We start from the raw sequence: 55,697 nt of genomic DNA, 5'->3' as shown, positions 1-55,697 counted from the left end.
TGCCTTTGCCGTTGCCAATGACACGCCCAAAATGGCATTTGCACCTAAATTAGACTTGTTAGGAGAACCATCGATCGCAATCATGGTGGCATCGATCAACCCTTGATTCAGCGCGTCCATGCCCTTGAGCTTGGGCGTAATTTTTTCATCCACATTGACAACTGCCCGAAGAACTCCTTTGCCACCATAGCGCCGGGCATCTCCATCACGCAATTCGTGCGCTTCAAAAGTTCCCGTCGATGCGCCACTAGGTACTTGAGCTAAACCAACGGCACCATTTGCTAAATAAACCTCAGCCTCGATCGTGGGTCGTCCCCGCGAATCTAAGATTTCTCTGGCTTCGATCGCTTCAATGGCAGTATCGAGTGCATCCATCATTGCTCTTCCTCTTACAGGGTTAATCACCGAACTGTCCTGATCCTTAATATCACTCAATCCTTATATCATTAGAAGGGTAAAACTGGAGAATCACACGATGCGATTACTGCACACAATGTTGCGAGTTGGTGACTTAGACCAGTCTCTTAAGTTCTACTGTGAGGTGCTGGGCATGAAGCTGTTGCGCCAAAAAGAATATCCGGCTGGCGAGTTTACGCTGGCATTTGTGGGCTATGGCGATGAGTCGGATAATGCTGTGATTGAGTTGACTTATAACTGGGGTGTAGAAAAATACGATTTGGGCAATGCTTACGGACATATTGCCTTGGGAGTGGATGATATTTACGGCACCTGTGCGATGATTCGCGTTCAGGGTGGCAAGATAACCCGCGATCCTGGCCCAATGAAACATGGCTCAACAGTAATTGCGTTTGTGGAAGACCCGGATGGTTACAAAGTGGAATTAATTCAGCTTAAAAAGCCTGGACAATGACGGAACCAGATGATGTAATCCAAGCATTGTAGAGAATATTCTATTTCACGTCCTGTACCAAATTTGATCGCTTTAGGTCGGCTAATCAACGTATGAGTAGGTAGGTGTTAAAAATGCGTAGTCAGCAGTTCACTGCAATTATCGAACGCGAAGGAAACGGATATGTTTCGTTCTGTCCGCAGCTTGATATTGCTAGTCAGGGAGAGACAGTTGAAGATGCGCGAAAAAATTTGATCGAAGCGCTTGAATTATTTTTTGAAACGGCTGACAGCACTGAAGTAAAAAATAGATTACATGGCGAAGTGTTTGTGACTAACCTTGAGGTGAACGTTGGGTAGGCTGCGAGTTTTGTCTGCCCAGCAAGTTTGTTCCATTCTTGAGCAGAATAATTTTGTTCTAGTGCGGCAGCGTGGGAGCCACATCATCATGCAAAAGCGAACGGAAGATTCAACGATTACTGTGCCTGTACCCAATTATTCAGAGATTCGGATTGGTACGTTGCAATCCATCATCCGTCAGTCGGGATTGCAGAGAGCATTGTTCGAGGTGCATTAGCGGCGATCGCTTGATGACGTAGCGACCCATGCCTGATGGAGTTGCTGGAACCGTTCCAGAATACGGTTGATAAACGTTTCACATCAATGGTCGACGTATGGGTTGATATTTCGATCGCCCCATTAATTTTTTCTCGCACTTCTTCCACCCATTCAGCATCAGCGCGATCGCATTTATCTAACAGCCGCAGGGCAATTTCAAGTACTTCTTGGGCAGAATGATATTTTCCAGTCTGAAGCTTGGTCTGAATGAGTCACATTGCATTGTGTCGGGTTGCGATCGCATTGTAGAACTCACGATCACATTGCATCAACTTACAATCGTATTGCAAGAAGCACAATGGCAGTGTGTAAGGTGACAATGGCATTGTAGAGGTCGCAATTGAATGTTGACCAGTCACAATGGCATTGCATCAGCTTACAATCGCATTGCAAGGGCTACAGCATAGATTACACGTAGCCCCTGATGTTCTGTCTAGCGCACCAAGACGCTCATGTACTTGCCACTGGCAAACGGAGCCGGAATGATGGGCGTGAAACTGACGCGCGCTGCTCCGCAGATACCGCAAGGGTCGCTCGCTATCTTCTTCACATAAAACTCATTGATCAAGTGCGTTACCTGCTCTCGTGTCCCGACTATCCACACCTGCGCTTTGTCGCCGTGCGGAACGGGCAGCAGTTCATTGAACTCTGTACTCATGCTATTTCCTCGCTAATGTTGGGTTGAGATGAAAAGCTTAAGGCGTGGCATTCCTAAACCACTTTGTAACATTAGCGAGGTGAAACGATAAGATCGTCACAGCCTAGGCTTCTGCTCCTATCAGAAAGTCAGGTTAGCTGGTTAGTTGTGTTTGCACCACTTCTAGCCAGCGTCCTCACCTTAAGCCTGTTTACTGGCATCAAAACCAGTGTTGATTAGCATAAGGGCAAAGGCAGGATTAACACAAGCATTTTAGAGTAAATGTTGGCACTGCTAAATTGCCAGAAGGATCAACTTGGGATGACCTGATTCATGAGATTTGTATGAGACAAGCGATCGCGGTGATGGAGGAGTGCCAACATTTTACTGAATGGATTATTACCACTCTGAACACAATGCAGAATGATATTGATCTCGCTTTAGCAGAGGAATTGCTCCGGTTAAGTCGGCAGTTGACGCGCTGGATTAAAAACGGATTGATCACCCTACCTAGCTTCGCTTCTTAATCTAGGCTAAAACGCTTTTAATTCAGGCACATTTTCTGTTTCGTAGTTTTCAATTAAAACTCCGAAAACTTCCATTAATGAGGCAAGAGGATGGGTTTCATCTTCACCCACTTGGTCGATGAGGCGATCGAGCAGCTCTACCAGTTGCTCATATTCGGCTGGAGTGTGAGGAATAAAAACGTTCGGTGCCATGATGTGAAAAGTCCTGATTGATAGATAATGGGATGCGATCGCATTACGTTATTATGAGCGAAAACTCAAACCCAAGCTCTCAACCCAGTCCTGACAACTTCTGGCAAAAGGGAGATCCTCTTCCATCTGCTCTCCAAGCTGAGATCGACCCTGCAAAATTTGACCAATACTCGATGAATCCAGATAATCCACGTAATCTGGGTAAGTGGCAAGCTTTTGAGGAAATTGGATATGATGTGAAAGATCTAGAGAATCGACAAGCCGCAGCACAACAGATTATCGATCAACTCCGCCGAAACCTACCTAGTGCGTCTGCCATAGCGGGCAAGCCTACTCTTCATGGCTGCCGATTTGAAGTTAAAACCTTTATTCGATCTCCTATTGGTAAAATGGGTACTTTGGTCACTATTTGGCAAGTTGATCTCGATCGCACTATCCCTCGACTGATTACAAACTGGTTAGAAGTTCATCGTTTATGAGGAGACTCCTGTGAAATATCAGCTTAATCAAAAAATTGAAACTCTTGAAGAGATCCAAAGCGAGTTTACGAGTCGCATTATTGCAAGTGGGACATTGGGCGCGATCGTGGAGTGTTACCAGAACCCAGAATGCTATGCCGTTGATCTTGCTATTCCAGATGACAGTCTAGTGGGGGGATTTGCCTATGAAAACGTCATTCTTTTTCCAAGTCAATTTGAGGAGTTTGCTTCTGTAATGAGCAAAAGTTGCTGAAGCGGATAGTGACTTATGCCTGATGTGATTGCTGGAACCGTTCCAGAAAATGACTGATGAATGTTTCACCATCAAGGGGCGGGGTGGGGATCGAGGTTTCGATCGTTCGTAGTCAGGGCAACAGTTTTTCTACATCTTCTTGAAGCTTATCGTCCGATGGCTCGGTAGATTAAAACGTAGGGGCGATCGCTCATAGTGAATTTAGCTCAATAGAATCTGGCTCAAATACTGTGAGTATCTTAGGACGTTTCCCCCTAATCCGCTCATTGTCCGAGTCTGTCAAGCGCGATCGCCAATCTCCGCCTCTCCATTCTCTAGATGGCGATCGCTTAACATAACTATAAGAACCGATTAATATAAAGGGGAACATTGTCTTGCGATCGCCCCCATGCTGCTCAACGCTACCGAATCTAAAACTATTAATCCACTTTTACTGATTGCGCCCTTCTTCCTGTGGGGCACTGCAATGGTGGCAATGAAAGGCACCATTGACCACACTACGCCTCTATTCATGGCAGGCGTTCGTCTCGTTCCGGCAGGGGTGCTGATTTTAGGTGCTGCCCGGTATATGGGCAAGCCTCAGCCCAAAACCTGGATGGCTTGGCTGTGGATTGCGCTATTTGCATTAGTCGATGGCACCTTGTTCCAGGGCTTCTTGGCAGAAGGATTGCAGCGAACTGGGGCGGGTTTAGGCTCGGTGATGATTGACTCGCAGCCGTTGGCGGTGGCGTTGATGGCGCGGTTTTTGTTTGGCGAACAAGTGGGGCTGTGGGGCTGGCTGGGCTTGGCGTTTGGCGTGTTGGGAATTAGCCTATTAGGATTGCCGCAGGACTTAATTGCAGGAATGTTGCATGGAGGCAGCGCGGTTAGCGTTGATTTTCTAGAGCAATTGCTACAAAACGGGCAGTGGTTAATGCTGTTGGCGGCGTTGTCGATGGCGGTGGGCACTGTGATGGTGCGGTATGTCTGTCGCTATGTTGATCCGGTGGTGGCGACGGGTTGGCACATGATTTTGGGCGGGTTGCCGCTGTTTGGTTTGTCGGGTTTCTGGGAGTCGGAACAGTGGATACATTTGCAGTGGACAGATTGGATGTCATTGACTTATTCGACAGTGTTTGGCAGCGCGATCGCCTATGCTCTATTCTTTTTCTTTGCTGCTACAGGTAACCTGACTAGCTTAAGCTCTTTAACCTTCCTAACACCCATCTTTGCGCTTTTATTTGGCAACCTATTTTTGTCAGAAACCCTTGATCCGTTGCAGTGGTTTGGCGTTGGTTTAACGCTTATCAGCATCTATTTAATTAATCAGCGTGAACAGCTTTTACAAAAGTTTGAGAAGACCCCAGACTTAGGTTCGGCAGCAGTAGTAGAATTGGAGTCAGAATAGTTTCTCTGAATAAATTAGGCGTTGCTGAATTATAGGATGGAAAAATGCTTTGATCGGTTCATTGACATTTTCTATAAAATGTTCTTTTAATGTTAATCACTTCTTCCGAAGTCCATGTTTGGCATGCAGAACTCGATCGCCCTTCCACAGAAATTGAGCAATTGATTCAGATTCTTGCTCCCGACGAAAAACAGCGATCGGAACGGTTCCGGTTCGAGAAAGATCAGAAAAAATTTGTGGTTGCTCGTGGGTTACTAAGAACGATATTGGCGCGTTACCTATCACTATCACCCGATCAAGTTCTGTTTTCTTACAGCAGCAAAGGAAAGCCTACGATCGCCAATGTTTACTCTTTAGGAGAACTGTATTTTAACGTTTCCCATTCCCATAACAGAGCACTGTATGCGATCGCTCTCAATCGTCCAGTCGGCATTGATTTAGAGCACGTCCGTCCTATTGAAGCTATTGACCTTTCCCAGCGATTTTTCTTGCCCTCAGAAGCGATCGTGATTCGATCGCTGATTGGAGCAGAGCAACACCAAGTTTTTTTTAGAGGTTGGACTCAAAAAGAGGCATATCTCAAAGCCACGGGTGATGGATTAGGAAAACTGGCATCGGTAGAAGTTGCGCTAACGGAACCGATGAGACTGGTTAGTATAGACGGCGATGTTCAGATCGCCGCCCAATGGTTTGTTCAAGAAATAGCGGTGAATTCTGGCGGTGTAGATGTTGGCGGTGTAGGAGAATATACAGCGGCTCTGGTGGTAAAAGGCTCACAGCCAGACATTCACTACTTTTCAATTTGAGGGAGTTGCTCTGGAGTTGCGTGAAAATAAAATCCAGTGAGACGCATTGACTTTTCAGCCCCCTAAATCCCCCATTCTGGGGACTTCCGAACCTTTCAAAGTCCCCCAGAATGGGGGATTTAGGGGGCGATTCAGGGTGTTATTTAATTGCATGCAACTCCTCAGGGCCCAGCAGTAACAATGACGAGTTGGTCGGGGTGAATGAGTTCTCGGATGGTTTGCTGAACTTGGGCGATCGTCACAGCTTCGATCTGTTGCGGAAACTGACGAATTTCATCGCGGCTTAAGCCGTAAGCAGCATTGCTAGCAATCTCAGAAGCTAAAGACCTGGGATCAGAAAGATCCACTGGATAGCTGCTGGTGAGCGATCGCTTGGCTGCCTCTAATTCTGCGATCGTAATGCCTTCCTGAAACTGTCGCAACAGCGCAACTGTGCTATCAATTGCCTTATTTGCATCTTCAGGAGACGTTTGCATAAACACTAGGAAAGGCCCCGGATAAATGCCACTTTGGAAGTAGCTATAAATGCCGTAGGTCAGCCCTTGGCGATCGCGAACTTCGGTTCCTAGCCGACTTGCCAACGTATCGCCACCCAAAATTTGATTCATCACTAACGCTGCATAAAAACGAGGATCTTGACGCGAAATACCACCGTATCCTAGCATTGTCACCGCTTCGGCTTTGCCCGGCATTACTGAGTTAAGGCGAGCGGTAGAAGCAGGTAAAGAAATTGCTGAAACATTTAGTTTAGGGCGATCGCCAGTAGCTTTCCAGGTACCTAAGTTTTTTTCAAAAAGCGATCGCACCGCTGCCACCTCAAAATCTCCCACCAGTGCCACTAACGTTGTATCGGGTCGATAGTGAGTTTTATAAAATTGCACCACATCACTTTGAGTCACCTGCTTAAGACTGTCTTCAGTTGGAAACGCATGAAAAGGATGCTTGATGGGATAGATGGCTTGCTGAAAGATTCGACGTGCCAACACTTGAGGATTGTCGAGTTGGGATTTAAGGCTGCTTAATTCTCGCTGGCGGCTTAGTTCAATCTGGTCACGTGGAAAGGATGCATTTTGCAACACATCTGCCAACGTGGAAACAAGCTGTGGTAAATCTTTAGCTAAAGCGCTGCCGCCAATGTCCACACCTTCTCGATTGACATTGAAATCCAGGCTAGAACCAATATCCTCTAATGACTTTGCCAAAGCCAATGCATCTTGACTTTGAGTCCCATTCATCAAGTTTTCAGAAGTTAAAAGTGCTATCCCTGCTTTCTCAGCACTATCGTAAGCGCTGCCTGCATCGACATATCCGCTTAAATTAACTGTAGAAGCGCTGCTATCTTTAAGCAACAAAATCCTCAATCCGTTGGACAAGATTAGCTCTTCGGGTAAGGGCTGAGGTCGATTATCCATGGCGATCGCGGGTGGCAAATATCGCGCTACTTCTGCCGGATCGACGGGCGCACCAGGACTAAAGTTTTCAGTGATGCGACCACTGCTTGATGAGCCAGACGTGCCATCTATTGAAGTCGGCTCGAAAATGCCCACGGTTCCTTGAGCCGGATCAAGATAAGTTTTTGCCACGCGCTGAATATCGGCAAGCGTGACTTGCTCGATCGCTTGTAAATAGCGATCGCTGTATTGATAATCTCCAGCGATTGTTTGGTTATAAGCAAGCTGACTGGCTTGGCTACTAATATCTTGATTGTTCAACACAAACGCCGCCTGAAGCTGCACTTTTGCCCGTTGAAGCTCTTCAGCACTCACAGGTTTTTCTTGAATTTCGGTTAAAGATTGCTGAAGTACCTGCTGAATGGTTGCTAACTCTTGTCCGGGCGCTGCGGTTGCAGAAATGTTATACCATCCAGGTTCTAGCATTTCCGCTGGATAAGCGCTTACCGAACTTGCCAGACCTGACTCCACCAAATTTTGATACAACCGCGAACTCCGCCCACCCGTCAGGATCATATCCATCAGGTCAATTGCGGGTACATCAGGATGTTTAATATCGGGTAATGGATAGACCATTTGCAACAGAGGCGAACTACCCGGTTCTCGCAAAACAATAGGTTCGCGGGTAGAACGAGCCGATTGGGATAAGGTTTGCGGCACGGCTGTTCGTGATGAGGCTGTTTGTGATGAGGTTGTGTTTGATGCAGATATCTGCGGTAAAGATGCGATCGTTTGGCGTTGAGGAAGTTTACCAAAAGTTTGTTGAATGGTTTGGAGCGTTTCGGCAGTATCGAAGTCGCCTGTTACAACCAAAGTCGCGTTATCAGGCGTGTAATATTTTTTGTAATAATCTTGGACTTGTTGAAGGCTGAAGTTTTGAACATCTGCTTTGGTTCCACCGACAGGTAGACCGTAAGCGCGATTGGGAAAAGCAGCTTTCATGACCGCGCGATCGAGGCGATAGTTGGGGCTATTTTCGTAACCTTGTAACTCGGAAATCACCACCCGTTTTTCGCTGGTAAGCTGCGCATCTTCGATGGTAGAGTTCTCCAGGCGATCGGCTTCTAGAACTAGCAGTGCATTGAGTTTGTCGCGCTCGACTGTGCCAAAGTACGCCGTTTCGTCGTAGCTGGTAAAGGCGTTAGATTGGCTGCCCAAGGCGCTAAAAAGCCGACCAAATTGAATCGGGCGATCGATTGTACCCTTGAACATTAAGTGTTCTAGCTGGTGCGAAATACCGTTCTGACCTGCGGGTTCGTTACGTGAGCCTACCTTGTACCAAACCTGTACACTTACGACTGGAGCAATATGAACTTCTTTGGTCAATACCGTTAAGCCATTGTCTAAAACTTTTTTCTGAACCCCTGCTGTAATCGATGCTGTTGCTGGGGAAGGAGGGAGGGCGATCGTAGGAGGAATAAAAGCGCCCAGAAGTAAGCTGAGCAGCATTCCAATAAGTAGGTAAGGGCGAATTTTTCGGAGAGGCATAGTTTGCTGAATAAGGTGAAGTTAGAGGAAAAAACTAGCTAAGGGAGTTGCAATTAAATAACGTCCCGAATCGCCCCCTAAGTCCCCCAGAATGGGGGATTTAGGGGGCTGATAAGTCAATGCATCTCACTGGGGTTTTATTTTCACGCAACTCCCTAAAAAGTTCTAAACACTATCTCAGTGTAGTTTGGACTTCAAATGTCGAGGAGATGTGTTTTTCAATTGCACTAAATTACCCCAGATGCTAGTCGCTCTAAAAACGTTTGGCACCCCATTGATGAGTCAAACAAATGTAGCCCAAACTGTTCTGAAAACGCCTCGCAGACCTTCACGCCGCGCACGCTGTTTCCTCGCACATCCAATGGCGGCGAAAAAACTGCCACCCCGATTTGATTGGGTACTACAGTAATAATTCCTCCAGAAACGCCACTTTTTGCCGGAAGTCCGACTGTATAGCCCCATTCTCCAGCAAAGTTGTACATGCCGCAGGTGTACATCACTGAAAGAATATCTCGAATATATTTCGCCTCAACTGCCCGATCGCCCGTGATTGGATTAACGCCCCGATTTGCCAAAGTTGCTGCCATAACTGCCAAATCTCGGCAAGTAACTGTAAGCGAACACTGTTGAAAATATAAATCAAGGGCTTCTTCCACCCGCACATCAATCATGCCAAAATTATGCATCAAATACGCCATTGCTCGGTTCCGAGATCCGGTCGTCTTCTCGGACACAAAGGTAGAAATATCAACCGACACATCATGTCCAATGTAGCGCCGAAACATATCCAACATGCGATTGAGCCGTTCGGTGTGGCTAGAACCTTTGATCCGGCTGGTAGTCGCGATCGCCCCAGCATTCACCATTGGGTTGTAGGGACGCTTCGATTGTTCATCTAAAACGATCGCATTAAATGCATCTCCCGTGGGTTCTACCCCTACCTTCGACAGCAAGTATTCTCGCCCATGATCCTCCAGCGCCAGCCCTTGCACAAATACCTTAGAAATCGATTGAATCGTAAATCGTTGGTCTGTATCTCCCACTTCAAAAATTTGCCCGTCTGCCGTGACAACACAGATGCCAAACCAATCTGGATTCATCTTTGCCAGTTCGGGAATGTAGTCTGCAACTTTTCCCGATTGCAGCGGCTGATGTTCTTGGTGCAATTCTTTAAGGTACGTTTGCAACGGGTGAATTTTTAAGTCGGAGTGCTGATGGGTTTGAATATCTGACATGGGTTAGCATTCCTAAAAACGGGAGAGATAGCATTAACCGCTTCAGCCCTTATGGTAAGCTGATCGAAGCTATTTTTTCTTGAGTCAAGAGCGCAATACAGGAATCAGCAGCTTGGAAATTTCAAAACGTATTATCACGCTCAACTCAAAACCGATCGCCTATCAAGCGGCATATTGGGAAGCCGGAGAAACAGCGCCGCCGATTCTTTTGCTGCATGGTTTTATGGGGAACGGTGAGTGCTGGCGATCGCTCGTTTCCCAGCTTCAGCCCCATCGCTGCATCAGCCTGGATCTGTTTGGCTTTGGCGAGTCTTCCAAGCCTATGATTCGCTACGACATCGCCAAACTAGTAAACTTCGTTCATCAGTTTACGCAAGATATGGGGCTGGAGCCTTTTGTGATTGTGGGGCATTCTCTAGGAGGTTGGGTAGGGGCTGCCTATGCGCTAGCGTACCCAGATTCAGTAAAAGGGCTAGTGTTGGCGGCTCCGGCGGGCATCCGAGACGATAGTTTTGCAGGACGGTACGATTGGCTGCGTCCCTTACTCTGGCGAACCCCTGTTGTAGATTGGGGGCTAAATTTAGCCAAGCCCTTCGCCAGGATAATGGGCAAGCAACAGAATCTAGCCCAAATTAGTGGGTTCCGCCACGAGCTAAATGCCCAGCCTGCACCCCGTTCTTTTTTGATCGATCGCCTTCGTCCTGAAGATGCGATCGATACAGTGGAGAAAGAAATTCATCGCTTAAGTTTGCCAACTTTAGTGATTACGGGCGATCGTGATGAAACCATTCCCTTGTGGCACAGCCAAACCTACGCTACTGAGATTTTGGGCGCGCAACTCGTGATTATTCCCAACGCCGATCATGCGTTGCCGCAAAAAAATGGGGCAGAAATGGCGGAGAAAATTTTGCTTTTCCTGGCTGACCTCGAAGCATAAGTGGGCACCCTTTGGCTAAGAAAACCAATTTTCTGGCTGGCACAACCGGAATGGTCAAGGCAAAGCTTGTAGCCTTAATCACGTTGGGTGTATCAGAGTCTATAGGCTAATTTTCAATTTCTCACCCATTCCTTACGTCACTAAAAATAGGCGATATGAAACACTTTGCCGTTTTGATTACGCTGTTGCGCGATCGCAAAAAATTCTTAACCGAAATTCGCCAGAACGTAAAAATTGAGCGGAAAATTACTTCGCTGTTAATTGCAAGCTCTGCTTTCTTTGCCGTTTATGGAGCTATCATTGGTGCCTCAAGTAGCTGGCAACAGGTTCTTTCATCTGCAATTAAACTGCCTGCGCTGTATTTAATTACCTTGCTAATTTGCTTGCCAACCCTGTACTTTTTTGACATTTTATTTGGTTCTAAGCTTACCTTCGGTCAGTATGCTGCACTCATTCTCACAACCGTTTCAGTCATTAGCGTTCTACTATTCAGTTTTGCACCCGTAACTCTGTTTTTTCTCATTTCCATTCACGAGTACAATTTCTTCTTACTGTTTAACGTCGCCATTTTCACAATTACCGGATTGGTCGGCGTGAAGATGTTCTATGAAGGAATGCGATCGGTCACAACAGCAGAAGACAGGCTCCGGTTGATTGATGCAGATCTTAGTGTTGCCCCCATTGATGATTTTCTACCGAGTGGAACAATTTCTAAAGCCGTTAGCCGTTCGGCAGAGGAAGATGCAGACGATGGATTGCAGAAAACACGAACTCGACTGCTGCAACTCTGGCTCGTGCTGTACGCAATGGTGGGCTGCCAATTGGGATGGACATTGCGCCCTTTCTTTGGTGCACCCGGTGAAACCTTTAACTTGTTCCGAAACTTAGAAGGCAACTTTTATAGTCAAGTTTGGCGGAGTTTGTTGACTTTATTGGGCGCTCAATAACAAAGCGTTTAATTAGGCATTGAATTAGGCATTGAATCAAGAGGATCGAAGTGCGGATGCAGCCCGATTTAGAAGCTCTCAAAATTACGCCTAAAGAACTAGAAAATCTAACAGGTCTGGATATCAGCGATACCTTTATGGGTCGAGTTTACAGACCTTCTGTTTTTCAATATCGAAGTCGGTTGCTTTCGTTTGCGTTGACCGAGATTTTAACTTTTGGGTTGATCTTAATTTTTTGCTTGCCTATCAGCCTGGTGCTGGCTCGTGGCATTGGTCATTTATCGGGAGATATCAGTAGTACTTTTTGGTTTCTGGTCACAACGCTGGGGCTGTCCGTGGCGATCGCCCTCTGCTGGAACGTTTTGATGTGGTACAAAGGCAAAAGCCTAAAAGTCTTAGCGCATCTGCTAGATGAAGTGGATCAGCACAACGAAATTATCCAAGCGATCGATATTATTGACGAGTTAGGCAGCGTTAAGAACTCAGCCATAGCGCTAATCGATCGCCCTGACGTGATTGATGCTCTGAACGCAACGCGAGAGTCTTTATGCTGTGGACTCATGACCGAGAAAATTCTTAGAAAAAACAAGCGACTCATTGCTAGACGCTACGAGTTGTTTACCAGCATTGAAACCAGCATAGCTCGGCTGCAACATCTTCAGGTGAACAGCCAAGCGAATGAATATGGACAGTTATTTAACGAGGCACTGAGAATTGGTCGCAGCGTTCAACGAGAAGTGGAGCGGCTGAACACTCACTAAGAATCAGAGATGAACTGATCCAATGTTTTGCTAAATTGCTGACGTTCGCGCTCTTGGTAAACGAGAGCAGCTAGGTGTAGCACCGATAGGATAACGGCGATCGCCGACAACAGGTAGCTATGTATCGTATACATGTGCTCCACTGCCAACGAACCGACCCCTCCACCCGTTAGGATTTCGCGTAACGAGGCACCGACCACCGGAATCGACTCAACTGTTTTCATTTCCAGCTTGAACCGCCAGTAGCCCGTCTGATCCCAGTCCAAAATAATGGCAGTCCAGCTGGCACCGATCGCCACCAACGCCAGAAAAATTCCGCTGACCCAAGCCCCCAACCAACTCGGACGGAACTGCCGCCCTAAAAACATCACGACTAACTGTATCAATGCCACCACAATCAGCGCATTACCAGCAATATTATGCAAGCTACGGATAATGACACCGCCAGAGACATCGCGAGTAATAAACTCCAATGAGCGGTGAGCGCCCCCCGCCGTAGGCTCGTAGTAAAAAGCTAATGCAATTCCTGTAATCCCTGCTAATAGGACGAGGGATAGGGCAACCACTGCCAAGATAGTTGTGACTCGTTGAAGCGCAAAGCGATAGTCTAGGGTTTTCATAGGTAGGGTACAAGGAGGGTTTTCTTCGAGAAGTGAGAAGAAATATTGAGTTTTGTATCTGTATTGTAATAATTTCTCAGCTTAAATGCAGCCCATCTGCAGAGGGATCTGCGGGCATTGTTCGCAGATTTGCCCTACTGGCTACCAATTTGTCATCTTTACGATTGAACTTCTACTGAACTCGTTAGAATAAATGACTTAAATGTGCTCATCCTCTTTACCCCTCTGCGCTCATGATTTCTGAGTTATCCAAAGCGATCGCTGCTCTCAATATTTCTGCCGATTGGATTGGTCTGAGAGCCGTCAAAGACAGCACTGCCTACCGCAATGTTCGGGATGGCAATCCTCAAAGTAATGGCAAAGCCTTGAGCCAGGGCGTGATGGTAGAAGTATTGGTCAAGGGTCAAATTGGCTATAGCGCCACAAATTCCTTAAGGCAAGACAGCATTCAAGCGGCGGCAGAGATGGCTTATCAACAGGCAATCGCTGCCAGCCAGTGGGCAATCTACCCTCACACTGCCGCCATTCGCCCCAAAGTAGTAGGTGAGTACATTTCGCCTATTGTCAAAACTTTGGATGCTCTTACCCCTGGAGAAGTAAATGAGCTACTAATCCGGCTCTGTAAAAACCTTAAAGTCTCTGAGCAAATTGTCGAAACGAGCGCCAGCGCCATTACGCAGGAAACTGAGCACTGGTTTGTCAGTAGCAATGGCTCAGAAGTCTATCAAAAGTTTTTTCTGCTCGAAACTCAATATCGGGCGACAGCACAGGAAGGGGCGATCGTTCAGGAACGCAGCAATAACGGCTACCTTGCTCACAGTTACCAGGGCGGTTGGGAATTGTTTTTAGAACCGAACCTTTGGGAGAAAGCCCAGCAAGTTGGAGAACAAGCCGTAGAACTGCTGACTGCTGAAGAATGCCCAACCACCACGACTCATTTAGTGTTAGCGCCTGACCAAATGATGCTGCAAATTCATGAAAGCATTGGGCATCCCTTAGAGCTAGATCGAATTTTGGGCGATGAGCGCAACTATGCAGGCGGCAGTTTTGTGAAACCGTCTGATTTTGGTCAGCTATCCTACGGCTCTGAGTTAATGAACGTTACCTTTAACCCCACGGTTCCTGGAGAGTTTGCGAGCTATAGCTTTGATGATATTGGGGCACCTGCCAGCAAAGAGTACGTGATCAAAGATGGCGTGCTGAGGCGTGGGCTAGGAAGCTTAGAGAGCCAAGCAAGAATGGGCGTTCCAGGAGTAGCCTGTGCACGGGCTTCTTCTTGGAACCGTCCGCCCATCGATCGCATGGCAAACCTCAACCTAGAACCCGGCACGCACTCGTTTCCCGCTCTCATTGAAGAGATTGAACACGGCGTTTACATGGAGGCAAATCGGTCTTGGTCAATTGATGATCAGCGATACAAGTTTCAGTTTGGCTGCGAATATGCCAAGCTCATCGAAAATGGCAAACTGACAAAGACGCTGCGCAATCCCAACTATCGCGCCACCACGCCTGAGTTCTGGCACAGCCTCGTGCGAGTCGGCAGCAACGACACTTGGGAAATGTACGGCACGCCCAATTGTGGCAAAGGAGAGCCTAATCAAGCTATTCGAGTCGGACATGGCTCTCCCGCCTGTGTCTTTGCCAATGTCGAAGTGTTTGGCGGAGGCGCTTAGAGCGACCTCTCTGTAAATTCTTCTTCCTCAGGCGAGGAGCTTTGAGACTTGATGAAAGAACAGGATCCTGAGCAGGTTTATACTTTCATTCAGCAACGCTTTGATTGTAAAAAATAAGTTTAGAGATGGACTATGGAATCTGGGAAGGATTTGGGGCTGGAAGAGATTTTCGATCGCCTCGTAGAGCAATTGTTAAATGGGTTAAAGGAGGGCGAACATCTCAAGCTAGGACTCAAGGGCGAACAGAGTCAGTTTGTCCGGTTTAATAGAGCCAAGGTGCGGCAAGCAGGCTGTGTAGCAGATGGGCAGTTGAGTATGACGTTGATGCAGGATCAGCGTAACGGGTTTCGCAGCTTTCCCTTAACTGGCGATTGGGAGGTCGATCAACACCAGGCTGCCCTCGCTTTGACTGAACTGCGGCAAGAAATTCCGCAGTTGCCTGAAGATCCTCATTTAGTCTTGCCTCAAGGCACAGCAACGAGCCGCGAAAATCATATTGGAAAACTGCTGAAGCCTGAAGCAGTGGCACCTTCGCTATTGTCTGAAATGGCGGGAGTAGATTTTACAGGCATCTATGCAGGAGGTTCGTTGCTGCGGGCATATGCTGACTCGGCAGGGCAGAAGCATTGGTTTGGCACCGAGTTCTTCTCGGTAGATTATTCGCTGTTTACTGAAGATGGGCAGGCGGTAAAAGGAACTTTTGCGGGAAATGAGTGGGATGCTGCCGCCTACTCTAAAAAATTGGCAGAAGCGAAAAATCAGCTTGAGCGCTTGGCACAACCTCCTAAGCCAATTCCTCGAGGGCAATATCGCACTTACTTAGCTCCGGGGGCAGTTGCCGAACTCCTCTCAATGTTCTCGTGGGGCGGGGTGAGTGAAGGGTCATTGCAGCGAGGCGGTAGTGCGCTTGCTTTATTGCAGCGGGGTGAAAAGCAGTTCTCACCTCAGTTTCACATTACCGAGAGCTTTAAGCAAGGATTGGTGCCTCGATTTAATGAGTGGGGAGACATTGCGCCGATAGAGTTACCGTTGATTCAAGCGGGTAAATTGGTCAATACCTTAATTAGTTCTCGGACTGCCAAAGAATATGGCAAAGTTGCAAATGGCGCAACGGGTAGCGAGTCTTTGCGATCGCCCGAAATCCTTCCTGGCAATTTACCGGCGGAAAATATTCTCAAAGCGCTAGACACAGGACTCTATCTTTCCAATTTGCATTACTTGAACTGGAGCGATCGCCCCGCCGGACGGATCACAGGCATGACTCGCTACGCCTGTTTTTGGGTCGAAAACGGCGAAATTGTTGCTCCGATCGAAAACCTCCGATTCGATGAAAGCCTCTATCAATGCTTGGGCGATAACCTTATGGCGCTCACCGACTTCCAAGAATTTATTCCTGAAGTGGGTACTTACCATAACCGTAACCCGGGCGGCATGATAGTTCCAGGAATTCTAACCGAGGGTTTCACCTACACGCTTTGAAAACTTTTCTAAGCGGCTTCCGACCCGACCAACGGCAGATCGACCGTAAATGTAGTCTGCCCCTCAGCGCTTCTAACGGTGATTTTGCCCTGCAAGCGCTCTACCAATCCTTTCACCAGTGCTAATCCTAATCCAGTGCCCCCATGCTTCCAAGGGTCGCTGCTGGGGATACGGTAGAACTTGTCGAAAATGCGATGGTGTTCTTCGGGGGGAATCTCTACGCCTGAATTACTAACGCTAAGTCGCAGGCAATCTTTGAGGGCAAGCTCTTGCGGATGTCTCGAAGCGACTCCTTGCGGATGTTTTAAAGCGCTTGCTCTGAGCGTAGCAGGCGCTTGCACAGAAGAATACGTTAACGGGTCATGACTACTTTGTGAGCCGCCGTTCTCGCAGTTGTCTGCTGTCTCTTGCATGCCCTCGTTGTCGGTCATCTCAGTGACTCGTGCCGACATGATAATTTTTGATCCAGGAGGCGTGTACTTACAGGCATTATTCAGCAGTTCATTCAAGATGCGCTCTAGCTTAAAGAGGTCAGTCGTAAGCGTGGGTAAATGATCTGCAACCTCTAAGTAAAAAGCTTGCTCTTGACTATCTGCTCGTTCAATAAAGGGCTTTACCAATTTTGGTAACCATGCGTTCAAATGAATGGCTGTAGGGATAATAGGATCGTTCTTAGCGTTGAGCCGAGAGAGATCCAGGAGGTTGTTAATTAAGTTAATTTCTCGCTGTCCTTCTTCTTTCAAAATCTGGAAATATCGAGGAATAGCGCTAGATTCCGAGTCTAGTAAACCTAAGCGCTTCAGGTTGATTTCTAACATTTGGGTTGATAACTTAATGTTAGACATGGGCGTTCGTAGCTCGTGGGAAACGGTGCTCAAAAAGTCATCTTTAATGCGGTTTAGTCGCTCTAGTTCTTCAACAGCTTGCACCAGTTGGGCGGTACGATCGCTCACTTGCCCTTCTAAGTTAGCGTTAGCCGCCTCAATTTGTTCAAACGAAGCCGTTAACCGTTCTGCCATTTGGTTAAAGGCATGGGCAGTCACCTGCATTTCTTTGATAGGGTTTTGTTCGGGAATGCGTTGGTATAGATCCCCTTCAGCGATCGCTCGACTGGCTCGACTCAAGCGTAACAAGGGCTGAGCTACCCAGTTCGAGCCAATCACGCCTAACAGCAGGGTTCCCAGTACGGCTCCCGCACATAGCCAAAATGTGGTGCGGGTATTGGTATTGATTTGTGCCATAAAATCATTTTCGGGCACCACCACCACAATCAACCAATCAAGTCCTAGTTCATCTCGAAACGGCACAACTTTTACAAAATTGCGATCGCCATTATTAATAAAGTTCAGCCGCTGGTCGGCAATTACCCTTGTAAAGTCGCCGTAGCGTTTAATTAAAAACTGAGCCGTTGCCTTAATTAAGGGGTCACGACTATCTGCTGCATTAATTCGCTCTAACCTGACCGTATCGCCCTTCCCCTGAAAGCGATTGTACACAGGTTGAGATGCCGATGTGCCGACCAGTTTGCCGTCATCCTCTACCACAAACACTAACCCCGACTCGCTGACCTGCAAGTTTTTGAGGAATGCATTAATTTTAGAGAGAACTACACCTGCCGAAGCCACGCCCAGTAATTCGCCTGTTTCTGGATCGTAAATCGGAAAGCTAGCATTGAGCGATAGGTCTTGATCATCAGTCGTTTGAAAAATTTCACTCCAAGTTGGCTTGCGATCGGTGACTGCAGCTTCGTACCATTTCATCCTTTGCGCTGGCGGTCGGATAAAAGATTCGAGAAGCGCTCCGCGATCGCCCATTCCATTTAGCTTATAATCATAGACTTTGCCTTCATCCCATCCGTCCGAACTTTGTAAGCGCAACTCCCCCCGCCGATTGACCGATCGATAACTGCCTTGCTCAGTGCCAATCCAAATGCCGCTAACAGACTTAAACTGAGTCAACTGCGTAAATAAGTAGCGCTCCAGCGACGGCATATCTTGCAGGCTGAGTTGCCCTAATTGCACCGCATCATTACTAATACGAGTTGCTAATTGAGGGGCTGCCAAATAGGTTTTTAGCTCAAGCAGAATGCCAGAACTAATTTCATCTTGCAGTTTAGCGGTCAGTTCGTAAACAGATTTTTGGGCATTAAGCCAAGATAATCCACCAGTCAGTCCGGCAACAGCCACAATTTGTAGCAGAAATGGGACTGTCAGAAAAGTTTGTAGGGGAACTCTTCGAGAAATCCGAGAAATTAGGCGATTTAGAGGTTGAATAAGCATGAAATGGCTACTATTTCCTCCTACTAATGCAGTTAGTTCCTGGTTTCGTTTGATACACCGCCTAGAATTGAATTTTAGACTGGAATGGCTCTTTTTAAAATTTCTCGACCTGAGGAAAATTAGCTTGCGCGGTCGCTGCCTCGCCACAAGTGCGCGGTGTGGGAAATATTTTTCCTGGATTTGCTAGCTCCTTAGGATTGAAAACCTGCCGCACCCACTGCATCGTTTCAAGGTCTGTGGGGCTAAACATATTCGGCATGTAGCAACGTTTGTCTGCCCCAATACCATGCTCTCCTGAGATACTGCCGCCGACCTTAACACAGAGCTTTAAGATGTCACCGCCTAGTGCTTCAACCTGCTCTAATTGCCCAGGAATGGCGTTGTTGTACAGAATGAGTGGATGTAAGTTGCCATCGCCTGCATGGAACACATTGGCAACTTTATAACCGTGCTGTTCGCTCAGCGCCTCAATTTCTCTAAGTACATACTGAAGCTGCGTGCGCGGAATCACGCCGTCTTGAACATAGTAATCGGGGCTAATTTTACCCATTGCGGCGAACGCTGCCTTTCGTCCTTTCCAAAGGGTTAAGCGTTCTTGAGGTTCTATGGCAGTGGTAATTTGACGTGCGCCGTTTTGCCGACAGATGGTTGCGACCTGTTCACTGTTTGCCGCGACTTCTATCTCTGTACCATCAATCTCAATGAGTAGAATGGCGATCGCATCCCGTGGATAGCAATTCGTAGCCACCACATCCTCAACGGCATTGATGCTAAAGTTATCCATCATTTCCATGCCGCCCGGAATAATGCCTGCACTGATGATATCAGCGACCGCCTGCCCTGCGGCTTCCACGCTAGTAAAGTCTGCCAACAGCACATGAATTGCCTCCGGAGCCTTGAGAATTCGCAGCGTAATCTCTGTGGCAATCCCCAGGGTTCCTTCCGAACCCACAAAAACCCCCGTTAGGTCAAACCCTGGCATCTCAGCAATTTTGCCACCCACATCGACGATCGCGCCATCGGGCGTAACAATCTTTAGCCCCAAAACGTGATTGGTGGTCACGCCATACTTCAGGCAATGAACGCCGCCAGAATTCTCTGCGACATTGCCGCCAATAGAACAAATAATCTGGCTAGAAGGATCAGGCGCATAGTAGAAGCCGGAGCCGCTGACGGCTTGGGTAACCCAGTTGTTAATCACGCCAGGCTGCACTACGACTCGCTGATTAGCAAGATCAACTTCTAAAATTTGCTTCATCAACGCTGTCACAATTAACACGCAGTTTTCCACAGGCAATGCGCCCCCCGATAAACCCGTTCCGGCTCCACGAGCAATAAAGGGAACGTTGTGGCGATCGCAAATTTTCACGACTGCTGCTACTTGTTCGGTTGTCCGGGGCAGCACCACCACCTCTGGACGCTGCCGATAGCTGGTTAAGCCATCACACTCATAAACCAATAGCTCTTCTCGCCGCTTCACCACCCCACTTTTTCCTAGAACTCCCTCAAGTTCTCGAATAATGGGGAGCCAATCACGCTGGCTGCTGCGAGCAGGATCGAGAGTCATCATAAAGAGTGCCGCTATTAGGTTTAGATTTTGAGCATAGCAGACCTAACTAGATCAACAGTTAGACTATTCTCCAATTAGTCAGCATACTCTAAAAACGTCTGAACTCTGCCATCTGGCTCTAGCACCACGCGGATTTGGGGCTGTTGATCACCTGTAGTAGGTGAAACAAACGGCTCACCCAATAGAGGCATATTGGTGCGATCGAGGAAGTTTGCAGAATCATCGCCCAACGGTAGAATCCTTTGCAATGAACCATCTGGATTGAGCAATAGTCGATACTCTAATGTTTCGACTAACCCTTCTGGCGGCTGCCAATTTTGTTGGAAATAAGTTTTTACCTCGTCTGCTTGATTATTAGAAGCAGGAGTTGCCGATCGCCCATTGGCACTTAATGGACTACTTAATGCACTCTCAGGTTCAGGTGGGGCTAAACCCGCTGAGGCTAGCTCATTGGTAAGGTTACTAGACTCTGGGGACGGCTGAGGTACTGCCTGGGAAGCGCTATCAAAACCCTGTGTCCCTTCTAACCGAGGCGGGGCTTCCGTCGTGGGAGCTTCAAGAGGACGACTAGGAATTTCTGGAAAGCTGGGCTCCCCAGGAATTTCAATAGTATTGGGCTGCACTGGCACCGTTTCTACAGGAGCAGATGGGGCGGATGAGAGAGGCGGAGCCGAGGCTGCACCGGGCACTGGAGCCGGAAAAACAGTTGTTCCAACAGGCGGCAAGGGTACAGCCGGTTTTAGAGGAGTCAAAGTTAGAGGGGGTGGCGTTGTCCCTGGAGATAAGGGTGCAGGCAAATCTCCTGATCTTGGAGCCGTGCTAATTTCTACATCTTTAGTTGAAGCGGTCGTCGCCATCTGAGGCGCAGAAAGATCGGTAACAAACTTCACGATTGGCACCGAAACCCCCACGACAAGTACCGCCGCCACCGCCACCTGCTTCCAACTCGTTGGAGCAAGTTTCAACCAGCGCGATCGCCCCAAGCTGGGTAAAGTCAATGCCTCAGCATGGTATTCATCTAAAGCATTTGCCAAATCAAACAACTGCAAAGTCGTTAAAGGAATGACCGTTGCTTCTTCGCTTGCCAGAGTGCCCAGGTGCAACTCGTGTCTTAACCTGCCTTTGGGCTGAAGATTAATTTTCGCCTCATGCAAATGACCCGCTGAACCATTTTCCTCTACCCAATGGCTTGCACTCAATTGGCTGGCACTCAATTGGTCAATGGGTTCATGCTGCCTCAGCGCTTCTAGGGGCTGAAGCAAAATTGTTTGTACGTAGCTTGAAACTGCTTCCCAAAGTGACTCAAGCTGATTGCGATCGCCCCGAATTGTCATCTGCTGATCTGAAGTCAGGGTGGGATCATCAAAACTCAACTCAAACCGCAAATTCTTCAGCACTGCCTGGTCAGTCCAACGCGACAGCGCCGACCCGATCGCCGCTATTTCAAGGGTACAAGTTGGAGGAGTATATCGCCGTAGAACAGATGATGACATAAGAATTCAAAAGAAATTAGTGAGTTGCCCGATCTATCAAAGCTAACCACAGCCTCCTGGCTCCACTCGGAGAACTATAAAATAACAAATCAATTAATAGCCTCAGCGCTAACTGCGTTAATTGAGCCTGAGAGGTATTCTCCTGTTCCTCCATTCGCTCTTGATACACATTACTAAAGCGATCCAAATAATCTCCCAACAATGCCACCTGATGTGGCTCCCGGTTCTGCTCCGTCAACTGCTCTAGCAATGCCACCGCCCGCCGAATTAACTCCTGCTGCTGCTTTGCCAAATGACAAATGATTAAGACTAGCGATCGCGCCTCCTCCACATCCAACCGTTTCCGCCCCTGCCCCTTTCGCAGTGGGCTAGACTGCCGCAGTCGCCAGAGCGCCACTCGATCTGCCACCACAGCCTCCAAATTCAACTCTGTTGCCGCTTGCAGAATGGCTTCAGAGCCAATGTTGACCAGCGCCTCTAGTGCCAGCAGCACCAAATCGAGTTGCGCCTTAATATTATCAAGCTGACTGGGGTCAGGCTGTCCTGCGAGAGGCAGCATTTCCAAATCAGGTTGGGCGGAAGGCTTAACAGTGGACATAATTCCAGGATAGACAATGGGGCAAAATTAAAGCAGGCAGTTACGCGAATTGAAACAAGAAATCTTAGAGCCGGACTTCACCGACTGGGACTTCACTAACTGAGACTTCATCAATCGGACTAGGACTTAATTAATACTTCATTCACTCAGTATCAACAGTAAGCTATCACTCCTCGGTACAGGATGGATTGCCTAGGAAAAAGTTTCGATTCCACTAGACATATCAAATCCGGCAACCCTTTATTTGGTAAGATTTGTAAAAAAATCATAAGGATAAATTAATATGACGAATTCTCTAGGTCGAGTCAACCGCTCAAGAACAGGGCTATCCCATCTACTCCTATCCTGCCTGCTGGGATTAGTGCTAGTAGCAGGACTGTGGACTGTAAACATCCCCAATGCCCTTGCTACAGGTGTCTACAGTATGCCTAACTTAAAAGCAGGTGATCCGACTTGGGTACTCGATCAAGCAGGGGTGTTTAGCCGCCTCACCCAAGGAGAATTAGCTACCAAGCTAGAGAATTTAGCCAAGGCGACGGGCGATGAAGTCCGCTTAGTGACCTTTCATCGCCTAGACTACGGCGAGACCGTTGAAACCTTTACCAATGAGCTTTTTCAGAAATGGTTTCCTAACTCTGATGAGCAAGACCACCAATTGCTGCTCGTGCTAGATAATGTGACCAACTCAGTTGCTATCAAAGCAGGTGAGGCAGTGCAGGCAAATCTTCCGTTAGAAACGGCAGAGAGCATTGCCCAAGAAACCCTAATGGTGCCCTTGCGCGATGGCAATAAGTATAACCAGGCTTTTTCTGATGCCAGCGATCGCCTCATTGCCGTTCTCACCGGAGAACCTGACCCAGGCCCTCCCGTTGTCATTGACACCACCAATACCGAAGGCACCTTTGCCACTGCCGAAGAAACCGACGATCGCAGCGCCACCATTTTGGTCGTAGTACTGTTAGCCCTGGCTACCATTATCCCCATGGCAACTTATTACATCTATCAGGCGATTCAATCTTAAGCACTCAAAGATACGTCACCCTCTGCACCTATAATGATCTCTGAAGGGCAGACTGAAGCTCTGCGCTTATATGAGGCAATTAGAAACTAAATTTCCAATCTGATTTATAGCTTTTTAATTGATTCCTAGCGGGTTTAGGGGTAACAGTTTATGGCAGTGAGCAGAAGCAGTCGTCGGACAAGAACCCCGATTGCTGCTACCGAAAATACAAATGATGCAGGCAAGGTAGGTCAAGTGGAGGGAACTATGACAGAACAAATTGCAACCGGCGATACCAAAGCAGGCAAACTAGACCTGGCTCAAAAACCAGAATCCAAAGCCGCAACAGCTAAGGCTAAAAGCGAAATTCAAGTTAGAACGGCGGGTCAAATTGCCGAGCGTCCTGTCGGCGCAGATACCTTTGAAATTGCCGAGACGTACTCTGAAGCGGGCATTCGACCTATCGGCGTGAGCCATTTAGAGGTTTTCGGCACTATTCTCAACGGTCGCCCGATCACTGCTAGCCATCTTCATGTTATGGACTATGCCCTTCCTGGTCATCGTCCCGTCTTCGCCGATGCCATGACGTTCCGCGATGATTTGACCTTGCCGGGTGGTCGACCTGTCGTCACTAGCAGCCCTAAGCTTTTAGAAGCCAGTATGTTACCCGGTGGTCGCCCGATCGCCTCTAATGATGTAGACGACAGCGAGACTCTAATGGGTTTCTTAGACTAGAAGTTAAACTAAGAAGTCTTGTGGGGCATTGCTAACTCGTGGTGTGAGGCAATGCTCACTGCGGCTATGAATTCGTTTAAAGCCCCTTTCCTTTAGGAAAGGGGCTAGGGAAGAGGTGTATCTCGCTGCGTCGGCAACCAAACCGAACCCCTATACTCTTCCTGAAAAAGGCGGGGCAGGGTTGTTTCGTCGTCGAGGAAGGAAACCTAAAAAGCCCATTCTTTCGTCAATAGGCTGATTTGGATCTACCAGAAAGTGAGGGAAATAGTAGGGTTTCACTTTTCCTCTAATGAGCATGAAACCATGCTGCTTCCCAAAAAAGGCAGGGGAGTCAGATTTTCATGGTTTCATTCAGCAAAGCCGAAAATCTTTCCATACATTGTGCTGGTTTAGATCGATCGCAAGAGGTTTGTCACATATTTTTAGGTTTGTAGGATTATACAGATGGGATCATCAGTCGGGTATAACCTGGTAGAACCTGGTCTAAAATTCCATGATGCGACAAGAGAGCCACCAGCGGCTCTCTTGTCGTTTAGAACTTATACCAATGCTGGCACTGGGATGTTTAAGTGAGGATATAGCGGAAAGCGATCGCACAGTCTGGCTACACGTTGTCTACAGTCTTGCGCCACTACTTCATCTTCTGGGCTAAGAAGGCGATCGCTAATAATATTTGCAATCTCCGTAAACTCAGTCGTTCCCATTCCCCGAGTCGTCATTGCTGGTGAACCTAAGCGTAACCCACTGGTGACAAACGGCGATTCAGGATCAAAGGGAACCGTGTTTTTATTCGCGGTAACGTTAATGCCACTGACCAGTTGATCGGCTCGTTTACCTGTCATGCCAATGGACTGTAAATCAACCAACATTAAGTGGTTATCGGTGCCGCTCGAAACAATCTTCAAGCCGCGATTTTGTAGTTGAGCCGCCATGACTCTAGCGTTCTCAATCACCTGTCCAGAGTAGATTTTAAACTCTGGTTTAAGTGCTTCTCCAAAAGCAACCGCTTTCCCCGCGATCACGTGCTCTAGAGGACCGCCTTGGCTACCCGGAAACACAGACTTATCGAGCTTTTTGCCTAGCTCAACGTCGTTGGTCATAATCAAGCCACCGCGAGGCCCGCGCAGGGTTTTGTGGGTTGTTGTGGTAACGACATGGCAATGGTCGATCGGGCTAGGGTGATGCCCAGTGGCGACTAGTCCAGCGATGTGCGCGATGTCTGCCAGGAGATAAGCGCCAATTTCATCGGCGATCGCCCTCAGTTTATCAAAGTGAATGACTCTGGGGTAAGCCGAGTAGCCACAAATTAGCAGCTTGGGGCGGTGCGTCAGTGCCAGTTCGCGGATTTGGTCGTAATCTAATTGCTGCGTTTCTTGGCTAACGCCATAGTGACATGCCTTAAACCATTTACCCGATACGTTGACTGGAGAGCCGTGGGTGAGGTGTCCACCGTGGGACAAATCCATGCCCATGATAGTGTCGCCGGGTTCGAGGAGTGTGAGGAAAACGGCAAAATTGGCTTGTGCGCCAGAATGGGGCTGCACGTTGGCATGAGCAGCGCCGAATAGAGTTTTTGCCCGATCGATCGCTAATTGTTCAACCTGATCGACAAACTCGCAGCCACCGTAGTAGCGTTTTGTGGGCAGCCCTTCGGCATACTTATTGGTCAGGACAGAGCCTTGTGCCGCCATCACTGCTGGAGACGTAAAGTTCTCGCTAGCGATCAACTCTAAGTGATCACGCTGGCGCTTAAGTTCGTGTTGCATCATTTCTGCAACAGTTGGATCGGCTTCTGATAAAAAGTCTAAATGAGTCACAAACAAACTCCCAGGAAATCAATGAAGGTGAGCAGTTGGGGTAATGGCGGGGTTTAGCGCTCATTTATCATAGCGCTGGGACTCCTTCTCTTTGAATTCTGGCGAAAATTTATCGAGGAGTTCATACTTTAGTGGGGCGCGGCGGGATAAAGTCCTGTTGTTCTCTTCAGATTGATGGTTTCTCAGGCGCTTTTACTGCAAAGCTCGCTCTGAAAGCGATACCGATCGCCCCGTTGATAAGATCTGTCGCGATCAAAGCAGCTTTTGTGCAAGGGAATTTTATGAATGGCGCGCCTTCTATAGGATCTATCGCGATCGCAATAACTTTTATACAAGAGAATCTTACTTTTATACAAGAGAATCTTATGAGTGGGGCGACGTTAGTTGGATTTGGGGCGATCGTAGGGGCTTTGGGGTAGCTTTGGCTCGGTTCCAACGTGAGAAATGTGCCATTCGCCCCTACAGGGTATTGAAGGGATAGGGGCGAATGGCGATTCGCCCTCTCCTTGGGATATTTTATTTCCCCACAAGTACCTTAGGGAGTTGCAATTAAACGCCCCGAACCACCCCCTAAATCCCCCATTCTGGGGGACTTCCGAACCTGTCAAAGTTCCCCAGAATGGGGGATTTAGGGGGCTGATAGGTCAATGCATCCTATTGGGGTTTTATTTTCACGCAACTCCCTTACAGAGTCATCCTCCATCGCTCTCATCTGCTGCTGCAACTCCTCGATCTGCTGCTGCATCTGCTTAAGAGATTGGTGCATTTCGGGCAAGCGATTGTAGATGGCTGAAGATTTTAAGAACGTCTTGTAGGGCGTGGCTGGGTTGCCCATCATCACCGCGCCCGCTTCGACGTTGCCATGAATGCCCGCCTTTGCCCCCGCCTGAGCACGATCGCCAATATAAGCCAAGTTTGCCGCCCCTACCTGTCCACCCAAAATCACGCCCTTACCTGTTTTGACACCTCCGGCTAAACCCACTTGTGCCGCCAATGCACAGCTTTCACCAATGTGACAATTGTGGGCAATGTGGACTAAATTATCGAGTTTGGTGTCGCGGGAAATCCGGGTTTCACCGACGGCTGGACGATCGATCGCCGAGTTACAGCCGACTTCTACTTTGTCTTCTAAAACGGTGTAGCCCGACTGCTCCATTTTGACCCAGCCTTGACTAGTCGGGACAAAGCCGAAACCTTCAGAACCAATCGCCGCGCCGCTGTGAATCACGCAGTCTGAGCCAATTTGGCTGCGTTCGTGAATGACGCAGTTGGCATGAAGGAGAGTGCGATCGCCAATTTGCACGTCAGGATAAATCACGACGTTGGGATGAATACAGACCCCGTTGCCTAAGGTCACGCCTGCCTGAATGACTGCGTGTGCTCCGATAGAAACTTCTGCACCAATTACTGCTGTGGGGTCAATGATGGCAGTGGGATGAATGCCAGGAGCAGGACGGAAGGGCGTGTAGAAGAGGGCGATCGCCTGGGCAAACATCAGCCGGGGAGCCGCCACGCTGACCCAAGCAATGCCCCGTTGAGTGGCTTGGATTTGAAAGGGCTCGTGCTGCGGCAAAATTAAGGCGCTGGCACTAGTCTTATTGATTTGTGCCGCAAACTTACCCCCTTCGATGTAGCTGAGAGAGCCAGAGGGCGCAGATTCGACTGGCGCAGCGCCTGTTAGATCGGGATCGAGATCAGGGTGAGAAGCTAGGCTCGTTTGATTAGCTTCTGGCTGATTGGCTTTTGGCTGATTGGCTTCTAGCTGATTGGCTTCTAGTTGAGAAATGAGTTGGCTAAATTTCATCGTTTACGCCTCGTCGCGCACCAGGAATGCCACACATTCTACATGGGCAGTTTGGGGAAAGAAATCGGCTGGGCGAACGCGGCTGAGTCGATAGCCACCCTGACAGAGAAGCTTGAGGTCGCGGGCGAGAGTGGATGGATTACAGCTAACGTAAACAATTTGGGCAGGAAGCAGAGTCAGCAACGTGTCAATGACTTGACGATCGCATCCTTTGCGAGGCGGATCAAGCAAGACAATATCGGGCTGCACCTCTAACTGAGCCAGCAAAGTCTCTACGGTTCCTGTTTGGAAAGTGGTGTTCGTAATGCCATTTAACTCGGCGTTGACTTGCGCTTGCTCAACTGCCTCTGGCTGAACTTCTAAACCGATCGCCTGTCGAACTTGCTTTGCCAGCGGTAGGGTCAATGTTCCGATCCCACAGTAGGCATCTACCAGGATTTCGTGACCTTGAAGATTTAGCTCAGCCGCGATCGCCAGCAGCAGCGCCTCCGCTTGCTCGGTAAAGACTTGAAAAAACGTCGTCGGCTGAATTTGAAACTTTAGTCCAGCAAACTCTTCTTGCAGATAAGATTGCCCAGCGATACAGCGGGTCTCTTTGCCAAAAATAGCGTTGCCGCGATCGCGGTTAATATTTACCGAAATACCCACCAATTCTGGATAACGCCCCAACCATTCCTCAGCCTGCTCATCAAGTCCAGGCAAGTTGCCATCCGTACTCACCAACGTCAGCAAAATTTCGCCCGTTCGTCGCCCAATCCGTAGCCCCAAATGACGCAATTTACCCCGATGCTGTTCTTCGTTATAAATCGACCAGCCCCGCTTATACAAGTCTTGCTTTACTTCTGCCAGCAAAGGATTGAGCCGCACATCCTGAATCGGACATTGATTCAAGTTGATGAGTTGATGTGTGCCTTTTTGGTAGTATCCCGCCTGCACTTGCTTGGTTGCCGATCGCGCTAAGGGATATGTGACCTTGTTACGGTAGCCAAACCCCATTTCTTCTAGGCTTGTTGCTTCTAGAATTGATAGCAGGGCATCGACAGGCGGATTGCTGAAGCCGCCAATTCGTTCCAAGTCTTGCATCACCAGATTGCGCTTTGCCTCGCGCTGATAGGCATAGTCAATGTGTTGCCACTGACAGCCGCCACACTTGTCGGCAACAATGCAGCCGGGGCGAATGCGATGGGACGATGGCTCTAAAATTTTGTGGAGTTTGCCATAGGCATATTGGGGCTTGACCCGCACTAAGCGAACGCTAATGCGATCGCCCACTACCGTATCAGGAACAAAAATCACCCGCCCTTCCCAACGACCCACCCCGTCGCCGCTGTTGCTCAAATCGTCGATCGTTGTTTCTAGCAACTGTCCTTGTTGCCAAGGATTCATAGATTCTTCTAAAATAGTCTTCTCTGGAGGGGTTTCTGCCGTAGCGATCGCAGTCCCTCCATGCATTTCATCCTTTTCACCTACGTCCAAATTCTTCTCTTCATTGCTTTCATTGCCACTAATCATCCCGTTCCCCTTCCCTCTTTGCTAGGAGATCATAGCAACTCCATGAAACTCTTGTTCGGAATAGCGGTTGATTCCCCTACAATGAGGACGTTATTCGTAACGAAATAATGATTATGCGGGTAGTAGCTCTTATTCCTGGTGGAGTTGGCGAACAGATCCTTTTCTTCCCAACCCTAGATGGTCTTAAACAGAAGTATCCCGATGCCGAGATTGATGTGGTGGTGGAGCCAAGGGCAAAAGCCGCCTATCGGGTATCTAAGTCTGTGAACGATGTAATTACGTTTGACTTCAAAGACCGGAGCAGCCCTGCCGATTGGGCAAATTTGCTGGGGGTGATTCGCGATCGCTACTACGATGCCGCTCTATCTTTGCGCCAGAACTGGGGAACCGGATTGTTGCTTTGGCTGACTGGCGTTCCCACCCGGATTGGCTCTGAGGGCAGCGCAGGCAAGTATTTCCTCACTGATATTGTTCCTTTCAACGCTGAACAGTACAGTGCCCAGTCTAACTACGATTTGCTCCAAGGCGTTGGCGTTGAAGCAGCTTGCCCTCCCGTTTCTATTAGCGTTCCTAAAAGCGATCTTGATTGGGCTGAAGCTGAGCAAAAGCGTTTAGGCATTAAGGGATCAGGCTATGTGTTGATGTATCCTGGCAAAGGTCTGCTGGCAGACGGTGAAACCAGTTATCCGGTTGCCAACTGGCTAACCATTATTCAAGATTTTCAGCAAAAACAGCCCGACATGCCTCTAGTACTAGTTAAGCAAACAGAGGACTTAGAGACGGTGACTGCCCTGACTCAGGCTGTGCCTAGCCTGAAGGTGACGAAGCCCGCAGATGTCGGCAAACTGTCGGCAATAGTAGCTGGCGCAAATTTAATGATTTGTCCCAACAGCGTGCCGATGCACTTGGCGATCGCCCTCCAAGTCTATACTCTTGCCCTCTTCGGTTCTTCCTCCTCTTCCCAGTTTCTTCCCCAAAGCGACAAATTTATCGCCATCCAATCTCCCCGTCGCAGCATCGCCGATATCCAACCGGATCAAATTTTGCAAAAGGTTTGGGGAGGTTAATAGCGTGGACAAGCGAAACATGCGTGCTTTCGCAATTCTGGCGATTTTCTTCAGCATTGTGGCAAGCTTGGTCGGTTGGGCTGTTTCGAGTCAGGCAGCTAGGGCACATCGAATTAGCCAACTTTTAGGCAGCAAAGACTGCTCCAAGTGCGATTTAGATGGAGCCGACCTCACTAAAGCCAATTTGCAGGATGCCAACCTAGAAGATTCTAGTATGAGAGGCGCTAGCTTATCTGGGGCAAGTCTCAAAGGTGCTAGTCTAATTCGGGCAATTCTGAGCGAAGCCAATTTAACCAAGGCAGATTTGAGCGGTAGCATTCTCACAGAAGCAATTTTGAACGGCGTTAAACTTAGGCAAGCAAACTTAAGCGAAGCTCAACTGAGTAAAGCTTACCTGGGCGATAGCAATCTAGAAGATGCCACTTTCGATAATGCCGACTTGCGAGGAGCCGATCTCTCTCGGGTTAATCTGTCGAGGGCGCGTTTGCGAGACACGAACCTGGGAGAAGTGAACTTGAGTCGGGCAGATTTGCGGCGATCGGATTTACGGCGAGCAGATTTGGGCGATGCTGATTTGCGAAATGCCCGGTTTAATGGCGCAGACTTAACGCGGGCCAATTTATCGAGGGCTGATTTAACCCGGGCTGATTTGCCAAGAGCAATCTTGAAAGACACCAATTTTAGTGATGCAGACCTGAGTAGTGCAAATTTGACTGGCGCTGATTTAAGTAATGCCTATATGGGCGAAGTTGATTTGAGCAATGCTAACTTAACCGGAGCGAACCTGAGCACGGTTAACTTAAGTCGAGCGAACTTGACGGGAGCAAACTTGACGGGAGCGAACTTAACGGGGGCAAACCTGCGCCGAGCAGTCTTGACCGGGGCAAATTTAACAGGCATTGATATGGCGACAATTAAGTTGTGCAAGACGACGTTGCCCGATGAAAAGGTCACGAATCGAGATTGTCAGTCTTAGTAAACTTGTAATAGCAGCAGGATCGATTTATGAAGGGGCGATTACTGGGCTTATTGATAGGACTCTCTTTGCTACCGATGCCTAACGGGTTGGCGCAATTACCGTCTCTTAGCATCGGGGCTGACTCTGCGCCAATGACACCAGAGGGGCAACTCACTTTGGGGATTCAACGCATTCAGCAAGGACAGTTAGACCAGGCGATCGCTGCCTTTCAGCAATCGGCGACCCTCGACCCCAGCTTTGCTCCTGCCCACTACAATTTGGGGCTAGCCTACCGCCAGCGCGGTCAGCTTCAAGAGTCGGCAAGCTCCTTTTACCAAGCCATTCAGTCTGATCCGAATATGGCGTTGGCATACGCTAACTTGGGGGCGGCGCTACTAGAGGGCAGCAACGTTCGGCAGGCAGAAGAATATTTGCAGCGGGCGATCGCCCTTGATCCTGACCTGGGTTTAGCGCACTACAACCTGGGCTTAACGCAGCAACAGCAGGGCAACACAGAAGGGGCGATCGCTGAATTTCAGCAGGCAATTCAACTGAGTCCTAACGCTCCGGAGCCAGCATTTCATTTAGGGCAAATTTACTGGCAGCAAGGAAAGAAAGAGGAAGCGATCGCTGCCTTCCAAAAAGCAGTCACTATTAGCCCCAAATACCCAGAAGCCCACTACAGCATTGGCTCTATTCTGCTACAACAAAACCAGCCTGACCAAGCATTAGCAGCATTTCGGCGATCGGCAGAAGCCAACCCTGATTATGCCAATGCGTACTATGGTGCGGGGCTAGTCTTTATGAGCCAAAAGCAGTACGCCGATGCTCAACAAGTGCTTCAATATGCGATCGATTTATTCATGGCACAGAACAATTCCCAATGGGCAGAGAATGCAAGTCAATTATTACAACAAGCGCAAAACCCAAGTTCTTAGCATCTCTGTCAACGGTGAGGAATCCTGTCAATATGGATAAAGTTCTCTACCCGATCGCTCCATCATGCTTTGTCTCCGCCTGGTCGCTTTCTGGCTGGTTCTCATTCTTTCTACTTGCCCTCCTGCCTGGGCAGATTGGACAAATCCTTTGTCTTATAGCAATGCCTCGCTGCCGAAACACGACTTTTCGGGGCAAGAAATTCAAGGCTCAGAATTTTCTAACGCTCACTTAGAGCAAGCAAACTTTACAGGTGCCGATGCCAGGGGTACCGTTTTCAGCGCCTCTACAATGACGCAGGCAAAGCTCCACGGTGCAGATTTGACCAATGCGATGGCAGATCAGGTTAACTTCACAGGGGCAGATTTGAGCGATGTTAACTTTACTGAGGCAATTTTGCTGCGATCGACCTTTAAGAATGCTGATATTGCAGGAGCAGACTTTAGCGATGCTATTTTAGATGGTGCACAGGTAAAAGAGCTATGTCAGCGAGCAGAGGGAATCAATTCTCAGACAGGAGTTGAAACCCGTGAGTCGTTAGGATGTCCTTAATAAGCAAGCAGAGAGCTAGTACCTAGAAGCTATCGATTAACCTACGAGTTGTCGAGTCTCTAATCATTGAGTCCTAATTTCTATGGGCGATACTGGATTTGAACCAGTGACCCCATCCGTGTGAAGGATGTGCGCTACCACTGTGCTAATCGCCCTTACTCAAAATATATTAGCCTAGATCTGAAAAAACTTTGCGTTGAGTTAGCAATTGGGTAAATTTAGCAACTGGGTAAACTAATTCGGGCAATAGGTGCGAAGCCTTGCCGAATGCGTAGAAGGAACTAATAAGAGGCGATCGCTCCTCATCTAGATGAAGAAACCGTTAAAACAACCATTAACTTTTAGCTAATCGTTCAAGGCAAGGTAGGGTTAAAATCGGCGCTTTAACACCAGCAATATTTTGGTTTCTGACCGGATGTTGTTGAATAGAAATTGGATCATGATTTAGCCCTTCACCGTGTTCCTCCTGTCTTTTGCTAATCCACATTGTTAACTATCTGAGAAATTTGAGATTACGTAATGAAAAATAAGATGACACTTCGCTTTAAGCAATGGGCAGCAATGGGCACAACAGCGATCGCCCTTAGTCTCTGGGGCAGCCCAGCCTCAGCCGATCCCTTCCGCACTGCTAACCCCCGTGCTGTGGGCGAGAAAACTGAAGCAGCGTTCAAAACCCTCTTTCAACAAGGTAACTATGTCAAAGCTGCCGAACTTCTAAAAACGGCTGAAGACACCGAGCCACTGGCATTTGCTTTGAAGGCTGCGCTGTCATTTGTTAACAAAGATACTGCGGCAATGGGACAAAATGCCACTTTGACTCGCACCACTGCCGAAAAGTTGGTACAAACTGATCCCTTACGAGGTCACTTGTATATGGCGGCTGGACATTTTCTAGAGGGAGCTTACACGCTTTCTACTGAAGGGACAGTGCGATCGACTCCAGCCGTTCTAGGTCAGCTTCAGAAGGTGTTTGATAATCTGAAAGAAGCCGAAAAAATTGCGCCCAATGATCCCGAACTGAATCTCATCAAAGGGTATATGGATTTGATGTTAGCGGTGAATTTACCCTTCTCCAATCCTGATCAAGCCATTACACGCTTACAAAATGCCAACCCTACTTACCTGGCACAGCGAGGCATTGCGATCGGGTACCGAGATTTGGGGCGTTCTCAAGAAGGCATCGACACTCTGGCTCCGCTGATTCAACAAAACCCAGATAACCCGGAGTTGTACTACCTTAATGCTCAGTTACTGCGGCTGAAGTCAGATAAACTTCAGGGCGAAGAGCAGCGGAAAGTTCAGCTTGAAAGCATTAAATCCTTCCGAGAAGCCTGGAAGCGCAAAAGTACTTTGCCAGGGAGCTTGGTCGAACAACTCGATCGCGAAGGCTGCCGAACATTTCAGTCGTATCGGGGTAAGAACCCTAACGTCTGTAGTCAAAATGACTCGATTAACTGGGAAGGCAACCCTCGATAAGGGCTCAGATTCTAGCTTGTAGAATCATGGCTTAATGACTCATAAGGCAGCCTAATCAATTAAGAGCCTCTCTGCTAGACACGGAGAGGCTCTTGAGTCAGGTTAGGGTGTAGGAGTGGATGGCTGAGTTGGTGTAATAGGTAGAGGAGCCGATGAGGGACTGGGGCTAACTTGAGGCGTGATGGGTTCAGGAGGAGTCGCTTCAGGAATAGGCGCTGACCCGTCAGGGGCTGCGGGTAAGCCGTCTTGTTCAGGATCGGTAGAAGCAATGCAACTTCTCAGGGCTCTATTAGTGTTGTAGTCAATTTCGGCAACTAAGCCGACTACACATTCTGAAAAACGAACTGGCAGAAGGCTGCGACGGCAATGGTCAAGTACTTCTGTTGCAACTGCACCTTCTCCTGGATTAATGCTAACGACACAGGTTGATAGTTCTAAAGGACGACGCACTCGTCGACAGCCTGACAAAGCATCAGAGGCAGCTATGGAGGTTTGTCCTCCAATTTCACCCACACAGGCTGCTAAATCACTTGGTCTGAGCGCGGCAGAGCAAGCTGCTGCAACTTGTGCGTCTGCAATGCCAAGGTCGCGTAGGGCTGCTGCACAGGTTTGGTAGCCGTTATCGAGTCTGGCGGAGACAGGCTGTATAGGTAGACCCATGGTCAGGAGTCCGGCGATCGCGACTGGAGCCGTAGCAAGACGAAGCAGAGAAGAGATGGAATGATGCATGGCAGTTTAACGCAGAGTAATGGGCATATCAGGATGGATGTAAAACAGTCAAGCTAATTATGCTGACTTTATCGTCAGGATTTAGGCTGATTTTCTCATAGAGACTAGCAAGGTACGCGGGTTGAGTTAACTCTTAGGAGAGACATACCATGTCATAATACTCGTAGAAAAACTGCTTAACTATTTAAACCTTTTGCTATAGCCATGGCTCAACTTTCTGGAAATGCAGATGTACCCGATTTGGGTCGTCGTCAATTGATGAATTTTCTCTTACTCGGGGCTGCTTCCGGTCCTGTTGTAGGCATGTTGTATCCGTTCGTAAAGTACTTTATTCCTACCAATGCTGGCGGTGGGGGGGGTGGCGTAGTTGCGAAAGATGCCCTTGGCAATGATGTTGTGGCAAGTGAATTCTTGAAAAGCCACGTTGTGGGCGATCGCGTTTTAACACAAGGATTAAAAGGCGACCCAACTTATATCACAGTGGAAGGTGCCGATGCGATCGCCAGTTATGGGCTGAACGCTATTTGCACCCACCTGGGCTGCGTCGTCCCCTGGAACCCTAACGAAAACAAATTCATGTGTCCTTGTCATGGTTCTCAGTACAACAACGAAGGAAAAGTTGTTCGAGGCCCAGCACCACTGTCTTTGCAACTTGCCCACGCAGCGGTAGACGATGGCGGCAAAATTTCTCTCACCCCCTGGGTCGAAACCGACTTCCGAACTGACGAAGCACCTTGGTGGGCATAGAAATATTTCCTCTGGTCTTTCCTTCAGCAAAAAGCTCTATCCCACTCATTCTCCGAATCCATTGCCATTAACCCTATTCCCATGAAATTATCTTTTCGGTCGGGGCGACCCTTGCGGTATCTGTGGAGCAGCACGATTCTCCTCCGCAAAACAATCCTTAAAAGCGCTTTAACTGTCCTAGCAACCTTTTCGCTGTTCTTCATTAGCGACCTCGCCATTCCTCAAGCTGCCCATGCCTACCCTTTCTGGGCGCAGCAGAACTACGAAAACCCTCGTGAAGCAACCGGACGCATTGTTTGTGCCAACTGCCATTTGGCAGCAAAACCCGCTGAAATCGAGGTTCCTCAAGCCGTTCTACCTGATACTGTGTTTAAGGCAGTCGTAAAAATTCCTTACGACCTGAGCGCGCAGCAAGTGTTGGCTAATGGTGAAAAAGGGCCTCTCAACGTAGGTGCTGTCCTGATTTTGCCTGAAGGCTTCAAAATTGCGCCCGACGATCGCATTCCTGAAGAAATGAAGGAAGAAGTGGGTCCTGGCTATTTGTTCCAGCAGTACAGCGACACTAAGGATAATATCTACATCGTTGGTCCTCTGCCAGGCGAACAGTACCAAGAAATCGTTTTCCCAGTGCTTTCTCCTAACCCTGATGCTGATAAAACAGCGCACTTTGGCAAGTACCAAGTTCACTTGGGTGCAAACCGAGGTCGCGGTCAGGTTTATCCAACGGGTGAGAAAAGCAACAACACCGTCTATACAGCTTCGGCAAGCGGCGTGATTTCAGCGATCGCCAAAACCGATGAAGGCGGCTACCAGGTTTCGATTCAAGAAGCGAATGGCACGACGGTCACGGACGCAATTCCGGTCGGCCCTGAGTTGCTTGTTTCTCAAGGAGAGGAAGTGGTTGCAGGTGCTCCACTGACTACAAACCCTAACGTGGGTGGTTTTGGTCAGAAGGACATTGAAATTGTGTTGCAAAGCGCAGGTCGAATTAAGGGTTTAGTTGCATTTTTAGCGGCTGTAACCTTAACCCAGATTATGCTAGTGCTAAAGAAGAAGCAGGTTGAAAAAGTCCAAGCAGCTGAAATGACCTTCTAGATTCAGTTCAAAAGCACAAAAAGGAGGCGCTTATTGAGTGCCTCCTTTTTCATCAACCTTTTAAGGTTGAGAGGTGCAGAGTTAGTTTTTGGAGAAACAGGTATGGATGTAATTCCAGCGATCGATTTACTAGAGGGAAAGTGTGTACGGCTGTTTCAAGGTGATTATGCTCAGTCGCAGGTGTTCAATGAAAATCCGGCAGCGGTGGCGCAGCAGTGGGTAGAGCAAGGCGCAACTTGGCTGCATTTGGTTGATCTGGATGGTGCGAAGGTGGGGCATCCGGTGAACCAGGGGGCGATCGCGGCTATTGTTCGTTCTACAGAGGTCCCTGTGCAGGTGGGCGGCGGATTGCGCGATCGTCAGAGTGTTGCCGATTTGTTGGCATTAGGTGTGCGGCGCGTCATTTTAGGAACGATTGCTGTTGAGCAACCTGATCTGGTCGCGCAGCTTTGCCAAGAGTTTCCGGGGCAAATTGTAGTAGGTATTGATGCCCGCAATGGCAAAGTGGCGACTCGCGGATGGCTAGAAACTTCAGAGGTGGAGGCGATCGCTCTGGCACAGCAAATGGCAAACTATGGAGCCGCCGCAATTATTTACACTGACATTTATCGGGATGGGACGTTACAGGGCCCCAATTACTCAGCCTTACGAGAGCTTGCAGAGGCGATCGCTATTCCAGTCATTGCTTCGGGTGGGGTGAGTTCTATTACTGATTTACTGAGTTTGTTGGCATTAGAGCCTCTGGGCGTAACTGGCGTGATTGTAGGACGAGCGTTGTATACGGGCGATGTGTCGCTGCGAGAAGCAGTCAGGGCGATCGGGAATGGACGATTGCAGGATGTTCCCCCTGATTTAGGTTCTTCAGCAATTGCATAGAAAAATCCCGGCTTTTTTAACTAAAGCAGCCGGGATATTTATGATTTGCTCAATCTTTGATCTAAGCGCTAATGGTTGCAGGCTTGCTGCTATAGATTTCATTTCGTACCGCAGTCATGCTGCTGACTAACAGGTCAATTTCTTCCTTGGTGTGAAGAGCATTGGCGGTAATTCTAATCCGGGGCTTGGCGATAAACCAAATGGGTGATACCCAAATGCCATGCTCAATGAGCAGCTTGCGGGCAAAAACCTTGGGGTCAAGGTCAGGGGGCAGCAAGACAGGCAAAACGTTGGTTTCACCAATTACATCAAAGTCATGCTCAATTAGGCGCGATCGCAAGTAGCGAGTGTTTTCTTGAAGGCGCTGCACAATCTCAGGATGTTGGCGTACCTGACGAATGCTTTCTAGGGCGGCTGCCGTAGTCGGAGGGGGCAAGGAAATAGTGCCGATTGAGGAAGGTGACACATTCAGCAACGGCTTAAGTTCAGCGACATGAGTGCTAATTGCGGCACCTGCTGAAGCGGCAAACTTCGAGAAGGTGGTCATAATCAACGGAATCACACCTTGTTCGATCGCGTCCTGAGGCAAGATCCCAAAATGCTCGTAAATGCCACCTCCTGTAGCGCCCAAAGCTCCACTTGCATGGGCTTCATCCATCACTAACACGCTGCCCTCATAGTTCTTCATGATGGCGATCATGTCAGGGAGAGGCGCAATGTCACCATCCATTGAAAAGACGGCATCAGAAACAACCATGACGCGATCGTCGGGGCGGACATAGCGCTGCATCTTACGCGCTAAATCGTCCATATCGCAGTGACGATACGCCCGTACGCGAACCCGAGGGCTATGCCCAAACAGCTTGCCTGAGCGTGTACCTGCATTGGCGATCGCTGAGACAATGCAACCATGGTTCAATACATCGGTAAAAATTAAAGTTTCGCGGGTATTTTGAAAACCTGGAACTGGAATAGCCAAGTGGCAAAAAGCATCCATTAACGCTTGCATTGCCAGCCACGCATTGAGGAAAAGTTGCGTATGACCTAGATGCTTAAATTCTGAAATTTCAATCTCTAATTGTCGATGTAGGTCAATTCGACCACTCAGCACTGAACAGGAGCTATTAGAAGTGCCGTACTGCAAAATGGAGTCGATTGCCGCTTGCTGCACCGCTTTGTTCTGCACAAGACCTAAAACGTCGTTCGTACAGAAAGTCAACACCTTCCGTCTGATCCCGGTTTCCGCTTCCTCAATATCGACAAAATTGCCTTGCTTACTATGGCAAATATATTCATCGGGCTCAAGTCCACTTTCATACCAGCGCTGAACGTATTCCTTTACAACTTGCACAGTAAACTCCCCTCACCTTTTTTTTGTCGCTTGTTGTTCTGCTCAACAGCAGATCCTATCAACAGGGCTAAGCCCTCAATCTTAGTCCAACGCTAGACGACAGAGAAGCCCACAACCAAAGTTGTGACACCGAACCCGATCTTAGCGACCCCTGTCATGAACTCGGCAATAGACACACACATATCTATCATTAGTTGAAAAGCCTAGACAGCTATCCTGTTACAGTTACGGCACAGTCACACTCATCTCATCGAATTTTCTGGAGTCTGCTCAACTTCCGCTTCCGTTAGAGTCAGAGTCTCTTCAGAAGAACCGTATTCAATTAGACTTTCAGATGGACTAGATTGTTGCATAAATTGCCGAATGATTAATCTTTGAAGCGCAATGATAGCAGGATTAACTTCTACGTATCGTCGCTCTGGATTGACCTGATAATTGTGCTGTTCGCTCTCCATCATTTCCACATCTTGCTCTAAAAATGGCATGAACAGAAAGTGCCGAATGATAGGCACAATCAGCGACCTGAAAGGCTTTAGCAACCACTTTGGCAAACGAATTTGTAGAAACAGTAGCGAGAACGATCGCGTCTCCTGTGCTCCTACAGGCAACCGCATTAGATAGAGCGATGAGACACCCTCTAAGGTGCTGTGATAATGAGGATACTGATAGTCAATAGAAACGATACGAGTCGTTACACCATCACTTTGGGTCGTAAGCCCCAGAAACTTGGAGAGTTTGCCTTTGTACCGAACGCGATAATCGGCTTGTACCGAAGCGACAGTTTCTTTTAGGCTCAACAATACTGGGTCAAACCAGCCCTGAAGGTTTTTGTGGAGGTAGCCATGAAAAACATCCATCGTGTTTTCGTTGCAGATGGAGAAATGGGCATTGAACTTTCCGGTAATGGGCACTAACACCCAGTCGGGGTGATCAAATTCAGGAACTTCTGGGAGTTGATGTTGGCTAGCTGAAGCCCGATCGCCTGGAAAAATCCAGATAATGCCATATTTTTCCTGAGTCGGATAGCTGCGAGCATTAGCGCGGGGCAGCATTTGACTTTTAGGAAAGTAAGGAATGTTGACACAGTGTCCATCGCTATCAAACTCCCAGCCATGATAGGGACAAGTCAAGCAGTTGCCCACAACCTCGCCTTTGTGTAGCTCAATGCCTTTGTGGGGGCAAGCATCTTCTAACGCAAAGGCTTGACCCGTAGCATTACGATAAACGGCGATCGCCTGTTGCCATACGGTCACTGGCATAACCTGCCCAACCTTCAACTGCTCAGCCCAAGCCACCGGATACCAGTGATTCGGGTTAATTCCCACCTCACGAACCTGATTTTGTACTGTCTGACTTTTAAGTTCTGTTGCCAGTTCCATTTACTGCTCACGGTGATAAGTAGTCCACCTTAGCCATCAAACTAGATTGGGCAGGGCTTGACAAGCCCTAATGTGCAGGTTTTGCTCCTGGCACTTAAGGTTCTGGCAGCCAGGGTTCTGGCAGTCACAAACAGAGGTTCTGAGGGGAAACTAACCTTCCCTATCGGATGGCAGTTGAGCAAGGGGCACTTGAGCAAGGTCAAGGTGCAGTTCCTAAACTGCACCTGCTGTCAGCCCGTAGAAACTCAAAATAAGCTTAGATTTAAATCTAAGTTGCACCTGTCTATTGCATTCCACGAAGGACTCCCTTGATAACTTTACAACCCGTTAAGCAAGAACGGTTTTACCAATTTTTGATTCTACTCGCTACTGGTTGGCTAACCACGATGTCGGGGGGTGTTGTGCCAACGGTGTTGCCTGAAATGAAGCTGGAACTGGTGCTAGATCCTCAATGGGTGGGTATGTTGGTCAGCACTCATGCTCTGACCAGCGCCCTTTCTACGCCGTTGTTTGGAATTTTGGCAGACCGAGTTGGCAAGCTCAGAGTCATGCTGCCCTGTTTGCTGCTGTATGCGATCGCTGGAACTGCGCCGGCTTTCCTGACTAATTTTTCGGCTTTAATTCTGAGTCGGGCGATACTGGGCGTTGCCAGTGGTGGCGTTGCGGCAGCAACGATTGGTTTTTTGGGCAGTATGTACGATGGTGAAGCAAGGACTCGTATTTTGGGCTATGCCACCAGTGCTATGGCGACTTCGGCGATCGTCTGTCCTCTGCTAAGCGGATGGGTCGGGCAAACTCACTGGCAACACGCTTTTTACATCTATGGTCTGGGGTTGCCCATGGCGATCGTGGCTGCTGTTTTTCTGAAAAAATCAACGCGATCTTCCTCGGTCATTGAAGGCGATACGAAGAAATTGCGGAGAGTTTTGGTTCAACCTAACGTTTTGCGGCTCTATTTATTTATTATGGTGGCAGCCGCGATTGTCTACGCTGTAGTGATCTATACGCCTTTGTATCTTAAAGAGGCGATCGGGGCTGACCCTCAGCTTAATGGGTTTGTTCTGGCAGTTCGGTTGGTCGGAGTTGTTTTAGTATCGGCTTTTGGGGCGAGTCAGGTTTCTCGACAATTGGGGCAAGCCAGGGCGATCGCGTTAGGCTTTAGCTTCATGGCGATGACGCTAGCGACCATTCCTGTTCTCACTCAGCTTTACCTGATCATTCCTGCTGCCGTTCTTTTTGGCGTTGGGTTTGGCATTATCACCCCTAATCTTTACGATGCTCTCGCGATCGAATCGCCGCCAGAACTGAGAACTAGCGTGTTGGCGATCGGGACTGGGTGTAACTCTTTGGGGCAGTTTATTTCTCCAGTGCTATTAGGACTTGTTTGGAACTATGCAGGGTTGCCTACCGTTTTCTATGCAACCGCAGGTCTGGCGATGGTTGCGAGTTTTGTTAGCTTGATCGAGAATCCTCAGAAAAGGATGGGATAGGCGGGTGAGATCATAAAAAATGGAATCCTTACCTTTGCAATTGTGAATCAGACCCCTACAATCGCCCGATTGAGCACTTCCATTGTGATCATGACCTTTTCTAATTGCCCAACACAGCACTCTTAAAGCGATCGCATTCACATCTTTTACAAACTCAGGAGTGTTTTGTTGCGGAAGCGATCGCTCTATGAGTGAAACCTTCCCAAATTTTAGCTATAAACCCGCTGTCATTTTTGGTTGTACCCCTGCTGGTTCTGCTTCCTTCGACTTCTTTGGCTTACGGGCAAAGTGTTGACTCATGTCTGCCATCATTGCTTCTAGACTGGCACCCTGACCACTGGCTTTGGCATAGCGATACGCCTCAAGAGCCTGGGCATAAGCATCGCTACCTGTTGCAATCAGAGTGGCATCAATTAAGTCGTGGAGTTGGGTTAGCCCCATTTGAATTGTGGAGAGGCGATCGAAGGTGGCTAGGTCTTGGCGCAATTGCTCAACCTCGAACGCTCGCGGTAAGAAGTCGGAGTTTTGGGAAATTACATCCAGAACTTTTCCTGCAAAAGCTCGGTTCTTGTCGCCCATCCCTGACAAAGATTTGCGCGTTTCTGCTGTCAAGTCTTGCAGCATTGGGAGTTGTTCTCGTAACTGGGCGATGAGGGATAGAGCCGTATCGCGATCGCGATCGGTGATTGAGGCAGCGGAAGTTATGGAGGCGATCGTTGCGCTGTCGTGAGGGGCAGTTGTGCCGTTGGTTGGGGTTGCGTTTGCGGGAGCAGTGTCGTTGGTTAAAGTCTTATTACATGATGATGGTGCGCTTGTGTGGAAAATAATGGTTTTCTGGATTAAGAAACCGTGGTTTTAGCGTTCCCAGGAGGAGGGGGGAGGAATGCAAAGTTCAAAATGATCAATTCAAAATGGGTTTTTTGAACGTTGAACTTTGCATTTTGAATTCATAAAACTCTAAAAATCTGGGATCTTGAGCAAGGTATAGTGCTCCAGACTTCAAAGGGACATAGCGATTGGATCAGTTCTGTGGCAACATCACCTGATGGCAAGCGTGCTCTTTCTGCTTCGGCTGACACAACTCTAATTCTCTGGGATCTTGAGCAAGGCGTGATGCTTCAAATATGGCAGGAACATAACGATATAGCCTTATCTGTAGCAGTGCTGCCTGATGGCAAGAGCGCCCTCTCTTCATCAGAGGACGGTGTCATAATTCTCTGGGATCTTGAGCAAGGCATAGTGCTCCACGCTATAGAGGGAAATATCAGTATCATGGCTGTGGCAGTGATGCCCAATGGCAAGCAAATTCTCTCTGCATCATATGATCAGACTTTAAAGCTTTGGGATCTATAAAAGGGACAGAGCATTGCTAACTTCATTGGGGATATCCCTTTTCTACTGCTGCGCTGTTGCACCCGACGCCAAAACCCTAGTGGCGGGCGATCGCGCTGGTAAAGTCCATTTCTTTAGACTGGAATAGCGATCGCATTTAGGATTGCAAAGGATGCATTCCCGCTGTACTCAAAGAGCATTGAACAGGAATGTAAAATACAGAAAACGAGGTTTTGACTAGAGGGTTTATGTCAATTCAAAAAATCATCCAAGAGCTACAAGAGATTCCCGAAGACAAACTCGCAGAACTGTACGACCTAATTCACTACTTTCGCCTGGGCTTAAACCAAGAATCTACGCAGCCTCGCACCCCTGGTCTACTCACCGGAAAACTCGGAGACGCTTTTTTTGAACCCCTCCCAGAAGAAGAACTTCAGCAATAGGAATAAATTACCTCATTGACACCTTGATCGGTTGACTCAACTGCATCATGACTATTGGCAACATCCAGCCAACCCTCGATCGCATCCTGCAAATTAGCCATCACTTCTTCCATCGAGTCCCCCTCAGTCACGCAACCCGGAAGCGCAGGCACCTCAGCCCAATAGCCGCCCTCTTCTGCCGAATGAACGATCGCTCTGATTTTCATACCCTTACCTAGCGCGTGATTGAGAACATATTATTAATAGCTTAATGGGGCGACTCAATCTGGCAACAACTGCTGAGTTCCTACTTCAACAATTCCTCAAACTGTTTCTCCCAACTCTCTTGATTGCCCTTAGCGACTTGCACGATCGGAGAAAAGGCGATCGCGCTATTGACCAGCCAGTTAACCAACGACAACGGAAACCGGAGCGGACGAGCAATATCGAGGAATAGCACCACTCGATAATCATTGGTATCGTTCCAAACCTCGTGGTAATAAGTGTCATCAAAAATCAGACTCTTTCCTTCTTCCCAGTAAGCAATCTGATCGGCTAAACGAATGCGGCAAGCCTCTCTCGGTTCAGGAACTTTTAGCGCTAGGTGGTAGCGAATGAGTCCTTTGTGTTTGCCTCGGTGTTCAGGAATATGTTTGCCAGGAGCAAGGATAGAGAAAAACGCAACTTTGAGACCTGGAATCTTGCTGAGCAGCTTCGTAGTTTCAGGGCAGCGATCGCAGTTCTTCTGCGCCTTAAACCCAAAGCCATAGAAGAAGAAAGTCTTCCAAAGATTATCATTGGCGATCCGGGTTTGCCGAGGAGAAATATCTTGGAAATTGGGCAACGAATCTGCATATTCCAAAACTCGATCTAGCTCTTGACGAATCACTTTCCAATTCGCCTCTAACTCATCTGCCCAAGGAAACTGTGACTTATCAAAAAAGATAGATTCTCCAATCACCGAGTATTCCGGCACCATACTCTCAATTTTTTTGGCTGCCTTGTCCAGTAACCCTTTCATATCGCCCGATTTTTCTAAAGGTCACCTGCTATTAATTCATGCCCAATGCCCAATGACAAGTCGAAACGTTCCAGATCTTGCGGTGGAACATGAATACTTCCTGATCTAAGGCACAATATTTAAGGCACAACCTGACAGGCTTCACAAAGCCCAAAAAACTCTAGAGTGTGGTAGAAAATCTTGAACTGATGGGATTGGTGAAGCTGGTTCTCTAACTCATGAACAGGACATTCGTGAATGGGAATGGATGCGCCACATTGTAAGCAAGTGAGATGATGCTTATCTTCCTTAACAGTGCTATAGAGCGATTCCCCATTAGCTACTGTTCTGACCTGCACTACGCCCTCTAGCTTCAATGTTTCCAACGAGCGGTAAACAGTGGCAAGCCCCATACTGTCTTTGCCCTCGCGCAGTTTAATATAAATATCTTGAGCAGAAATTGCTTGCTTTAAGCTTTTTAGCAATGTAAGAATGCGTTCCTGGCTCCGAGTTCTTTGGGTTTTCATGACAATGCAGCAGTCTATCCTGGCTTTTTGTCTATTTTAATCGGTCGATCGCCTGTCAGTTTTGCTTAAGATTTTGCTTTAGAATTGTCCATGTTATTCCGTCTCTTATTGCCGCTGTTATCACCCATGTCTCAAAACTATCACGCTCGTATCTACGTTACGCTTCGTGCTTCGGTGCTTGACCCAGCAGGAACGGCGGTTCAGGCTGGCTTGAAGCACATGGGCTATGACAATGTGGAGCAGGTTCGCATTGGTAAGTACATTGAGGTGAAGCTGCAAGCCACAGATGAGATGGCGGCTCGGCAGCAGCTTGACGTAATGTGTGATCAGCTTTTGTCGAACCCGGTGATTGAGAATTATTGCTTTGAGTTAACAGCGATCGCCCCTACTAGTGTCTAGCCCGTCTAAATCCCGTGGCTCTTACCCACTACCCAATGCCGCCGGAAAAACCGCGATAAGCTGGATTCTTCTAAGGGCAGATAAATTGGACGACCGTGGGGACAGGTGCGTGGGTTGCGGGTAGCTTGCCACTGCTCGATTAAGTTTTGCATCTCGGATAGGGAAAGCGGTGTGCCATTGCGAATGGCGGTGCGGCAGGCAGTAGCAACCAGAGCAGATTCTAAATCTCCGCCTTGGCTCAGTTCTACTAAAGCATCGGCGCAGTCTTGGCGTTGTGCAAGGGAGAGAGGGACAGTGCGGGCTGCCCAAAGCTGTTCACCAAAGGGTTCAACGAGAATGCCAATGCGTTCAAGCTGTTGGATCTGCGCTGCGGAAAGTTGGCTGAGTGTGACGGGTGGTTCTACAGGAACTAGCTGCCAGCGATCGCGCAATTCCTCATACAGGACTCTTTCGTGGGCAATATGCTGTTCTACAAGCCACATGCCGCTAGAATGCTCGACCAAAATATACATTTGCCGGACTTGTGCGATCGCTCTAAAAGCTGCAACTGAACTCTCTGTAAAACTACCTGTAGAACTATCTGTAGCCGATTGACTCGTGCTCGAATTGACACCATAGTTTCCTTGAGCTTCGGCGGCTTTAATCAGGGTACTGACTCGTGAAGTGTAGAGAGAGTCAGGAATGCTAGAGCTAAGCTGAAGAGTCTGGGCGATCGCTTGACTAATTTGCTCTTGCCAGTCTGCCAAATTTTGTAAATAAATCTCGGTTTTAGCAGGATGGCGATTCCAGTCTATTTGCTCGGTTGGAACCTGAAGATGGACAAAGCAAACGGGATGGCGATCGCGGGGAAGAGTGCGCCGTAGACTACTAAAGATAGTTTGCTCTAGTTCAGGGACTTTGACGACGCGACCATTGACTGCAACCTTTACCCAGTCGGGGCGATGGCGATGGCAGCGATCGGGTAAGCCTAGCAGCAGATAAATTCCTGGAGCTTGATCAGGCAAGGAAAGCAAATCTGCCTCATTGGGTTGATCCACAAGACTGATTTCTCTCAGGTCGGTGCTTTCTACTTCCCGTAGAATTTGCGGCAAAATTTGCTGTGGAGAGGGGCTTGCCCACAGAACAAACCAGGGGCGATCGCTCTGCTCGACTTGCCAAGTAACGTGAGGATGGCAGAGTGCCAGATGCTGCACGGTAAGTTGAATGGTGCGTAACTGTTGTGTTGAAGGAGGCACGCTTTGGCGGCGAGGGAGCCAATTACCGAAGATTTGACTAGCAGTGACGATCGTGCCAGGAGCGATCGCCAGAGTTTTGACCTCAACCGGGTTGCCTTGGTGATTGTAAGCGACATGCCAGCCTTCATCTTTTTTGTTAGGGCGGCTACAAATTTCTAGGTCAGAAAGTTGAGCGAGGCTATGCAGCGCTTCACCTCGGAAGCCCAGGCTAGAGATCTGCCAAAGATCGCTTTTGCGTTGAATTTTGCTAGTGCTATGGGGCATGGCGGCTTGGTGCAGATCCGCGATCGCCATGCTTTTGCCATTGTCGGCAACACGAACCCGCCATTGATCGAGCCATAGCCCAATGCTAATTCGGGTTGCGCCTGCATCCAGAGCGTTTTCCGCCAGTTCTCGAACCACCGCCGCTAAGGAGTCAATCACTTCTCCAGCCGCCATGAGGTGAATGACTTCGGTCGGTAGGGCTTTAATCTCGGAGGTCATGTCCTCAGTTTAGCTCAGCCAGCAATGGGCGATCGCGGCTCACTTCATCCTTCTAGTTAACCTCTAGCTTCGCCAACTTCACCCCAGTGTAGTAATGCAGCAAAATTTCCGCGTAGTTTTTACCCATCTGCGCCATCCCAAAAGCACCCCACTGACTTAGCCCAATGCCGTGACCATAGCCACCACCACTAAACCGAAACGCGGAAGGTACCACGGGTGGATTTCCTGCACTCGCAACGGGCTGAGTTTGAGTCACTGCAACTTGTGAGGGAATCCCCCTTAGCCCTAAGGCTTCTCTAAGCTGATTGCCTGTCAGGGTGCGATCGCCACTAGTGCCAATAAACTTAATTTGAGCAATCTTACCGTTTGAGGAAGGTTCAGCCGTATAGCCTTTAATGTCGCCAATATTAGACACAGCTTGCTTCAGCTTTTGGGCTGAAACATCCATTGTCCATTGGCAGCTTGCTAAAGCTTGAGTAACCGTCAAGTCATAGTCTTCTACACCCCGCAGATAAGGCAATGCACTAGTCCAAACATCTTCAGAGTTTTGGGTGCGTCCGCCTGAACAAGCACTAAAGACAGCGTTAATGATTTGACTGTTGTAGGTCAAAACGATGTCTTGGGTAGAATCGACGGCGGCTCTCGTTTCGGCAGTTTCTAGATCTAGCCCATCGTAGTACTGCCATTGAGTTGTGTCACCCACATCAAACACATCGTTGGCACTGGTTTGGCGTTGGTAAAGCGCGTAAGTACGAGCGGCGATCGCCTGTGCCCGCAGCGCTTCCATAGGGAAACGCGACCCCATTTCTCCGCCCACCACGCTATAGAGATAATGATCAAGATCCACATAATTAACTGCGGTCAGTCCGCCGTCTGTAGGCACCACCAACACCCGTCCGCGATACCACTTGTCACCCACAAAAACGTAGCCGCCGTTGCTAGGTTCTACCCAAATTGCCCCGGCTTGAAACTGACTGAACGCCACCAGCCCTGCTTTTGGCTCTGCCACAATCGCGTTCATGGCTGGAATCTGAGAGATTTCTTTGTCCGTCGCCACATCTCTTAAGACGGCATCGGTTGAGCTACCCACTTTAACCTGGCTGGCATCTCGCTCAACGGCAACGCGCAGTTCTAGGGCAGCAGCATGAGCGGGAGCGGCAATGAGCCAAATTAACAATGCCATCCACCACGACTTTTTGCCAAGGTGAAGAACCCAGGAGAACTGCCGAAGTGCAATCGACGGAGCTTCGGCACAGACTTTCGATGTCATGAGAATCAATTCCTTGCACACTTAGAGAACGCTTTAAAGACTTTCAAAGGAATTTTTCAAGATCGGGGTATTTTCAGCCCTGGATTATCCTAAGGCAAATATCGTGAGAGTTTAAAGAAGAAATGAACAACTAAGCACTTTTTGCTCTGACGTTTCAAAGCTTTTGTAGGTTTCCCCATGGGTTGAGATTTGAGGACACCTTAGTTGTGTAGATATGTTTCTGGAGGCGATCGGTCTAATATAGAGAGGTTGAAAGCTTTGTAGGATTCTCGAACCTTGCAAATCACGTTTCTAGGAACCAGTTCAGGCGTACCCACGCGATCGCGGAACGTCTCTAGTATTGCTCTGCGTATACCCCAACGCGCCGAAACCTGGCTGTTTGACTGTGGCGAGGGCACCCAGCACCAAATTCTACGCAGTGACATTAAAATTAGCCAGATCACCCGGATCTTCGTCACCCACATGCATGGCGATCATACCTATGGGTTGATGGGCTTACTGGCAAGCTGCGGACTAGCTGGAAACCCTAGCCGCATTGATGTGTATGGGCCGCCCAAATTAGACGAGTACCTGAGAGCGTGTGGACGCTATTCTCAAACCCATTTCTCCTATCCCATTAAAGTGCATACTGTCCAGCCTGGAATCGTCTTTGAAGACCACGAATTCACGGTGAGTTGTGAAGCGCTGACCCATCGCGTTCCGGCGTTTGGCTATCGGGTGGCAGAGCACGATCGCCCCGGACGGTTTGATGTGGAACAAGCGGCGGCGCTGGGCATTCCGTCGGGACCTCTGTACGGCAAGCTGAAGCGCGGCGAGGCAGTTACTTTGCCCGATGGTCGGCAGGTTAATGGGGCTGACCTGTGCGGTGAAACCCAGGTTGGACGGAAGTTTGTTTACTGCACCGACACCGTTTTTTGTGAAAATGCGATCGCCCTGGCGCAAGATGCTGATGTGCTGGTGCATGAAGCAACTTTTGCCCACCAGGATGCAGAGTTAGCCTATCAAAGACTGCACTCGACCTCAACCATGGCGGCACAAGTGGCATTAGAGGCACAGGCAAAGCATCTGATTATGACCCACTTTAGCCCTCGGTATGCCCCAGGAAATGCGATCGTGCTAGATGACTTATTGCAAGAGGCGCGATCGATTTTTCCTAGTACCAGCATGGCTTACGATTTCTTAGTGCATGAGATTCCGAAGCGGGTTGAAGAACTGATGGCAGTTTGTTAGCGCTTCTTCCTAGATCATTTCTCTGAGCCATTTTATGAGGAGTGAGTATAATTCTTGGGGTGAAACAGGGAGCCGCAAATTTAATGGTAAGAAAGCTCAAAACGACAATTTTTCAATCTCTGCTCCCACGGTTGCAACCCCTTTCCCTTCCAACCCTTCCTGCCGTGAAAGTTCCACCCGCTGCTGAAATCCTTTGGGCAATTATTGGTCTGATTTTGACCATTGGTGGAACTTTGCTGGAAGCCTTTGTGCCCAGCCCTCCCTGGAGTTGGATACAGAATGGCACGGTAGAGGCTTACTCGTTAGGGGTAACTTGCCAAGTTGGGGCGGTGCTGTTGGTGGGATGCTTGGGGGGCAAAAATGCGGCAGCGATTTCGCAAGTTGCTTATTTACTCTTGGGTCTAACCTGGTTCAATGTCTTTACTCAGGGTGGGGGAGTTGATTATGTTCTCAATCCTCGGTTTGGGTACTTGCTAGGGTTTATTCCGGGTGCCTGGATTTGTGGATTTTTAGCGTTTCGGCTGCCAGTCAAGCTGGAGCATTTGGCGTTGAGTTGTTTGATGGGGTTGCTCAGCATTCATACCGTGGGCATGAGTTATTTGGCGATCGCCAATTCCTTTAATTGGGCTGTTGTAGGCGCAACGTCGTTGCCTCAAAGCTTGCTCACCTATTCTCTTTCCCCTCTGCCAGGTCAACTAGCGGTAATTTGTGCGGTCGCTGTTGTTTCCTTTGCCCTGCGCCATGTAATGTTTTATTGAGGCGATTTCCTCCTCAGTTGTCTCATGCATACAAGATGAATTTTAAGAATCAAACTTTCTGGGTAGTTGCTCTCTTGGGGCTAATCCTAGACCAAGTAACCAAATTTGTGATTAAGCAAACCTTCGAGCTAGAGCAGTCTTTGCCCCTCTGGAAAGGCGTTTTTCACTTAACCTATGTGACTAACAAAGGCGCAGCGTTTAGCCTATTTGCTGGGCAAGGGGTATGGCTGCGTTGGCTTTCTTTGTTAGTGAGCCTGGGGCTGATTGCTTTAGTAGTGTTTAGCCCAAACCTCAGCAAGATGGAGCAAATGGGCTATGGCTTTATTTTGGCAGGGGCATTGGGCAATGGCATCGATCGCTTTTTAGCAGGGGCAGTGGTTGACTTTTTGGACTTTCGGCTGATTCAGTTTCCAGTTTTTAATGTGGCAGATGTTTGCATTAACATCGGCATCTTTTTTCTGCTACTGGTTAACTTTGTCAAACCCTCCAACGAGAGTAAACGATAAAACTTGTCTCTCTGACGTTTTCTGATAGAGGCAACCGTCTATGTCATAATCTTTAACATAGATTTTAAGATTTCTCTGCTTGCTCGTGACTAGATTAATTTGTAATTCAAATTGGAGTGCCACCAATGAGCCTGGATGATTTGGAAGCGCCCCCAATCGGGACAGAAACGTCTGAGCCGGAAGTGATTGACCCTAAAACTCTCGATCGCTTTGAATGTGGGGCTTGTGGCTACACTTATGAGCCTGTGAAAGGAGATAGTACCGGGAAGATCGCGAGCGGTACTGCATTTGAAGTTCTTCCTGAAACTTGGCGTTGCCCGGTGTGCGGTGTCCGTAAAGAAAGATTTAGCAATATTGGTCCCGCTGGAAATCCTTCAGGATTCAAAGAAAACCTGCGCTACGGATTAGGAGTGAACACGATGACTCCTGGGCAAAAAAACATCTTAATTTTTGGAGCTTTGGGCGCATTTTTTCTCCTTTTCCTCAGCCTCTATGGTTTGAAGTAGGAGCCGTTCTGACTCCGTTATGTCTGATTGTTAACCATCAAAATAAGAGCTACTGTTCGTAAATCTAATGCACCCTATTTTCAAGCCAGTTAAGCAAATTCTGATTGTGTTGTCTGTCGTGCTGCTCTGTAGTGGTTGCGCTAAGGCGTTTTTGCCTGCTATTACTCCTAACCCGTGGGAAGTAATTAGCTTGCCGACTGAGGCAACCCTCTCAGATGTTGCATTCACCGACGATCCTAACCACGGTTGGCTAGTCGGTCAGCGATCGACGCTTTTAGAAACCACTGATGGGGGGCAGACCTGGGAATTGCGAGGTCTGGATCTGGGCGCTGAACGGGCGGGCTTCCTGTCTGTCAGCTTTTCGGGGCAGGAAGGTTGGGTGTTGGGACAGCCTAGCATTCTGCTGCACACAACCGACGGTGGTCAGAACTGGGAACGGGTTCCTCTTAGCGAAAAGCTTCCGGGCGCACCCTATGCGATTAGCGCGCTGGGCGAAAAGTCTGCTGAAATGACGACCGATGTTGGCGCGATTTATCGAACAACAGATAGCGGTAAGACTTGGCAGGCATTGGTCGAAGAGGCAGTAGGCGTGGTGCGCAACATGGTGCGATCGCCTGATGGCAAATACGTTGCGGTTTCTTCGCGGGGCAGCTTTTACTCCGTTTGGCAACCGGGCAACGATGCCTGGCAGCAAGTTTTACGCAATAGCTCCCGCAGATTGCAGAATATGGGCTTTGGCAAAGATGGTCGGCTTTGGCTATTGGCACGGGGCGGCATTTTACAGTTCACGGATCCTGAGAGCGAAAGCGGTTGGTCGGAAGAGATCACTCCTGAGTTTGCAACCAGTTGGGGACTCTTAGATGTAGCCTATCGTACCCCTGAAGAAATTTGGGTTTCGGGCGGTAGCGGCAACTTACTCGTAAGCTACGACAGCGGTAAAACTTGGAACAAAGATAGAGAAGTAGAAAACGTTCCTTCTAACCTCTATAAGATCATTTTTCTAAACCCTGAAAAAGGGTTTATTCTGGGGCAGCGTGGCACATTATTGAGATATCGACAAGCCGCTTAAGCTGTGATTCTCAAGGCACTGTATGATAAAAGAACATGATTGTTGTTGACTTCTAAGAGAGGAGAATAATGGCAGGTACTACTGGCGAAAGACCATTTTCAGATATTGTAACTAGCATCCGCTATTGGGTAATTCACAGCATTACCATTCCGGCTTTGTTTATTGCGGGTTGGCTGTTTGTGCAAACCGGCTTGGCGTATGATGTGTTCGGAACTCCTAGACCTAATCAGTACTTCACTGATTCTCGGACTGTTCCACCAATCGTCCAAGATCGGGGCGAAGCGAAAACGCAGATTGATGATTTTTTGAAAGCGAATTAGATACCAGGATAACTATGACAAGTAATAATCCCAATCAACCTGTTTCTTACCCCATTTTTACCGTTCGTTGGATCGCGGTTCATACCCTCGCGGTTCCTTCTGTTTTCTTCATTGGCGCGATCGCAGGAATGCAGTTTATTCAACGTTAGGAGAGAGTTCTGTGGCACCTATTAATCGTCCTGAGAATCCCAATAAGCAGCCCGTAGAACTAAACCGGACTTCGCTTTACTTGGGTTTGCTGTTGATTTTTGTTCTGGGAATTTTGTTCTCCAGCTATTTCTTCAATTAATCGATCTTATTTACACTGTTTCGCTGTGTTGACTTAAGCCGTGAGTTAGGAGGTTAAAAAACTATGTTTCAATCCGGTAGAATTCCGCTTTGGCTGGTTGGAACCGTTGCTGTGACGGGCGTTTTGGTTGTAGTAGGGATCTTCTTTTATGGAGCCTACGCAGGGCTAGGTTCATCAATCTAGAGTTCATTAATCTAGATATTTATATTAGAAAAGCCCCCAACTTCTACTAGAAGTTGGGGGCTTGTTTTGAGTGGACTTATACCGACTTATACCAAGTTACCTAACCCATCAATTAGCCCAGAGCTAATGACAGTGAACAGCAAGAACGCGACTGCTGCTCCACCCACACCGCCAACGAGGAAGCTGCTTGCAAACTCGTTCCAACCTTCAGGAGTTGCCAACTCGGCAGGAGCCTTGGGAGTAGTCAGAGTGCTAATTGGGCCGTTGGGCTTTGAACCTGCATAGATGGACAGACAAATCGTGAGAATTACCACAAGACCTACTGAGAAAATTAGCCCTGCCATGTCTGCCACGCTAGAGTTGCGGTAGGGCCCTAATAAGGTGAAAGGCCCATAGAGCAAGTAGCCGTGTGCCATGCCAATTTCCAGACCTCTGCGCTGGGCAGAAAGACCTGCGCGGTAGGCAGGTAGGTTATTGATAAGGGCTTTAGTAAAATCAGAGGAATTAATGGGGGTGGCGAGGTTTCCTGTTTGAGGATCTCCACCCGATGAAACAACTTCTGCGGTCATGTTGATTGTTCTCCAAAAAATTGCTTTTGTTTATCGCCAAAAAAGAGTGGTTTAAATGCCGTCGGCATCTTCCCGCTCAATGTAAAGGAATAAAAATGCCATTGCCACAGCGGGCATGATGATCCCTGTAAGGGGTACGAAAATAGAAGGCAAGAGTGAAGCTGTCATGTATTGGAGTCTCCTCGATAACACAGCGGATAGAGCCAAATTTACTGCGAATGGGGGACTGAATGTTTAAGTGCTAAGAAATTTTAACAACTGTGCTGCTTACCCCTCTAATTCTTCTCGCGATAATGCGGAAAGTTCGGGTGAAATAACGGAGCGGCAAACGACAGCTTTTTGACTTTCGCTTTGGCTAGTCATTTCAATCGCGATCGCTTCAAACTGCACTTCCATACAGCCTAGAGGTAGAGTGATTGTGGTTTGCGCTTTGAGGGCACCGAATCCATTAGGTTTGAAGTCAACTAACCAGCGTGGACCCTCAATGAGGACGCGGAGATGGCGATCGCGTACCCATAGCTTGGCGTAAACTCGCGTCGCAGATTTTGGCAGCTTCACCGTGATGTTAATCATCTGTCCGGCAATGAGTTCGCCGGGTGGAACTTCTACCTGTGGAACAGGAACAGGCTCGGCAGCCTGAAATCTACTAAAAGCTGGGTCAGACGGTGGCTGATCAAGCTCGTCATCATCCACCACAATTTCTTGGTCAATCGGATTGGCTCGAACAATGGCGGCGGGTTCGCGCAGCCAGTCTGATATCTCAGGGTCGGTTGCTAGGGTTTGGAGGCGGTTGATGAAACGATTCTGTAGATTAAGCGACTGGAACGCCCGGTCTTCTGGAGAAGCAGGTTTCTTCGGCTGGAGTTGTCGCCAATTGAGCGTGCCGTCAGCAGCAATTTCCCAGTCTTCGTCCCAATCGCCAATAAGTTCATCTATACGGTCGGGGGGAACGGGTTCTTTGGCTGCCGGGGCGATCGCGGTTACTTGAGCAAGAGGGATTTCTGTGGAAGTTGTTGCAGCGGGTCGATCCTCTAAATCCGCAGCATCGGCTTTTGCAGAGTTGGAAAGATTGGCAACGATTTCGGTAATCACGGCGGAGTCAAGAACTATCGTTTCTTGGGATTGTGCTGTTTCATCGGGTTCAGCAGCAGGATGACTTCCATTCACGGCATCGCTGACAGCAAAGGACGGTAGATCTAGCTGGCGAACTTTTGCAGAATGATTTGTAGGATGAGTGGGATACAACTGGGGCGGCAATAAATTTTGTTCTGAAGATTGGAACTTCAGTAGCGTTTGAGTAACAGGTGGAATGTTGAAGAATGAAAGGTCAATTTTGGCAGGCTCTGGTTCTTTGGGGACAGTGGCTTGAGAGGGGAGTGCTAAATCTGGGTTGGAGAAATTGTTGGCGATCGCTTCAAGCAATTCGTGTAACTCGGTCGTTACATTGAAAGATTGAGTCGCTAAGACAGGCGGCAATTCAGACTGAGCAATGCCGTAAAGGGTTAATTCTCCCAGCACCAGGTAAGTTGAACTGACGGGCAAGGACAACTCGCAGGCAAAGGGAATGGGCAACGGCTGATTTTCTGGAACTTGATAATGCTGCGCAAACAATATCTGAGAGTTCTGCGGATCGAAGAGGCGAAGATGGAGTTGCCCTTGAATAGGAACGGAGTCAGATGATTCTTTTAGAGCAGCGATCGTTCCTGTGATTGTCAGGGGTTGATGGCGCTGAATCACCCAAGTATCCTGAGTGAGGATTAAACGCAAGGGTTGGCTTTCTACGACAGCAGGAATCT

63 protein-coding genes and 1 tRNA gene (2 of these 64 running past the window's edge) are annotated in these 55,697 nt (G+C 48.5%); 38 read left to right on the top strand and 26 right to left on the bottom strand.

Translation table 11 applies throughout. The features are described 5' to 3' along the window. A protein-coding gene (gene eno, locus KME11_06985) for a phosphopyruvate hydratase (GenBank protein MBW4514954.1) crosses the window boundary here: on the bottom strand, positions 1-378 show its 5' end (the start). The gene continues 912 nt to the left of window position 1, outside the view; 378 of the gene's 1,290 nt are visible here — the first part of the coding sequence; the start codon lies at positions 376-378; its stop codon lies off the left edge, out of view. A 97-nt stretch (positions 379-475) separates the two neighbouring features. Here eno and gloA point away from each other — a divergent pair, with 97 nt between their 5' ends. The 4 genes from gloA (at position 476) to KME11_06965 (ending at position 1,647) form a co-directional block, all read left to right on the top strand. Continuing rightward, positions 476-871 (top strand): lactoylglutathione lyase, encoded by a 396-nt coding sequence (gene gloA / locus KME11_06980; protein MBW4514953.1) that lies wholly within the window; start codon positions 476-478, stop codon positions 869-871. Between the two features lie 113 nt (positions 872-984). Further along, positions 985-1,209 (top strand): type II toxin-antitoxin system HicB family antitoxin, encoded by a 225-nt coding sequence (locus KME11_06975; protein MBW4514952.1) that lies wholly within the window; start codon positions 985-987, stop codon positions 1,207-1,209. After that, positions 1,202-1,426: a type II toxin-antitoxin system HicA family toxin gene (locus tag KME11_06970; GenBank protein ID MBW4514951.1), complete on the top strand. Its 225-nt coding sequence runs from the start codon at positions 1,202-1,204 to the stop codon at positions 1,424-1,426. Before KME11_06975 ends, KME11_06970 begins: the two co-directional genes overlap by 8 nt. Before the next feature lie 35 nt (positions 1,427-1,461). Next, complete coding sequence (locus KME11_06965; GenBank protein MBW4514950.1) at positions 1,462-1,647, top strand: hypothetical protein; 186 nt, start codon at positions 1,462-1,464, stop codon at positions 1,645-1,647. A 253-nt stretch (positions 1,648-1,900) separates the two neighbouring features. Here the strand turns inward: KME11_06965 and KME11_06960 are convergent, their stop codons facing one another. Beyond that, on the bottom strand, positions 1,901-2,125 hold the full coding sequence (locus tag KME11_06960) for a hypothetical protein (protein MBW4514949.1): 225 nt from the start codon (positions 2,123-2,125) through the stop codon (positions 1,901-1,903). A gap of 278 nt (positions 2,126-2,403) precedes the next feature. Between KME11_06960 and KME11_06955 the strand changes: the two genes are divergently transcribed. Then, positions 2,404-2,631 (top strand): hypothetical protein, encoded by a 228-nt coding sequence (locus KME11_06955; protein MBW4514948.1) that lies wholly within the window; start codon positions 2,404-2,406, stop codon positions 2,629-2,631. 6 nt (positions 2,632-2,637) lie between these two features. Here the strand turns inward: KME11_06955 and KME11_06950 are convergent, their stop codons facing one another. Next, positions 2,638-2,823, bottom strand: coding sequence for a hypothetical protein (locus tag KME11_06950; GenBank protein ID MBW4514947.1), 186 nt, complete (start codon positions 2,821-2,823; stop codon positions 2,638-2,640). A gap of 53 nt (positions 2,824-2,876) precedes the next feature. On the opposite strand from KME11_06950, the gene KME11_06945 reads away from it, so the two are divergent. The 4 genes from KME11_06945 to KME11_06930 all read left to right on the top strand — a co-directional run bounded on the left by KME11_06945 (position 2,877) and on the right by KME11_06930 (position 5,748). Further along, positions 2,877-3,302, top strand: a complete 426-nt coding sequence (locus KME11_06945) for a hypothetical protein (protein MBW4514946.1) — start codon at positions 2,877-2,879, stop codon at positions 3,300-3,302. A gap of 10 nt (positions 3,303-3,312) precedes the next feature. Next, positions 3,313-3,555 carry a hypothetical protein gene (locus KME11_06940; protein MBW4514945.1) on the top strand — a complete coding sequence of 81 codons (243 nt, stop codon included), beginning with the start codon at positions 3,313-3,315 and terminating at the stop codon, positions 3,553-3,555. 388 nt (positions 3,556-3,943) lie between these two features. After that, a complete protein-coding gene (locus KME11_06935; protein ID MBW4514944.1) occupies positions 3,944-4,942 on the top strand; it encodes an EamA family transporter in 999 nt (332 codons plus the stop codon). A gap of 89 nt (positions 4,943-5,031) precedes the next feature. Then, positions 5,032-5,748 carry a 4'-phosphopantetheinyl transferase superfamily protein gene (locus KME11_06930; protein MBW4514943.1) on the top strand — a complete coding sequence of 239 codons (717 nt, stop codon included), beginning with the start codon at positions 5,032-5,034 and terminating at the stop codon, positions 5,746-5,748. 161 nt (positions 5,749-5,909) lie between these two features. Here KME11_06930 and KME11_06925 read toward each other — a convergent pair whose 3' ends face one another. Together KME11_06925 and glsA are read right to left on the bottom strand one after the other, a co-directional pair. Next, a complete protein-coding gene (locus tag KME11_06925) occupies positions 5,910-8,687 on the bottom strand; it encodes an insulinase family protein (protein MBW4514942.1) in 2,778 nt (925 codons plus the stop codon). 227 nt (positions 8,688-8,914) lie between these two features. Further along, positions 8,915-9,922 carry a glutaminase A gene (gene glsA / locus KME11_06920; protein ID MBW4514941.1) on the bottom strand — a complete coding sequence of 336 codons (1,008 nt, stop codon included), beginning with the start codon at positions 9,920-9,922 and terminating at the stop codon, positions 8,915-8,917. A 118-nt stretch (positions 9,923-10,040) separates the two neighbouring features. On the opposite strand from glsA, the gene KME11_06915 reads away from it, so the two are divergent. The 3 genes from KME11_06915 (at position 10,041) to KME11_06905 (ending at position 12,567) form a co-directional block, all read left to right on the top strand. Continuing rightward, the gene (locus KME11_06915; protein ID MBW4514940.1) at positions 10,041-10,859 is read left to right on the top strand and encodes an alpha/beta hydrolase; all 819 of its coding nucleotides are present in this window, start codon (positions 10,041-10,043) and stop codon (positions 10,857-10,859) included. Between the two features lie 155 nt (positions 10,860-11,014). Then, positions 11,015-11,806, top strand: a complete 792-nt coding sequence (locus KME11_06910) for an actin-binding WH2 domain-containing protein (protein ID MBW4514939.1) — start codon at positions 11,015-11,017, stop codon at positions 11,804-11,806. Positions 11,807-11,856: 50 nt separating this feature from the next. Beyond that, positions 11,857-12,567, top strand: coding sequence for a hypothetical protein (locus tag KME11_06905; protein ID MBW4514938.1), 711 nt, complete (start codon positions 11,857-11,859; stop codon positions 12,565-12,567). Here the strand turns inward: KME11_06905 and KME11_06900 are convergent. After that, the gene (locus tag KME11_06900; GenBank protein ID MBW4514937.1) at positions 12,564-13,187 is read right to left on the bottom strand and encodes a cytochrome b N-terminal domain-containing protein; all 624 of its coding nucleotides are present in this window, start codon (positions 13,185-13,187) and stop codon (positions 12,564-12,566) included. The two genes, KME11_06905 and KME11_06900, sit on opposite strands and share 4 nt — an antisense overlap. Positions 13,188-13,420: 233 nt before the next feature. Here KME11_06900 and KME11_06895 point away from each other — a divergent pair, with 233 nt between their 5' ends. After that, complete coding sequence (locus KME11_06895; GenBank protein MBW4514936.1) at positions 13,421-14,860, top strand: TldD/PmbA family protein; 1,440 nt, start codon at positions 13,421-13,423, stop codon at positions 14,858-14,860. 132 nt (positions 14,861-14,992) lie between these two features. Then, entirely contained in the window at positions 14,993-16,339 is a 1,347-nt protein-coding gene (locus tag KME11_06890) for a TldD/PmbA family protein (protein MBW4514935.1), read from the top strand. An 8-nt stretch (positions 16,340-16,347) separates the two neighbouring features. Here the strand turns inward: KME11_06890 and KME11_06885 are convergent, their stop codons facing one another. The 4 genes from KME11_06885 to KME11_06870 all read right to left on the bottom strand — a co-directional run bounded on the left by KME11_06885 (position 16,348) and on the right by KME11_06870 (position 22,279). Continuing rightward, the gene (locus tag KME11_06885; protein ID MBW4514934.1) at positions 16,348-18,618 is read right to left on the bottom strand and encodes a HAMP domain-containing protein; all 2,271 of its coding nucleotides are present in this window, start codon (positions 18,616-18,618) and stop codon (positions 16,348-16,350) included. 94 nt (positions 18,619-18,712) lie between these two features. Then, the gene (gene glcD, locus KME11_06880) at positions 18,713-20,185 is read right to left on the bottom strand and encodes a glycolate oxidase subunit GlcD (GenBank protein ID MBW4514933.1); all 1,473 of its coding nucleotides are present in this window, start codon (positions 20,183-20,185) and stop codon (positions 18,713-18,715) included. A gap of 77 nt (positions 20,186-20,262) precedes the next feature. Next, positions 20,263-21,681 carry a DUF4335 domain-containing protein gene (locus KME11_06875; GenBank protein MBW4514932.1) on the bottom strand — a complete coding sequence of 473 codons (1,419 nt, stop codon included), beginning with the start codon at positions 21,679-21,681 and terminating at the stop codon, positions 20,263-20,265. A 16-nt stretch (positions 21,682-21,697) separates the two neighbouring features. Then, positions 21,698-22,279, bottom strand: a complete 582-nt coding sequence (locus KME11_06870; protein MBW4514931.1) for a DUF3038 domain-containing protein — start codon at positions 22,277-22,279, stop codon at positions 21,698-21,700. 283 nt (positions 22,280-22,562) lie between these two features. Here KME11_06870 and KME11_06865 point away from each other — a divergent pair, with 283 nt between their 5' ends. Both KME11_06865 and KME11_06860 read left to right on the top strand, forming a co-directional pair. Next, positions 22,563-23,300, top strand: a complete 738-nt coding sequence (locus KME11_06865) for a TPM domain-containing protein (protein MBW4514930.1) — start codon at positions 22,563-22,565, stop codon at positions 23,298-23,300. Positions 23,301-23,450: 150 nt separating this feature from the next. Then, positions 23,451-24,014, top strand: a complete 564-nt coding sequence (locus KME11_06860; protein MBW4514929.1) for a hypothetical protein — start codon at positions 23,451-23,453, stop codon at positions 24,012-24,014. A 539-nt stretch (positions 24,015-24,553) separates the two neighbouring features. Here KME11_06860 and KME11_06855 read toward each other — a convergent pair. The 3 genes from KME11_06855 to rlmD form a co-directional block, all read right to left on the bottom strand. After that, the gene (locus KME11_06855; protein ID MBW4514928.1) at positions 24,554-25,837 is read right to left on the bottom strand and encodes a serine hydroxymethyltransferase; all 1,284 of its coding nucleotides are present in this window, start codon (positions 25,835-25,837) and stop codon (positions 24,554-24,556) included. A gap of 622 nt (positions 25,838-26,459) precedes the next feature. Further along, positions 26,460-27,635 (bottom strand): UDP-3-O-(3-hydroxymyristoyl)glucosamine N-acyltransferase, encoded by a 1,176-nt coding sequence (gene lpxD, locus KME11_06850; GenBank protein MBW4514927.1) that lies wholly within the window; start codon positions 27,633-27,635, stop codon positions 26,460-26,462. Between the two features lie 3 nt (positions 27,636-27,638). Then, positions 27,639-29,021 (bottom strand): 23S rRNA (uracil(1939)-C(5))-methyltransferase RlmD, encoded by a 1,383-nt coding sequence (rlmD, locus tag KME11_06845; GenBank protein MBW4514926.1) that lies wholly within the window; start codon positions 29,019-29,021, stop codon positions 27,639-27,641. Between the two features lie 239 nt (positions 29,022-29,260). On the opposite strand from rlmD, the gene KME11_06840 reads away from it, so the two are divergent. The 4 genes from KME11_06840 to KME11_06825 all read left to right on the top strand — a co-directional run bounded on the left by KME11_06840 (position 29,261) and on the right by KME11_06825 (position 32,660). Continuing rightward, positions 29,261-30,214 carry a glycosyltransferase family 9 protein gene (locus KME11_06840; GenBank protein ID MBW4514925.1) on the top strand — a complete coding sequence of 318 codons (954 nt, stop codon included), beginning with the start codon at positions 29,261-29,263 and terminating at the stop codon, positions 30,212-30,214. 19 nt (positions 30,215-30,233) lie between these two features. Next, entirely contained in the window at positions 30,234-31,190 is a 957-nt protein-coding gene (locus tag KME11_06835) for a pentapeptide repeat-containing protein (GenBank protein MBW4514924.1), read from the top strand. Positions 31,191-31,219: 29 nt separating this feature from the next. Next, positions 31,220-32,110, top strand: coding sequence for a tetratricopeptide repeat protein (locus KME11_06830; GenBank protein ID MBW4514923.1), 891 nt, complete (start codon positions 31,220-31,222; stop codon positions 32,108-32,110). A 64-nt stretch (positions 32,111-32,174) separates the two neighbouring features. Then, positions 32,175-32,660 carry a pentapeptide repeat-containing protein gene (locus tag KME11_06825; protein MBW4514922.1) on the top strand — a complete coding sequence of 162 codons (486 nt, stop codon included), beginning with the start codon at positions 32,175-32,177 and terminating at the stop codon, positions 32,658-32,660. A gap of 83 nt (positions 32,661-32,743) precedes the next feature. On the opposite strand, the gene KME11_06820 is transcribed toward KME11_06825, so the two are convergent. After that, a tRNA-Val gene (locus KME11_06820) sits at positions 32,744-32,815 on the bottom strand. Between the two features lie 364 nt (positions 32,816-33,179). On the opposite strand from KME11_06820, the gene KME11_06815 reads away from it, so the two are divergent. Then, positions 33,180-34,136 (top strand): hypothetical protein, encoded by a 957-nt coding sequence (locus tag KME11_06815; GenBank protein MBW4514921.1) that lies wholly within the window; start codon positions 33,180-33,182, stop codon positions 34,134-34,136. A gap of 102 nt (positions 34,137-34,238) precedes the next feature. Here the strand turns inward: KME11_06815 and KME11_06810 are convergent, their stop codons facing one another. Continuing rightward, positions 34,239-34,865: a hypothetical protein gene (locus tag KME11_06810; GenBank protein ID MBW4514920.1), complete on the bottom strand. Its 627-nt coding sequence runs from the start codon at positions 34,863-34,865 to the stop codon at positions 34,239-34,241. 204 nt (positions 34,866-35,069) lie between these two features. Between KME11_06810 and KME11_06805 the strand changes: the two genes are divergently transcribed. The 3 genes from KME11_06805 (at position 35,070) to hisA (ending at position 37,583) form a co-directional block, all read left to right on the top strand. After that, complete coding sequence (locus KME11_06805) at positions 35,070-35,612, top strand: cytochrome b6-f complex iron-sulfur subunit (GenBank protein MBW4514919.1); 543 nt, start codon at positions 35,070-35,072, stop codon at positions 35,610-35,612. Positions 35,613-35,693: 81 nt separating this feature from the next. Further along, on the top strand, positions 35,694-36,707 hold the full coding sequence (locus KME11_06800) for an apocytochrome f (protein ID MBW4514918.1): 1,014 nt from the start codon (positions 35,694-35,696) through the stop codon (positions 36,705-36,707). A gap of 102 nt (positions 36,708-36,809) precedes the next feature. Further along, positions 36,810-37,583 (top strand): 1-(5-phosphoribosyl)-5-[(5-phosphoribosylamino)methylideneamino]imidazole-4-carboxamide isomerase, encoded by a 774-nt coding sequence (gene hisA / locus KME11_06795; GenBank protein MBW4514917.1) that lies wholly within the window; start codon positions 36,810-36,812, stop codon positions 37,581-37,583. 61 nt (positions 37,584-37,644) lie between these two features. Here hisA and KME11_06790 read toward each other — a convergent pair whose 3' ends face one another. Both KME11_06790 and KME11_06785 read right to left on the bottom strand, forming a co-directional pair. Then, the gene (locus tag KME11_06790) at positions 37,645-38,934 is read right to left on the bottom strand and encodes an aminotransferase class I/II-fold pyridoxal phosphate-dependent enzyme (GenBank protein MBW4514916.1); all 1,290 of its coding nucleotides are present in this window, start codon (positions 38,932-38,934) and stop codon (positions 37,645-37,647) included. 242 nt (positions 38,935-39,176) lie between these two features. Continuing rightward, the gene (locus KME11_06785) at positions 39,177-40,313 is read right to left on the bottom strand and encodes an aromatic ring-hydroxylating dioxygenase subunit alpha (GenBank protein ID MBW4514915.1); all 1,137 of its coding nucleotides are present in this window, start codon (positions 40,311-40,313) and stop codon (positions 39,177-39,179) included. Between the two features lie 386 nt (positions 40,314-40,699). Between KME11_06785 and KME11_06780 the strand changes: the two genes are divergently transcribed. After that, positions 40,700-41,803, top strand: coding sequence for an MFS transporter (locus KME11_06780; GenBank protein ID MBW4514914.1), 1,104 nt, complete (start codon positions 40,700-40,702; stop codon positions 41,801-41,803). Positions 41,804-42,016: 213 nt separating this feature from the next. Here the strand turns inward: KME11_06780 and KME11_06775 are convergent, their stop codons facing one another. Next, a complete protein-coding gene (locus tag KME11_06775; GenBank protein MBW4514913.1) occupies positions 42,017-42,289 on the bottom strand; it encodes a hypothetical protein in 273 nt (90 codons plus the stop codon). Here KME11_06775 and KME11_06770 point away from each other — a divergent pair. The 3 genes from KME11_06770 (at position 42,270) to KME11_06760 (ending at position 43,578) form a co-directional block, all read left to right on the top strand. Further along, positions 42,270-42,533: a hypothetical protein gene (locus tag KME11_06770; GenBank protein ID MBW4514912.1), complete on the top strand. Its 264-nt coding sequence runs from the start codon at positions 42,270-42,272 to the stop codon at positions 42,531-42,533. The genes KME11_06775 and KME11_06770 overlap by 20 nt on opposite strands. A gap of 299 nt (positions 42,534-42,832) precedes the next feature. After that, the gene (locus KME11_06765) at positions 42,833-43,156 is read left to right on the top strand and encodes a hypothetical protein (GenBank protein MBW4514911.1); all 324 of its coding nucleotides are present in this window, start codon (positions 42,833-42,835) and stop codon (positions 43,154-43,156) included. Positions 43,157-43,383: 227 nt separating this feature from the next. Then, positions 43,384-43,578, top strand: a complete 195-nt coding sequence (locus tag KME11_06760) for a hypothetical protein (protein ID MBW4514910.1) — start codon at positions 43,384-43,386, stop codon at positions 43,576-43,578. On the opposite strand, the gene KME11_06755 is transcribed toward KME11_06760, so the two are convergent. The 3 genes from KME11_06755 to KME11_06745 form a co-directional block, all read right to left on the bottom strand. Further along, a complete protein-coding gene (locus tag KME11_06755; protein ID MBW4514909.1) occupies positions 43,569-43,784 on the bottom strand; it encodes a type II toxin-antitoxin system HicB family antitoxin in 216 nt (71 codons plus the stop codon). The genes KME11_06760 and KME11_06755 overlap by 10 nt on opposite strands. Positions 43,785-43,864: 80 nt before the next feature. After that, positions 43,865-44,578: an aspartyl/asparaginyl beta-hydroxylase domain-containing protein gene (locus KME11_06750; GenBank protein ID MBW4514908.1), complete on the bottom strand. Its 714-nt coding sequence runs from the start codon at positions 44,576-44,578 to the stop codon at positions 43,865-43,867. A 119-nt stretch (positions 44,579-44,697) separates the two neighbouring features. Beyond that, positions 44,698-45,084, bottom strand: a complete 387-nt coding sequence (locus tag KME11_06745; protein MBW4514907.1) for a transcriptional repressor — start codon at positions 45,082-45,084, stop codon at positions 44,698-44,700. Between the two features lie 126 nt (positions 45,085-45,210). Between KME11_06745 and purS the strand changes: the two genes are divergently transcribed. Continuing rightward, positions 45,211-45,483 carry a phosphoribosylformylglycinamidine synthase subunit PurS gene (purS, locus tag KME11_06740; GenBank protein MBW4514906.1) on the top strand — a complete coding sequence of 91 codons (273 nt, stop codon included), beginning with the start codon at positions 45,211-45,213 and terminating at the stop codon, positions 45,481-45,483. A gap of 5 nt (positions 45,484-45,488) precedes the next feature. On the opposite strand, the gene mutL is transcribed toward purS, so the two are convergent. Together mutL and KME11_06730 are read right to left on the bottom strand one after the other, a co-directional pair. Further along, positions 45,489-47,201 (bottom strand): DNA mismatch repair endonuclease MutL, encoded by a 1,713-nt coding sequence (gene mutL / locus KME11_06735; protein ID MBW4514905.1) that lies wholly within the window; start codon positions 47,199-47,201, stop codon positions 45,489-45,491. A 52-nt stretch (positions 47,202-47,253) separates the two neighbouring features. Continuing rightward, the gene (locus KME11_06730) at positions 47,254-48,471 is read right to left on the bottom strand and encodes a SpoIID/LytB domain-containing protein (GenBank protein ID MBW4514904.1); all 1,218 of its coding nucleotides are present in this window, start codon (positions 48,469-48,471) and stop codon (positions 47,254-47,256) included. A 276-nt stretch (positions 48,472-48,747) separates the two neighbouring features. Here KME11_06730 and KME11_06725 point away from each other — a divergent pair, with 276 nt between their 5' ends. The 9 genes from KME11_06725 (at position 48,748) to KME11_06685 (ending at position 53,332) form a co-directional block, all read left to right on the top strand. Next, positions 48,748-49,701: a ribonuclease Z gene (locus KME11_06725; protein MBW4514903.1), complete on the top strand. Its 954-nt coding sequence runs from the start codon at positions 48,748-48,750 to the stop codon at positions 49,699-49,701. A gap of 83 nt (positions 49,702-49,784) precedes the next feature. Next, positions 49,785-50,459, top strand: coding sequence for a biotin transporter BioY (locus KME11_06720; GenBank protein ID MBW4514902.1), 675 nt, complete (start codon positions 49,785-49,787; stop codon positions 50,457-50,459). Between the two features lie 35 nt (positions 50,460-50,494). Then, positions 50,495-50,965: a lipoprotein signal peptidase gene (locus KME11_06715; GenBank protein MBW4514901.1), complete on the top strand. Its 471-nt coding sequence runs from the start codon at positions 50,495-50,497 to the stop codon at positions 50,963-50,965. Between the two features lie 125 nt (positions 50,966-51,090). Then, positions 51,091-51,471 carry a rubredoxin gene (locus tag KME11_06710; GenBank protein MBW4514900.1) on the top strand — a complete coding sequence of 127 codons (381 nt, stop codon included), beginning with the start codon at positions 51,091-51,093 and terminating at the stop codon, positions 51,469-51,471. Positions 51,472-51,538: 67 nt separating this feature from the next. Continuing rightward, a complete protein-coding gene (locus KME11_06705) occupies positions 51,539-52,540 on the top strand; it encodes a photosynthesis system II assembly factor Ycf48 (GenBank protein MBW4514899.1) in 1,002 nt (333 codons plus the stop codon). Between the two features lie 65 nt (positions 52,541-52,605). After that, positions 52,606-52,860: a cytochrome b559 subunit alpha gene (gene psbE, locus KME11_06700; protein MBW4514898.1), complete on the top strand. Its 255-nt coding sequence runs from the start codon at positions 52,606-52,608 to the stop codon at positions 52,858-52,860. A gap of 14 nt (positions 52,861-52,874) precedes the next feature. After that, the gene (gene psbF, locus KME11_06695) at positions 52,875-53,009 is read left to right on the top strand and encodes a cytochrome b559 subunit beta (protein MBW4514897.1); all 135 of its coding nucleotides are present in this window, start codon (positions 52,875-52,877) and stop codon (positions 53,007-53,009) included. A gap of 20 nt (positions 53,010-53,029) precedes the next feature. Next, positions 53,030-53,149, top strand: a complete 120-nt coding sequence (locus KME11_06690) for a photosystem II reaction center protein L (GenBank protein ID MBW4514896.1) — start codon at positions 53,030-53,032, stop codon at positions 53,147-53,149. A gap of 63 nt (positions 53,150-53,212) precedes the next feature. Continuing rightward, positions 53,213-53,332 carry a photosystem II reaction center protein J gene (locus KME11_06685; protein MBW4514895.1) on the top strand — a complete coding sequence of 40 codons (120 nt, stop codon included), beginning with the start codon at positions 53,213-53,215 and terminating at the stop codon, positions 53,330-53,332. Positions 53,333-53,418: 86 nt separating this feature from the next. On the opposite strand, the gene KME11_06680 is transcribed toward KME11_06685, so the two are convergent. The 3 genes from KME11_06680 to KME11_06670 form a co-directional block, all read right to left on the bottom strand. Next, a complete protein-coding gene (locus KME11_06680) occupies positions 53,419-53,901 on the bottom strand; it encodes a photosystem I reaction center subunit XI (protein ID MBW4514894.1) in 483 nt (160 codons plus the stop codon). A 51-nt stretch (positions 53,902-53,952) separates the two neighbouring features. Next, on the bottom strand, positions 53,953-54,069 hold the full coding sequence (gene psaI / locus KME11_06675) for a photosystem I reaction center subunit VIII (GenBank protein MBW4514893.1): 117 nt from the start codon (positions 54,067-54,069) through the stop codon (positions 53,953-53,955). A 99-nt stretch (positions 54,070-54,168) separates the two neighbouring features. Further along, positions 54,169-55,697, bottom strand: partial view of a hypothetical protein gene (locus KME11_06670; protein MBW4514892.1) — the 3' portion only. It continues 643 nt past the right edge of the window; the window shows 1,529 of its 2,172 coding nt (coding positions 644-2,172); the start codon falls outside the window, past its right edge; its stop codon occupies positions 54,169-54,171.

It is taken from the genome of Timaviella obliquedivisa GSE-PSE-MK23-08B, from assembly GCA_019358855.1.
Lineage (GTDB): Bacteria > Cyanobacteriota > Cyanobacteriia > Elainellales > Elainellaceae > Timaviella > Timaviella obliquedivisa.
The sequence above is the reverse complement of the archived record's forward strand: the minus strand, read 5'-3'. Positions and strand labels throughout refer to the sequence as shown.

Bases quoted from the DNA above. Each gene is read 5' to 3' on its own strand.
- gloA (MBW4514953.1), top strand. From the start codon at position 476: ATGCGATTACTGCACACAATGTTGCGAGTTGGTGACTTAGACCAGTCT.
- KME11_06975 (MBW4514952.1), top strand. From the start codon at position 985: ATGCGTAGTCAGCAGTTCACTGCAATTATCGAACGCGAAGGAAACGGA.
- KME11_06965 (MBW4514950.1), top strand. From the start codon at position 1,462: ATGGAGTTGCTGGAACCGTTCCAGAATACGGTTGATAAACGTTTCACA.
- KME11_06960 (MBW4514949.1), bottom strand. From the start codon at position 2,125: ATGAGTACAGAGTTCAATGAACTGCTGCCCGTTCCGCACGGCGACAAA.
- KME11_06950 (MBW4514947.1), bottom strand. From the start codon at position 2,823: ATGGCACCGAACGTTTTTATTCCTCACACTCCAGCCGAATATGAGCAA.
- KME11_06945 (MBW4514946.1), top strand. From the start codon at position 2,877: ATGAGCGAAAACTCAAACCCAAGCTCTCAACCCAGTCCTGACAACTTC.
- KME11_06935 (MBW4514944.1), top strand. From the start codon at position 3,944: ATGCTGCTCAACGCTACCGAATCTAAAACTATTAATCCACTTTTACTG.
- KME11_06930 (MBW4514943.1), top strand. From the start codon at position 5,032: ATGTTAATCACTTCTTCCGAAGTCCATGTTTGGCATGCAGAACTCGAT.
- KME11_06925 (MBW4514942.1), bottom strand. From the start codon at position 8,687: ATGCCTCTCCGAAAAATTCGCCCTTACCTACTTATTGGAATGCTGCTC.
- glsA (MBW4514941.1), bottom strand. From the start codon at position 9,922: ATGTCAGATATTCAAACCCATCAGCACTCCGACTTAAAAATTCACCCG.
- KME11_06910 (MBW4514939.1), top strand. From the start codon at position 11,015: ATGAAACACTTTGCCGTTTTGATTACGCTGTTGCGCGATCGCAAAAAA.
- KME11_06900 (MBW4514937.1), bottom strand. From the start codon at position 13,187: ATGAAAACCCTAGACTATCGCTTTGCGCTTCAACGAGTCACAACTATC.
- KME11_06895 (MBW4514936.1), top strand. From the start codon at position 13,421: ATGATTTCTGAGTTATCCAAAGCGATCGCTGCTCTCAATATTTCTGCC.
- KME11_06890 (MBW4514935.1), top strand. From the start codon at position 14,993: ATGGAATCTGGGAAGGATTTGGGGCTGGAAGAGATTTTCGATCGCCTC.
- KME11_06885 (MBW4514934.1), bottom strand. From the start codon at position 18,618: ATGCTTATTCAACCTCTAAATCGCCTAATTTCTCGGATTTCTCGAAGA.
- glcD (MBW4514933.1), bottom strand. From the start codon at position 20,185: ATGACTCTCGATCCTGCTCGCAGCAGCCAGCGTGATTGGCTCCCCATT.
- KME11_06875 (MBW4514932.1), bottom strand. From the start codon at position 21,681: ATGTCATCATCTGTTCTACGGCGATATACTCCTCCAACTTGTACCCTT.
- KME11_06870 (MBW4514931.1), bottom strand. From the start codon at position 22,279: ATGTCCACTGTTAAGCCTTCCGCCCAACCTGATTTGGAAATGCTGCCT.
- KME11_06865 (MBW4514930.1), top strand. From the start codon at position 22,563: ATGACGAATTCTCTAGGTCGAGTCAACCGCTCAAGAACAGGGCTATCC.
- KME11_06860 (MBW4514929.1), top strand. From the start codon at position 23,451: ATGGCAGTGAGCAGAAGCAGTCGTCGGACAAGAACCCCGATTGCTGCT.
- lpxD (MBW4514927.1), bottom strand. From the start codon at position 27,635: ATGAAATTTAGCCAACTCATTTCTCAACTAGAAGCCAATCAGCTAGAA.
- rlmD (MBW4514926.1), bottom strand. From the start codon at position 29,021: ATGAATCCTTGGCAACAAGGACAGTTGCTAGAAACAACGATCGACGAT.
- KME11_06840 (MBW4514925.1), top strand. From the start codon at position 29,261: ATGCGGGTAGTAGCTCTTATTCCTGGTGGAGTTGGCGAACAGATCCTT.
- KME11_06835 (MBW4514924.1), top strand. From the start codon at position 30,234: ATGCGTGCTTTCGCAATTCTGGCGATTTTCTTCAGCATTGTGGCAAGC.
- KME11_06830 (MBW4514923.1), top strand. From the start codon at position 31,220: ATGAAGGGGCGATTACTGGGCTTATTGATAGGACTCTCTTTGCTACCG.
- KME11_06825 (MBW4514922.1), top strand. From the start codon at position 32,175: ATGCTTTGTCTCCGCCTGGTCGCTTTCTGGCTGGTTCTCATTCTTTCT.
- KME11_06815 (MBW4514921.1), top strand. From the start codon at position 33,180: ATGAAAAATAAGATGACACTTCGCTTTAAGCAATGGGCAGCAATGGGC.
- KME11_06810 (MBW4514920.1), bottom strand. From the start codon at position 34,865: ATGCATCATTCCATCTCTTCTCTGCTTCGTCTTGCTACGGCTCCAGTC.
- KME11_06805 (MBW4514919.1), top strand. From the start codon at position 35,070: ATGGCTCAACTTTCTGGAAATGCAGATGTACCCGATTTGGGTCGTCGT.
- KME11_06800 (MBW4514918.1), top strand. From the start codon at position 35,694: ATGAAATTATCTTTTCGGTCGGGGCGACCCTTGCGGTATCTGTGGAGC.
- hisA (MBW4514917.1), top strand. From the start codon at position 36,810: ATGGATGTAATTCCAGCGATCGATTTACTAGAGGGAAAGTGTGTACGG.
- KME11_06785 (MBW4514915.1), bottom strand. From the start codon at position 40,313: ATGGAACTGGCAACAGAACTTAAAAGTCAGACAGTACAAAATCAGGTT.
- KME11_06780 (MBW4514914.1), top strand. From the start codon at position 40,700: ATGTCGGGGGGTGTTGTGCCAACGGTGTTGCCTGAAATGAAGCTGGAA.
- KME11_06760 (MBW4514910.1), top strand. From the start codon at position 43,384: ATGTCAATTCAAAAAATCATCCAAGAGCTACAAGAGATTCCCGAAGAC.
- KME11_06755 (MBW4514909.1), bottom strand. From the start codon at position 43,784: ATGAAAATCAGAGCGATCGTTCATTCGGCAGAAGAGGGCGGCTATTGG.
- KME11_06750 (MBW4514908.1), bottom strand. From the start codon at position 44,578: ATGAAAGGGTTACTGGACAAGGCAGCCAAAAAAATTGAGAGTATGGTG.
- KME11_06745 (MBW4514907.1), bottom strand. From the start codon at position 45,084: ATGAAAACCCAAAGAACTCGGAGCCAGGAACGCATTCTTACATTGCTA.
- purS (MBW4514906.1), top strand. From the start codon at position 45,211: ATGTCTCAAAACTATCACGCTCGTATCTACGTTACGCTTCGTGCTTCG.
- mutL (MBW4514905.1), bottom strand. From the start codon at position 47,201: ATGACCTCCGAGATTAAAGCCCTACCGACCGAAGTCATTCACCTCATG.
- KME11_06730 (MBW4514904.1), bottom strand. From the start codon at position 48,471: ATGACATCGAAAGTCTGTGCCGAAGCTCCGTCGATTGCACTTCGGCAG.
- KME11_06720 (MBW4514902.1), top strand. From the start codon at position 49,785: ATGGTAAGAAAGCTCAAAACGACAATTTTTCAATCTCTGCTCCCACGG.
- KME11_06715 (MBW4514901.1), top strand. From the start codon at position 50,495: ATGAATTTTAAGAATCAAACTTTCTGGGTAGTTGCTCTCTTGGGGCTA.
- KME11_06710 (MBW4514900.1), top strand. From the start codon at position 51,091: ATGAGCCTGGATGATTTGGAAGCGCCCCCAATCGGGACAGAAACGTCT.
- KME11_06705 (MBW4514899.1), top strand. From the start codon at position 51,539: ATGCACCCTATTTTCAAGCCAGTTAAGCAAATTCTGATTGTGTTGTCT.
- psbF (MBW4514897.1), top strand. From the start codon at position 52,875: ATGACAAGTAATAATCCCAATCAACCTGTTTCTTACCCCATTTTTACC.
- KME11_06685 (MBW4514895.1), top strand. From the start codon at position 53,213: ATGTTTCAATCCGGTAGAATTCCGCTTTGGCTGGTTGGAACCGTTGCT.
- KME11_06680 (MBW4514894.1), bottom strand. From the start codon at position 53,901: ATGACCGCAGAAGTTGTTTCATCGGGTGGAGATCCTCAAACAGGAAAC.
- psaI (MBW4514893.1), bottom strand. From the start codon at position 54,069: ATGACAGCTTCACTCTTGCCTTCTATTTTCGTACCCCTTACAGGGATC.